At 42.7% G+C, this 57,671-nt stretch carries 54 protein-coding genes (2 of these 54 cut by a window edge); 34 read left to right on the top strand and 20 right to left on the bottom strand.

The features are described from left to right. Both glyS and glyQ read right to left on the bottom strand, forming a co-directional pair. Positions 1-918, bottom strand: the beginning of a protein-coding gene (glyS, locus tag ACY3ZI_RS01520; protein WP_487375874.1) for a glycine--tRNA ligase subunit beta. 1,152 nt of this gene lie to the left of the window's left edge; 918 of the gene's 2,070 nt are visible here — the first part of the coding sequence; the start codon lies at positions 916-918; its stop codon lies beyond the left edge, outside the window. Positions 919-927: 9 nt separating this feature from the next. Beyond that, positions 928-1,836 (bottom strand): glycine--tRNA ligase subunit alpha, encoded by a 909-nt coding sequence (glyQ, locus tag ACY3ZI_RS01515; protein ID WP_006659589.1) that lies wholly within the window; start codon positions 1,834-1,836, stop codon positions 928-930. Positions 1,837-2,035: 199 nt separating this feature from the next. Between glyQ and ACY3ZI_RS01510 the strand changes: the two genes are divergently transcribed. Both ACY3ZI_RS01510 and ACY3ZI_RS01505 read left to right on the top strand, forming a co-directional pair. Further along, complete coding sequence (locus ACY3ZI_RS01510) at positions 2,036-2,599, top strand: DNA-3-methyladenine glycosylase I (protein WP_487375873.1); 564 nt, start codon at positions 2,036-2,038, stop codon at positions 2,597-2,599. A gap of 205 nt (positions 2,600-2,804) precedes the next feature. Further along, a complete protein-coding gene (locus ACY3ZI_RS01505; RefSeq protein WP_487375872.1) occupies positions 2,805-4,061 on the top strand; it encodes a valine--pyruvate transaminase in 1,257 nt (418 codons plus the stop codon). Between the two features lie 219 nt (positions 4,062-4,280). Here the strand turns inward: ACY3ZI_RS01505 and ACY3ZI_RS01500 are convergent, their stop codons facing one another. Next, a complete protein-coding gene (locus ACY3ZI_RS01500; protein ID WP_487375871.1) occupies positions 4,281-5,939 on the bottom strand; it encodes a putative transporter in 1,659 nt (552 codons plus the stop codon). Between the two features lie 408 nt (positions 5,940-6,347). Here ACY3ZI_RS01500 and ACY3ZI_RS01495 point away from each other — a divergent pair, with 408 nt between their 5' ends. Then, positions 6,348-6,638: a YceK/YidQ family lipoprotein gene (locus tag ACY3ZI_RS01495; protein WP_230083271.1), complete on the top strand. Its 291-nt coding sequence runs from the start codon at positions 6,348-6,350 to the stop codon at positions 6,636-6,638. Positions 6,639-6,926: 288 nt separating this feature from the next. Here ACY3ZI_RS01495 and ACY3ZI_RS01490 read toward each other — a convergent pair whose 3' ends face one another. Next, complete coding sequence (locus ACY3ZI_RS01490) at positions 6,927-8,255, bottom strand: YidR family protein (RefSeq protein WP_211887185.1); 1,329 nt, start codon at positions 8,253-8,255, stop codon at positions 6,927-6,929. Positions 8,256-8,378: 123 nt separating this feature from the next. On the opposite strand from ACY3ZI_RS01490, the gene ACY3ZI_RS01485 reads away from it, so the two are divergent. After that, entirely contained in the window at positions 8,379-8,993 is a 615-nt protein-coding gene (locus tag ACY3ZI_RS01485; protein WP_036948588.1) for a trimeric intracellular cation channel family protein, read from the top strand. Positions 8,994-9,030: 37 nt separating this feature from the next. On the opposite strand, the gene ligB is transcribed toward ACY3ZI_RS01485, so the two are convergent. Continuing rightward, positions 9,031-10,743, bottom strand: coding sequence for an NAD-dependent DNA ligase LigB (ligB, locus tag ACY3ZI_RS01480; protein ID WP_487375870.1), 1,713 nt, complete (start codon positions 10,741-10,743; stop codon positions 9,031-9,033). A gap of 311 nt (positions 10,744-11,054) precedes the next feature. Between ligB and gmk the strand changes: the two genes are divergently transcribed. The 5 genes from gmk to recG are packed head-to-tail and all read left to right on the top strand — an operon-like array spanning position 11,055 to position 16,994. Further along, complete coding sequence (gmk, locus tag ACY3ZI_RS01475) at positions 11,055-11,678, top strand: guanylate kinase (protein WP_211887181.1); 624 nt, start codon at positions 11,055-11,057, stop codon at positions 11,676-11,678. Positions 11,679-11,734: 56 nt separating this feature from the next. Next, positions 11,735-12,010 (top strand): DNA-directed RNA polymerase subunit omega, encoded by a 276-nt coding sequence (gene rpoZ, locus ACY3ZI_RS01470; RefSeq protein ID WP_006659598.1) that lies wholly within the window; start codon positions 11,735-11,737, stop codon positions 12,008-12,010. Between the two features lie 19 nt (positions 12,011-12,029). After that, entirely contained in the window at positions 12,030-14,159 is a 2,130-nt protein-coding gene (gene spoT / locus ACY3ZI_RS01465; RefSeq protein ID WP_487375869.1) for a bifunctional GTP diphosphokinase/guanosine-3',5'-bis pyrophosphate 3'-pyrophosphohydrolase, read from the top strand. A gap of 30 nt (positions 14,160-14,189) precedes the next feature. Further along, positions 14,190-14,903 carry a tRNA (guanosine(18)-2'-O)-methyltransferase TrmH gene (gene trmH / locus ACY3ZI_RS01460; RefSeq protein ID WP_036948577.1) on the top strand — a complete coding sequence of 238 codons (714 nt, stop codon included), beginning with the start codon at positions 14,190-14,192 and terminating at the stop codon, positions 14,901-14,903. Positions 14,904-14,912: 9 nt separating this feature from the next. After that, entirely contained in the window at positions 14,913-16,994 is a 2,082-nt protein-coding gene (gene recG / locus ACY3ZI_RS01455; RefSeq protein WP_487375868.1) for an ATP-dependent DNA helicase RecG, read from the top strand. 133 nt (positions 16,995-17,127) lie between these two features. On the opposite strand, the gene gltS is transcribed toward recG, so the two are convergent. After that, positions 17,128-18,342, bottom strand: a complete 1,215-nt coding sequence (gene gltS / locus ACY3ZI_RS01450) for a sodium/glutamate symporter (RefSeq protein WP_036948572.1) — start codon at positions 18,340-18,342, stop codon at positions 17,128-17,130. 233 nt (positions 18,343-18,575) lie between these two features. On the opposite strand from gltS, the gene ACY3ZI_RS01445 reads away from it, so the two are divergent. Then, on the top strand, positions 18,576-19,964 hold the full coding sequence (locus ACY3ZI_RS01445; protein ID WP_108478725.1) for a uracil-xanthine permease family protein: 1,389 nt from the start codon (positions 18,576-18,578) through the stop codon (positions 19,962-19,964). Between the two features lie 125 nt (positions 19,965-20,089). After that, complete coding sequence (locus ACY3ZI_RS01440) at positions 20,090-21,883, top strand: AsmA family protein (protein WP_487375867.1); 1,794 nt, start codon at positions 20,090-20,092, stop codon at positions 21,881-21,883. 96 nt (positions 21,884-21,979) lie between these two features. Here ACY3ZI_RS01440 and fabY read toward each other — a convergent pair whose 3' ends face one another. From fabY to typA, 4 genes are all read right to left on the bottom strand, one after another. After that, entirely contained in the window at positions 21,980-22,903 is a 924-nt protein-coding gene (gene fabY, locus ACY3ZI_RS01435) for a fatty acid biosynthesis protein FabY (protein WP_036948563.1), read from the bottom strand. A gap of 26 nt (positions 22,904-22,929) precedes the next feature. Continuing rightward, positions 22,930-23,367 (bottom strand): D-aminoacyl-tRNA deacylase, encoded by a 438-nt coding sequence (dtd, locus tag ACY3ZI_RS01430; protein ID WP_132496913.1) that lies wholly within the window; start codon positions 23,365-23,367, stop codon positions 22,930-22,932. 55 nt (positions 23,368-23,422) lie between these two features. Then, positions 23,423-24,037 (bottom strand): glucose-1-phosphatase, encoded by a 615-nt coding sequence (yihX, locus tag ACY3ZI_RS01425; protein WP_036948558.1) that lies wholly within the window; start codon positions 24,035-24,037, stop codon positions 23,423-23,425. Positions 24,038-24,287: 250 nt separating this feature from the next. Next, positions 24,288-26,111: a ribosome-dependent GTPase TypA gene (gene typA, locus ACY3ZI_RS01420; RefSeq protein ID WP_036948555.1), complete on the bottom strand. Its 1,824-nt coding sequence runs from the start codon at positions 26,109-26,111 to the stop codon at positions 24,288-24,290. A 426-nt stretch (positions 26,112-26,537) separates the two neighbouring features. Between typA and ACY3ZI_RS01415 the strand changes: the two genes are divergently transcribed. From ACY3ZI_RS01415 to ACY3ZI_RS01310, 22 genes are all read left to right on the top strand, one after another. Then, positions 26,538-27,368, top strand: a complete 831-nt coding sequence (locus tag ACY3ZI_RS01415; protein ID WP_487375866.1) for a PadR family transcriptional regulator — start codon at positions 26,538-26,540, stop codon at positions 27,366-27,368. Positions 27,369-27,715: 347 nt separating this feature from the next. Next, the gene (gene glnA, locus ACY3ZI_RS01410; RefSeq protein WP_211887174.1) at positions 27,716-29,125 is read left to right on the top strand and encodes a glutamate--ammonia ligase; all 1,410 of its coding nucleotides are present in this window, start codon (positions 27,716-27,718) and stop codon (positions 29,123-29,125) included. A 164-nt stretch (positions 29,126-29,289) separates the two neighbouring features. After that, on the top strand, positions 29,290-30,339 hold the full coding sequence (gene glnL, locus ACY3ZI_RS01405; protein ID WP_487375865.1) for a nitrogen regulation protein NR(II): 1,050 nt from the start codon (positions 29,290-29,292) through the stop codon (positions 30,337-30,339). A gap of 9 nt (positions 30,340-30,348) precedes the next feature. Continuing rightward, positions 30,349-31,797, top strand: coding sequence for a nitrogen regulation protein NR(I) (glnG, locus tag ACY3ZI_RS01400; RefSeq protein WP_487375864.1), 1,449 nt, complete (start codon positions 30,349-30,351; stop codon positions 31,795-31,797). Positions 31,798-31,976: 179 nt separating this feature from the next. Further along, a complete protein-coding gene (locus ACY3ZI_RS01395; protein ID WP_487375863.1) occupies positions 31,977-32,240 on the top strand; it encodes a helix-turn-helix domain-containing protein in 264 nt (87 codons plus the stop codon). 470 nt (positions 32,241-32,710) lie between these two features. Further along, a complete protein-coding gene (locus ACY3ZI_RS01390) occupies positions 32,711-33,241 on the top strand; it encodes a fimbrial protein (RefSeq protein ID WP_487375862.1) in 531 nt (176 codons plus the stop codon). A gap of 75 nt (positions 33,242-33,316) precedes the next feature. Next, positions 33,317-33,988, top strand: a complete 672-nt coding sequence (locus tag ACY3ZI_RS01385) for a fimbrial biogenesis chaperone (RefSeq protein WP_211887165.1) — start codon at positions 33,317-33,319, stop codon at positions 33,986-33,988. A 24-nt stretch (positions 33,989-34,012) separates the two neighbouring features. Continuing rightward, complete coding sequence (locus ACY3ZI_RS01380; RefSeq protein ID WP_487375861.1) at positions 34,013-36,502, top strand: fimbria/pilus outer membrane usher protein; 2,490 nt, start codon at positions 34,013-34,015, stop codon at positions 36,500-36,502. Between the two features lie 14 nt (positions 36,503-36,516). Beyond that, positions 36,517-37,491 (top strand): fimbrial protein, encoded by a 975-nt coding sequence (locus ACY3ZI_RS01375; RefSeq protein ID WP_487375860.1) that lies wholly within the window; start codon positions 36,517-36,519, stop codon positions 37,489-37,491. 8 nt (positions 37,492-37,499) lie between these two features. After that, the gene (locus ACY3ZI_RS01370) at positions 37,500-38,015 is read left to right on the top strand and encodes a fimbrial protein (protein ID WP_487375859.1); all 516 of its coding nucleotides are present in this window, start codon (positions 37,500-37,502) and stop codon (positions 38,013-38,015) included. Between the two features lie 9 nt (positions 38,016-38,024). After that, on the top strand, positions 38,025-38,519 hold the full coding sequence (locus ACY3ZI_RS01365) for a fimbrial protein (protein ID WP_487375858.1): 495 nt from the start codon (positions 38,025-38,027) through the stop codon (positions 38,517-38,519). Positions 38,520-38,791: 272 nt separating this feature from the next. After that, the gene (locus tag ACY3ZI_RS01360) at positions 38,792-39,064 is read left to right on the top strand and encodes a helix-turn-helix domain-containing protein (RefSeq protein WP_487375857.1); all 273 of its coding nucleotides are present in this window, start codon (positions 38,792-38,794) and stop codon (positions 39,062-39,064) included. A 31-nt stretch (positions 39,065-39,095) separates the two neighbouring features. After that, complete coding sequence (locus ACY3ZI_RS01355) at positions 39,096-39,416, top strand: helix-turn-helix domain-containing protein (protein WP_211887154.1); 321 nt, start codon at positions 39,096-39,098, stop codon at positions 39,414-39,416. Positions 39,417-40,009: 593 nt separating this feature from the next. Further along, on the top strand, positions 40,010-40,540 hold the full coding sequence (locus ACY3ZI_RS01350; protein ID WP_108478714.1) for a fimbrial protein: 531 nt from the start codon (positions 40,010-40,012) through the stop codon (positions 40,538-40,540). 59 nt (positions 40,541-40,599) lie between these two features. Beyond that, positions 40,600-41,271: a fimbrial biogenesis chaperone gene (locus ACY3ZI_RS01345; RefSeq protein WP_211887152.1), complete on the top strand. Its 672-nt coding sequence runs from the start codon at positions 40,600-40,602 to the stop codon at positions 41,269-41,271. A gap of 24 nt (positions 41,272-41,295) precedes the next feature. Beyond that, positions 41,296-43,788 (top strand): fimbria/pilus outer membrane usher protein, encoded by a 2,493-nt coding sequence (locus ACY3ZI_RS01340; protein ID WP_487375856.1) that lies wholly within the window; start codon positions 41,296-41,298, stop codon positions 43,786-43,788. 13 nt (positions 43,789-43,801) lie between these two features. Next, positions 43,802-44,782 carry a fimbrial protein gene (locus ACY3ZI_RS01335; RefSeq protein WP_487375855.1) on the top strand — a complete coding sequence of 327 codons (981 nt, stop codon included), beginning with the start codon at positions 43,802-43,804 and terminating at the stop codon, positions 44,780-44,782. Between the two features lie 9 nt (positions 44,783-44,791). Then, positions 44,792-45,298, top strand: coding sequence for a fimbrial protein (locus tag ACY3ZI_RS01330; protein WP_211887146.1), 507 nt, complete (start codon positions 44,792-44,794; stop codon positions 45,296-45,298). Positions 45,299-45,308: 10 nt separating this feature from the next. Continuing rightward, positions 45,309-45,803 (top strand): fimbrial protein, encoded by a 495-nt coding sequence (locus ACY3ZI_RS01325; protein ID WP_211887144.1) that lies wholly within the window; start codon positions 45,309-45,311, stop codon positions 45,801-45,803. A gap of 39 nt (positions 45,804-45,842) precedes the next feature. After that, complete coding sequence (locus ACY3ZI_RS01320; protein ID WP_211887142.1) at positions 45,843-46,103, top strand: helix-turn-helix domain-containing protein; 261 nt, start codon at positions 45,843-45,845, stop codon at positions 46,101-46,103. A gap of 185 nt (positions 46,104-46,288) precedes the next feature. After that, positions 46,289-46,516 carry a helix-turn-helix domain-containing protein gene (locus ACY3ZI_RS01315; RefSeq protein ID WP_036948503.1) on the top strand — a complete coding sequence of 76 codons (228 nt, stop codon included), beginning with the start codon at positions 46,289-46,291 and terminating at the stop codon, positions 46,514-46,516. 72 nt (positions 46,517-46,588) lie between these two features. Beyond that, positions 46,589-46,876 carry a helix-turn-helix domain-containing protein gene (locus tag ACY3ZI_RS01310; protein ID WP_211887141.1) on the top strand — a complete coding sequence of 96 codons (288 nt, stop codon included), beginning with the start codon at positions 46,589-46,591 and terminating at the stop codon, positions 46,874-46,876. A gap of 83 nt (positions 46,877-46,959) precedes the next feature. On the opposite strand, the gene ACY3ZI_RS01305 is transcribed toward ACY3ZI_RS01310, so the two are convergent. Beyond that, positions 46,960-47,850, bottom strand: a complete 891-nt coding sequence (locus ACY3ZI_RS01305; RefSeq protein ID WP_211887139.1) for a LysR family transcriptional regulator — start codon at positions 47,848-47,850, stop codon at positions 46,960-46,962. A gap of 154 nt (positions 47,851-48,004) precedes the next feature. On the opposite strand from ACY3ZI_RS01305, the gene ampC reads away from it, so the two are divergent. Then, positions 48,005-49,147, top strand: coding sequence for a class C beta-lactamase (gene ampC / locus ACY3ZI_RS01300; protein WP_487375854.1), 1,143 nt, complete (start codon positions 48,005-48,007; stop codon positions 49,145-49,147). Positions 49,148-49,337: 190 nt separating this feature from the next. On the opposite strand, the gene hemN is transcribed toward ampC, so the two are convergent. The 9 genes from hemN to pstA all read right to left on the bottom strand — a co-directional run. Next, positions 49,338-50,711 carry an oxygen-independent coproporphyrinogen III oxidase gene (gene hemN / locus ACY3ZI_RS01295; RefSeq protein WP_487375853.1) on the bottom strand — a complete coding sequence of 458 codons (1,374 nt, stop codon included), beginning with the start codon at positions 50,709-50,711 and terminating at the stop codon, positions 49,338-49,340. 215 nt (positions 50,712-50,926) lie between these two features. Beyond that, a complete protein-coding gene (gene yihI / locus ACY3ZI_RS01290; protein ID WP_036948490.1) occupies positions 50,927-51,445 on the bottom strand; it encodes a Der GTPase-activating protein YihI in 519 nt (172 codons plus the stop codon). A gap of 378 nt (positions 51,446-51,823) precedes the next feature. After that, positions 51,824-53,158, bottom strand: coding sequence for an NCS2 family permease (locus ACY3ZI_RS01285; RefSeq protein ID WP_487375852.1), 1,335 nt, complete (start codon positions 53,156-53,158; stop codon positions 51,824-51,826). Between the two features lie 238 nt (positions 53,159-53,396). Then, positions 53,397-54,149 (bottom strand): amino acid ABC transporter permease, encoded by a 753-nt coding sequence (locus ACY3ZI_RS01280; RefSeq protein ID WP_487375851.1) that lies wholly within the window; start codon positions 54,147-54,149, stop codon positions 53,397-53,399. A 1-nt stretch (position 54,150) separates the two neighbouring features. Further along, on the bottom strand, positions 54,151-54,903 hold the full coding sequence (locus ACY3ZI_RS01275) for an amino acid ABC transporter permease (protein ID WP_211887129.1): 753 nt from the start codon (positions 54,901-54,903) through the stop codon (positions 54,151-54,153). Positions 54,904-54,977: 74 nt separating this feature from the next. Then, positions 54,978-55,817, bottom strand: coding sequence for an ABC transporter substrate-binding protein (locus ACY3ZI_RS01270; protein WP_487375850.1), 840 nt, complete (start codon positions 55,815-55,817; stop codon positions 54,978-54,980). Positions 55,818-56,058: 241 nt separating this feature from the next. After that, positions 56,059-56,790, bottom strand: a complete 732-nt coding sequence (gene phoU, locus ACY3ZI_RS01265) for a phosphate signaling complex protein PhoU (RefSeq protein ID WP_006663093.1) — start codon at positions 56,788-56,790, stop codon at positions 56,059-56,061. Between the two features lie 13 nt (positions 56,791-56,803). Continuing rightward, positions 56,804-57,580 carry a phosphate ABC transporter ATP-binding protein PstB gene (gene pstB / locus ACY3ZI_RS01260; RefSeq protein WP_036948470.1) on the bottom strand — a complete coding sequence of 259 codons (777 nt, stop codon included), beginning with the start codon at positions 57,578-57,580 and terminating at the stop codon, positions 56,804-56,806. 38 nt (positions 57,581-57,618) lie between these two features. Beyond that, positions 57,619-57,671: the 3' portion of a phosphate ABC transporter permease PstA gene (pstA, locus tag ACY3ZI_RS01255; protein ID WP_211887127.1), read on the bottom strand. 829 nt of this gene lie beyond the right edge of the window; 53 of the gene's 882 nt are visible here — the last part of the coding sequence; its start codon lies off the right edge, out of view; the stop codon is at positions 57,619-57,621.

The raw sequence follows: 57,671 nt of genomic DNA, 5'->3' as shown, positions 1-57,671 counted from the left end.
ATTCGCCACAAAGATAAAGTTCGGCATTAACTTGCCTGCATTATCATAAACAGGGAAATATTTTTGGTCGCCTTTCATGGTGTATACCAGCGCTTCAGCAGGAACTTCTAAGAATTTCTCTTCGAATTTTGCTGTTAATACCACTGGCCATTCAACCAAAGAAGCCACTTCTTCAACTAAGCTGTCGGTTAAATCTGCTTTACCACCCAGCGCTTGAGCGGCTTTTTCTGCATCAGCAATAATTGTCGCTTTACGCTCAGCGTAATCTGCGATTACTTTACCGCGAGTGCGTAAAATTTCTGGGTATTGTTCCGCGTTATCAATTGTGAATTCAGCTTCACCCATAAAGCGGTGACCGCGAATAATGCGATCGCTCTTAATACCAAGAATTTCGCCCTTAACAACATCGCTACCCAGCAGTAATGTCACAGTATGTACAGGACGTACAAACTGAGTCTCTTTATCTGCCCAGCGCATTAATTTAGGGATCGGTAATTTTGCTAATGAACGGCTAACCATATCAATCAATAATTCGCTGACTGGCTGCCCTTTCATTTGTGCGCGATACAGTAACCATTCGCCTTTATCGGTGGTTAAGCGTTCTGCTTGGTCAACAGTGATCCCACAACCACGCGCCCAACCTTCAGCTGCTTTTGTTGGTTTACCTTCAGCATCAAATGCTTGGGAAATTGCAGGGCCACGTTTTTCAACTTCGCGATCTGGCTGAGCCGCGGATAAGTTTTCCACTTTCAGCGCTAAACGACGAGGCGCAGCAAACCAGTTCACTGCACCATGAGCGATATCTGCACCATCTAATTCCGCAGTAAAGTTAGCGGCGAATGATTCTGCAAGAGAACGAAGAGCCTTCGGCGGTAACTCTTCTGTACCGATTTCCACTAGGAAAGTCTGTTGAGTCATGACAGCCTCTTAGTTCTTATGACACATAGGGAAACCCAGCGCTTCACGAGAAGCATAATAAGCTTCTGCCACCCCTTTAGTCAGGGTACGGATGCGTAAAATATAGCGCTGGCGTTCTGTGACTGAAATTGCCTTACGGGCATCCAGTAAGTTAAAAGTATGAGCCGCTTTTAAAATACGCTCATAAGCTGGAAGTGGCAGAGGCGTTTCTAAAGCAAGCAGATATTGAGCTTCTTTCTCATACTCTTCGAAGCATTTGAATAAGAACTCAACATTGGCATGTTCAAAGTTATACGTGGATTGCTCAACTTCGTTTTGGTGATAAATATCGCCATACGTGGTTTTACCCAGAGGGCCATCACACCAAACGAGATCGTACACGCTATCAACGCCTTGAATATACATAGCAAGGCGCTCAAGACCATAAGTGATTTCACCGGTTACAGGTTTACACTCCAGACCACCCACTTGCTGGAAGTAAGTAAACTGAGTCACTTCCATACCATTTAACCAAACTTCCCAACCCAGACCCCAAGCACCCAGTGTTGGGTTTTCCCAGTTATCTTCAACGAAGCGGATATCATGGACAGTTGGGTCAATACCAAGTTCTTTTAATGAACCTAGGTACAACTCTTGGATATTGTCAGGCGAAGGCTTAATGATCACCTGAAATTGGTAATAGTGCTGTAGACGGTTCGGGTTTTCACCATAGCGACCATCAGTTGGTCGGCGAGATGGCTGAACATAAGCTGCTGCGATAGGCTCTGGACCTAAAGCGCGCAAACACGTCATTGGGTGTGAAGTACCTGCGCCAACTTCCATGTCCAGTGGTTGAACAATGGTACAGCCTTGGCGCGCCCAGTAATCCTGTAATGTCAGGATAAGACCTTGAAAGGTTTTGGTATCAAACTTTTGCATGTTAGATCCGCACGCGATACGTGAAATTTAAGAAAGTGACCAGTATACCCTTTGACCGCCAGATATACAGCAATGAATACGTCTGTAACCATTCTAAAAAGAAAAAAAATTAATTTCACCCCTTTAAAACTGTATTTTTATACAGTATAAAGATTCTATTCTTGCTCACAAGCTGAACATTATTAGAAAAAGGATGAAAATGGAAACCTCACTCACTCGCTGTCATTGGGTCAACCAAGATCCCGAATATATTGCCTATCACGATAATGAATGGGGAAAACCCACCAAGGATAATCAAGAATTATTCGAAATGATCTGCCTCGAAGGCCAGCAAGCAGGGCTCTCTTGGTACACTATTTTGAAAAAGCGCCAAGGCTACCGAGACCTATTCCATCAATTTGATCCTGAAAAGATTGCCTTGATGGATGAAAAAGATGTAGAGCGGCTTATGCAAGACTCAAGAATCATTCGCAACCGATTAAAAATCAACGCGATTATTGCTAACGCTAAGGCTTATTTAGCCATGAAAAGCGAAGGAATAGATTTTTCTACTTTCATTTGGGGCTTTGTGAACCACCAGCCTATTGTGAATAAATGGACTGAATCTGCACAACTTCCTGCAGAAACAGAGCTTTCTAAAAGCTTGTCTAAAACACTGAAAAAACATGGCTTCAAATTTGTAGGTTCTGTTACTTGCTACGCCTTTATGCAAGCCACTGGGATGGTTAATGACCACCTTGTAAATTGTTGCCAGTATCGATAAATCAAAATTTATCGATGGAAACTGAATATATAACAACACAAATAAACTAAGCTTGGTCAATAAGATAACCCAAAAAACTAATTTATTACCTATGTTTGACATTTTATATGAAAAAGAACTGTAATTAAGCTATTGAACTCTAGGTGGGGGCGCGGTATGTTGGAAATTCCATTAACAACCTAATAAACAAATGTGAATAAATACAATGAATTTCTCTAAATTTGGTAATAAATTTGCTAAGAATTCAGGCATTTCAGAATTAATGAAAGACTTGAATGAAGGTCTCAGAACCCCCGGCGCTATTATGCTTGGTGGTGGGAACCCTGCTCATATTCCTGAGATGGATAAATATTTCCAAGATCTCCTCGCTGAAATGTGTGCCAATGGGCAATTGACCGATACCTTGTGTAACTATGATGGTCCTCAAGGCAAAGATGCCATGTTGAAAGCGCTAGCAGCAACTCTAAAAGCGAAACTAGGCTGGGATATCAGCGCGAAAAATATTGCGCTAACAAACGGCAGCCAAAGTGCGTTTTTCTATCTATTTAACCTACTTGCTGGTCGCTTTGAAGATGGTATCTCTCGTAAAGTGCTTTTCCCAATTGCCCCTGAATATGTGGGTTATGCGGATTCTGGACTTGATGACGACCTTTTTGTGGCAAATAAGCCGCAAATTGAATTTTTACCTGATGGACAATTTAAATATCACGTTGATTTCAACACTCTTGAAATTACTGAAGATATTGGCGTTATCTGTGTATCTCGCCCAACCAACCCGACAGGGAACGTGATCACCGATGAGGAAGTTCTGCATCTTGACCAATTAGCTAAGCAACACAATATTCCATTATTGATTGATAATGCGTATGGCGTTCCCTTCCCCGGCATTATTTTTAGCGAAGCCACACCATTTTGGAATGAAAATGTCATCCTGTGTATGAGCTTATCAAAACTCGGTCTACCGGGAACTCGCTGCGGTATTATTATTGGTAATGAAGAGTTGATTGGTGCCATCAGTAATATGAATGGCATTATTAGTCTTGCTCCGGGTGGTATCGGTCCAAGCATCGCACTTGAAATGCTACAGCGTGACGATTTATTTGAATTATCTCAAAATGTTATAGGACCATTCTATAAACAGCGCGTTGAAGAAGTCATTAAGATCATTCGCCGCTATATCCCTGAAGATAAATGCCTTATTCATAAACCTGAGGGCGCCATTTTCTTGTGGTTGTGGTTTAAAGACCTGCCAATTAGTTGTTTAGAACTTTATCGCCGCTTAAAAGCACGTGGTGTATTGATGGTTCCGGGACATTACTTTTTCCCAGGACTTGAAGAAGATTGGCAACATGCCCATGAATGTATGCGTATGAACTATGTTCCTGAGCCGGAAAAGATTGAGCAAGGGATTCAAATCCTTGCTCAAGAATTAGAAAAAGCCTATCAAGAATCTGAACGCTAAATCTAGCTGTAGGGTTAAAAAAAGCCCTTTCCATGGAGGAAAGGGCCAAAATTAGCGAGAACTCCATAATTGAAATCGAATATATTTGTACACGACAAATCTTATTCGCGGTTATTAAACCACTTTTTCAATATCAGTTATGGCTAGAACAAAGACCAATTACGCCCTTATATAGACGGATACTTTTTCTCCATATCTTATTCCTTCCTTTATTCACAATCATAATGCCCAAAATAAGATAGCTAATAACTGCGGCGAAATAATGCGTAAAAACATAGCTAAAGGGTATACCGTGGCGTAAGAAAGTGCCGGTGCTCCGCTGGTTGGATGGATATTATTTGCAAAAGCTAATGCTGGTGGATCTGTCATAGAGCCAGCCAATACACCACATAGGCTTAAATAATTCATTTTTCCGAAAATGCGTGCAACTAAACCGGTGATAAACAGAGGAATAAAGGTAATTAATAGCCCATAGCCAATCCATGTGAGCCCATCACCTTGAATAAGAGTTTCAATAAAACTCCCTCCCGAATTCAGCCCGACAACTGCCAAGAACATCACAATTCCAAGCTCTCTCAACGCTAAGTTGGCACTTGGTGGCATAAACCAATACAGTCGTCCAATAGTACCTATCCGTCCAAGGATCAAGGCAACAACTAATGGTCCGCCCGCTAAACCTAGCTTCAGTGCAGCAGGAAAGCCCGGCACAAATATCGGTAACGAGCCTAAAACAACCCCCAAACCTATCCCAATAAATACAGGTAACATCTGGACTTGCTGTAATTTTTGTTTCGCGTTTCCGAGTAAGGCAGTGACTGCTTCAATTGATTCAGGACGACCAACAATATTGAGGATATCACCAAATTGCAGTACGGAATTGTTGTTTGCCATCAGGTCAATCCCAGTCCGGTTCAAACGAGTTACCACCACATCATACTTCTGCTTGAGATTCAGTTCTTTTAAACGTTTACTTAGTACGGCATCATTAGTCACAACCACTCGGACAGAGTGCAATACAGAACTTGAAGTTGATAATGAAGCTTCAACCTCCTCACCAAGGATTAGGCGGACTTTATTTAAGTCTTCTCTTTGCCCAACAACATGCAGTAGATCTCCCAGATGTATTTCTGTCGTCGGTTGAGGCACCATCAGCATTTCCCCACGCTTTAGCCGCGAGCAGACAATATCTTCGCTGCCTAACATAGGAATATCTTGCATCATCAAGCCATCAAGATTGGTATTTCGCACCGCAATGTTCATCGTTTGCAGTGAGTCACGATGCTGAACGTTCGCACTATTAAACTCCGCGGCTTCTTTATCTACCGAGATACGAAAGATAATACGAACGAGCCACATCACCAGCAAAATACCGCAAATCCCCATTGGGTAAGCCATCGCATACCCCATTCCCATTTGTCCGACCAAACTCGGATCAGACCCTAAATCAGATAGAATTTGCTGCCCAGCCCCTAACGATGGTGTATTCGTGACTGCGCCCGAGAAAATGCCCAAAATAATTGGTAGAGGAATGTCTGCTATTTTATAGATAATAGCGGTAACGACAGCCCCTAAAATAACCACCATCAAGGCAAATCCATTGAGTTTTAAACCAGAAACACGCAAAGAAGAGAAAAAACCGGGCCCAACTTGTATCCCGATGGTATAAACGAAGAGAATCAAACCAAATTCTTGAATAAAATGCAGCATGTCATTATTGAGAGACAAGCCATAACTTCGCGCAAAATGCCCAACAATAATTCCACCAAAAAGAACCCCGCCAATCCCTAAGCCCACGTTGCGGATTTTCCAATTACCTATCCATAAGCCTAGTGCGGCAGCTAATGCTAATAAACTGACTGTAAGCGCTAATTCACTCATAGACCGCTATCCTTTTGACGACAATGAACCAAAATACGGGACATACGGAGTTATTACATTTGCAACTGAATCGATTGTGCCAAATAAACACAGAGGAAGTTGTGTGATAGAGCACAGTTCACAGCAATTCAATTATGCATTTTCATACTTTAGTTAAAAACAATTTAATTGCTAATTATTAACATCACCGACATAAAATAATACAAAAAAGAGCTATTATTCTGAGGGTATCTTAAATAATAATAGAGTTGCTCGATTGTGAATTTTTAGTTTTTAGTTATTATGATCTCTGATTAGGCAAAATTCATTTAAATGCAGGTCAACATATATATGCCAAGCTTGATTTTTTTTAGGTCGTTAGCATTTTCCACATTATTGACTCTTACATTAAGTGGGTGCTCCAGTATTATGACTCATGCTGGTCCTACTGATAGCTATTATCCTGGGACAAAAAATAGCGTTGATATGCTGCAGCATGAAGATACTGGCTGGGTAGTTAAGCCGTTGCTGGTTATTGATTTACCATTTACTGCACTCATGGATACATTATTAATTCCGATGGATTATATGCATTCAAACAGTTCACAAGAGGCAGACTCACCAAAAAAACGTGTAGAACAGCTTGATAAACAGCGACTTGATAAACAATCATCTGACAAGCTGCAATCTGATAAACAACCGCCAAAGAACCCTCAATGATTTTCCTATATTAAAGTAGCTTATTGATGCTCTAATCAGGAATATAATACTTAAAATGCAATTAATATTATTAAGTTAATTTAGGTTAATAAATCCTTTATCTTACTGAACAAATTTCCATCTTTTTTAATCTATTCTATTAACCCACCGCTTATTAATTTCAAATCAATATACATGAATCAAATATTGAGCATTTAATTTAATGATTACTTAACCCCTCTTTTTTTGAAGAATAAAAAGATGAATACCCACCTTTTTATTCTTCATGAGTGTTATTCCAGATAAACTTTAATTAGACAACCCTGTTTCAACAATATAAATCTGTCTAAACCCATTAATATCTCGCATAAATGCTACAAATTTATCATTTGGAGAAAAGACAACAGCATCTGCCACAGGGGCTATTTCTGTTCTCTGAGTTAACCGTTCTAAATTTCCGGTCGCCACATGGCAACGTACAACGCTATTGTCATACACAAAGCAGAGATACTCACCAGTCTTATTCCAACTAAATGCAGACTGAATTGAAAACTTGCCAAATGTCACCTGGGTGAGCGCTCCTGTTGCCGTTGCCACCAACCATAATTGCACAATGCCATGATCATCATGCATCAAACAGGCGATTGATTCGCCATTTGGTGAAGAACGCAACCAATGTCTTGGCTGTTTCGCTAACCCTGGAAATTTCCGATGATGCGTATACGTTAAACGCCTTTGTTTCACATCCTTAGGCGGCGCTGGCATGGTTTTTTCGGTACCTTGCAGAGGTTCATCGCCTTGGATTTTGAATTCATTTGGATCTTCGGGTAAATCAACTAAGTAAACTTCAGGGATCACTTCGCCATTTTGATGATGCGTATCTCCAATAAACGCTAATGCACGCCGTTGCCACTGACCTTGTTGATTCATATAACCACGTTGACCAACCCACCCCTCTTCATAGGCTCGGCTAATCTCGTCGCTATTCGGAGTTGGCGCCAAAGTCGTCTTCGTCACAACACTACAGAAAAAATCGCCGCTATATTCTCTTTCATGGCCAATAGGTTCAACAGTCACAGCGCCTGCAGGTACGGCAACAGCCACATTGCGTTGGTCTAATTGAAGATCGAGCTCATGTAAAACATGATCATTATAGGTAAAGCTCAGCCACTTCCCATCAGGGCTGAAAACATGAACATGTGTTCCACCTCTGAGCGCACCCGCCATATAGGGTGACGTAATGCACATTGCATCAATCGGATGTGCATTACCGAGTTGGCAATCATCAACGTAAACACCTCGGCGATGATGGAAATCATACTGCCAAGACTCATCGGGATACTCTGGCCCCTGAATAAAAGCATAACGAGGAGGATTTTCAGCGCTTACAGTGACTACGCCAACATGGGCACCATGCAACCCTCGATAAATTTCTACTTTTTGATGGGTAATAACATGAATTTTTTCTATGGTTTGCCCGGTAAATGAACTGCCACTTGGTCGAACATCATAAGCTAACCACTGGCTATCTGGTGTCCAAACATTAATATTTGTAAGCTGATGACTTTGCGAATCATCAGTAATACACATTTCTTTATAAGGCATTTTATTATTCAATCTGTTATCCTTTGACATCATTTAACACAGGCTATCGGATTACTTTAACTAATCAATTCTTTAAGAGAATAAAAAATCTCAGTCGAGAAGTTTCACAAGTAATATTACCCTTAGACAATCACTATAGTATTGAATAAAACCATCATGTTATTAAGTGTTCTCTATATTATTGGTATTACTGCCGAAGCCATGACAGGCGCTTTAGCTGCTGGACGCCGTAAAATGGACGTCTTTGGCGTGATTATTATTGCTTCTGCGACAGCCATCGGCGGTGGCTCTGTTCGTGATATTCTACTCGGTCACTATCCTCTAGGTTGGGTTGCCCACCCCGAATACATCATGACCGTGGCAGGTGCCGCCATTGTCACCATCTGGATAGCCCCGATGATGAAACACCTTCGTCGGCTTTTCTTAATACTTGATGCAATTGGCTTAATCGTCTTCTCTATTCTTGGTGCTCAAATAGCCCTCGATATGAATTATAGCCCTATTATCGCCGCCATTGCGGCTGTAGTTACCGGTGTATTTGGGGGTGTACTTCGTGACATGCTGTGTAACACCATCCCTCTGGTTTTCCAAAAAGAAGTCTACGCAGGCGTCTCTTTTGCTGCCGCATGGTTATATATCGGCTTGCTGTATACACCGCTCCCTAAAGATATCGTGGTTATTATCACGTTGGTCGCAGGTTTAAGTGCCAGGCTGCTTGCCATCCGCTACCGTTTGGGATTACCTATTTTTAATTATGAAAGCCAAGATTAACCAAAACTGATTTTCCCATCAGCCATTCGTTTAACCGCTAATGGCTGATATCTAGCTTCTGCAGAGTATACAGTTCCTGCAAAGTGTATAGCACCTTCTGAATTTCAGGCTCTGCCAACCAGTACTTTAATGCCTGCTTCCGCTTTTCAGATAAACCCAGCGCCTCCACAGTCTCTTGTTCACTCAATTCTTCTATCGTTGATATCTTGCTTAGATGTTTAATTTCTAAAGGAATTCCGATCCCCTTCAACCAATTTGTTATTGGCTGCATAGATGTTTTTTGTAGCTGGCTAAGCGTATTTGTCGTTTTCTTATTCTTAGGTAATGAATCTTGCCAATGAGGAGAAAGCCAGCCAAGTAACGTTGAGAGTCCATATTGATCTACCCATATCTTCCATGTTTTTTCGCCCACCCCGCGAATCTTTAATTGTTTACCTAGCCAAGCCAGGCGAGCAACAAATTGAGGAGCACAATCTGGTGTGTATGCTAAACAGCTCAATGAATGAAAGTTTTCGAGAGAGGATGTGTTCGGATGCAACCTAGGCTCTCGCCGCCAAATGACTTTTTCCATAGATGGCGTCCCATGTCCTGATAACGTTAGCTGGATTTTATCCCCAACTAACACATCTTTTTGTTTCCAGGAATTGAGCGAGCCAATGCGAATTTTACTCACTTTTTTATCATCGATCGTGACCGGCTCAATGCTAGCAATAACATTTACAGCCCCTGATTTTCCTACCCGAAAAGTTAAATCCATAACCTCTGAAACCACGCTTTTTAACGGGTATTTCCATGCCACACTCCAACTGTTTTGGTTTGCTCGCCAAGCCAATGAAGGCGGCGATGGAAAGCTTTTCAAAACGATACCATCGGTTGCAAATGGCATCGGCGCTGAATAATAGTGGTCACGCCACTTGGCTGCTGATTGATAGTCAGAGATTAAATGGCTATATCGTTGTACCCAATCAAATCCTAGCGTCGATAATTCACTCAATTGACGATTCATAGCGACAGAGTTATCTGGCCATGCCCAGATAAAAATGCCGATATCATCCGTGACCTGTGTAGGTAGCTCCTTGCGCATCAGCCAACCCGCAATTTTACTCCGTGCATTTTTTCCACCATCCGCACTTTGTACATGTCCATTGAGCTTCCAGAATAATTCCCCCTGTAAAACAAGAGATTGCTTCGCTGAAATAGTTTTGGGAATAGCTCGAATAAAATCGGCTTTATCGCGCCAATTCAGTCCTTCACTCCCATTGCCTCGACTAATCATTGACACTAAACGTCCATTTTCATAGTGCAGAGTCACTGCAACACCATCGACTTTAGGTTGCAACCAAACTTCATTACGAGCCTTTATCCATGCTGCTATTTCTTCTGATTTTAATTTTTTCAATCCCGTATGGGGTATGGGATGCTTTATTAATCGTTCAGTTTTAGACTGTAACGGTTGTACTAGAGTGTCAGGTAAATTTTGACAGCGCTGCCCCTGCTGCCACTTCGCCAAAAGTTGGTCATAAACCTCGTCACTCACACCGCTCACACCGCCAATCTGATATTGCCTGTCCCACTCTTGTAGCTGCTCTCCCAGTCGCCGCTGTTCCATTCTTGTTAATTCATTATCTAATGAGCGGCATGCTTTTTGAGAATCTACGGTTTCCGCACCATAGCCTATTGAAATAACAGATTGAAGTAATAGGCAGAACCAACCAAATTTCCAGAGTTTCCTGACTGAAAAATAATGCATAATGTCCCTATTATATTTAAGTTTAATACCATGTTCCGAACTGCTATGTGTTGCATTACATTCTGAGTCAATAAATCAAGGGCGACAGCAGGCAATGCCGTTAATTGCATAGCGCTTCGCAAAACAGATGGTATTTTCATTAAGTTAAATTTATTTTCTGGAAGGCGTTCACAATTTTCCAATAACCAAAACTTTTTTACTCTTATTTCATGGTTAATTGATATCGCTGCATGTTGTCTTAAGTACGTGTATACTATGTAGGGTTTATCACTATCTTTTATGTCTAACCCACAAATATTCAAGAAATCATCATGATACAAGGCACGTTATATATTCTCTCTGCTCCTAGTGGCGCAGGTAAGTCCAGTCTTATCCAAGCATTACTGAAGACACAACCGTTGTATGACACTCAAGTTTCTGTTTCTCATACAACTCGAGCTGCACGCCCAGGCGAAATTCATGGCGAGCATTACTTCTTTGTTTCTGAAGCTGAATTTCTTCAGATGGTTGAGAACAATGACTTTTTAGAGCATGCCTGTGTTTTCGGTAACTACTACGGCACCTCAAAACCCATTATTGAGGAAGTCTTAAATAGTGGCGTGGATGTGTTTCTTGATATTGACTGGCAAGGTGCTCAGCAAATTCGCGCGAAAATGCCAGAGGCACGTAGTATTTTTATTCTACCGCCATCAAGAGATGAGCTATATCGCCGTCTGCGTGGTCGTGGTCAAGATAGTGATGAAGTCATTGAAAAGCGCATGTCACAAGCAGTTGGCGAAATTGAGCATTACAATGAATACGATTACGTCATTGTAAACGACGATTTCAACACCGCACTGAGCGATTTACAATCTATCATGCGTGCTGAGCGCTTGAGATTAGGTCGCCAAGTCCAGCGACATGATGCTTTAATCAGCAAATTACTAGCAGACTGAGAATAGTTTCAGTATCATATCAGGTCATTTTTTTATTTCTTTGGAGTAGCACACTTATGGCACGCGTAACTGTTCAAGACGCAGTAGAAAAAATTGGTAACCGTTTTGACCTCGTACTGGTCGCAGCACGTAGAGCTCGTCAGTTACAAACTGGTGGTAAAGATCCTTTAGTTCCAGAAGAAAACGATAAGCACACTGTTATCGCGCTACGTGAAGTAGAAGAAGGTTTAATTAACGGTCACATTTTGGATGTGCGTGAACGCCAAGAACAGCAAGAGCAAGAAGCCGCTGAAATGCAGGCAGTTTCTGCGATCGCTGAAGGTCGTCGCTAATTACTAAGGTGGGTCTGCCTTGTATCTGTTTGAAAGCCTAAATTTAATAATTCAGCAATATCTCCCAAAAGAGCAAGTTGAATTACTGAAAAAAGCCTATGTTGTCGCACGGGATGCTCATGAAGGGCAGACCCGTTCCAGTGGTGAGCCTTATATTACTCACCCTGTTGCTGTTGCTTGTATTCTGGCTGAAATGCGTTTGGATCATGAAACACTGATGGCTGCGCTACTTCATGATGTGATTGAAGATACTCCAGCGACATTTCAAGACATAGAGCAGCTGTTTGGAACTACCGTCGCCGGCTTAGTCGAAGGGGTTTCCAAACTGGATAAGCTGAATTTCCGCGACAAGAAAGAAGCTCAAGCAGAAAACTTCCGTAAAATGATCATGGCAATGGTGAAAGATATCCGTGTCATTTTGATCAAACTGGCAGACCGTACTCACAATATGCGCACGCTTGGGTCATTACGACCCGATAAGCGTCGCCGCATAGCGCGTGAAACACTGGAAATTTACAGTCCTCTCGCGCATCGCTTAGGTATCCACCATATTAAAACCGAACTCGAAGAGTTAGGTTTCGAAGCGCTGTATCCAAACCGTTATCGTGTTATCAAGGAAGTGGTGAAATCCGCTCGTGGTAACCGTAAAGAAATGATCCAAAAAATCCTTTCTGAAATTGACGGTCGATTAACGGAAGCAGGTGTACCCTGTACAGTCAGTGGTCGCGAAAAACATCTGTATTCTATCTATCGGAAAATGCATCAAAAAGAGCAGCGATTCCATTCCATTATGGATATCTATGCTTTTAGGGTCATCGTTGAAGACGTTGATACCTGCTACCGTGTTTTAGGGCAAATGCACAGTCTTTATAAACCTCGTCCGGGGCGAATCAAAGACTATATTGCTATTCCTAAAGCTAACGGATACCAATCCCTCCACACCTCATTAATTGGACCTCATGGGGTACCTGTCGAAGTACAAATTCGTACTGAAGATATGGACCAAATGGCCGAAATGGGTGTTGCTGCTCACTGGGCATATAAAGAACAAGGCGAATTGGGAACCACTGCGCAGGTGAAAGCCCAGCGTTGGATGCAAAGCTTGCTCGAACTCCAACAGAGTGCGGGAAGCTCATTTGAATTTATTGAAAGCGTAAAATCAGATCTATTTCCTGATGAAATTTACGTTTTCACCCCCGAAGGTCGTATTGTCGAATTACCGACAGGCGCAACACCGGTGGACTTCGCGTATGCCGTGCATACTGACATTGGGCATGCTTGTGTGGGTGCGCGAGTTGATCGCCAACCTTACCCACTCTCCCAGCCACTTTCTAGCGGTCAAACGGTAGAAATTATTACGGCTCCAGGCGCTCGACCAAATGCGGCATGGTTGAACTTTGTGGTAAGTTCAAAAGCACGTGCAAAAATCCGTCAGTTACTGAAGAATTTAAAACGCGAAGACTCCGTTAATTTAGGTCGTCGCTTACTCAATCATGCACTAGGTACAGGCACCAAAATTACGGATATACCTCGTGAAAGTATTGATGCCGAATTAGCTCGCATGAAGCTCCACTCTATTGACGATTTACTTGCCGAAATTGGTTTAGGTAATGCCATGAGTGTTGTAGTAGCTCGTAACTTGCAAAGTAACCCTCAGAGTGCTCAGTCAAGTGCCGTTGAAGAACCAGTGATTACGGAAAACCGTAATAAGCTGTCCATCAAAGGGGCTGATGGAGTCTTAATTACCTTTGCTAAATGCTGCCGTCCTATCCCGGGCGACCCAATTATTGCGCATATTAGCCCAGGTAAAGGATTGGTTATTCACCATGAATCTTGCCGTAATATCCGTGGTTATCAGAAAGAACCGGATAAATTTATGGCTGTTGAGTGGGATACCGAGACAGACACGGATTTTATCGCTGAAATTAAAGTCGATATGATAAACCATCAAGGTGCCCTTGCTAACTTGACCGCCGCTATCAATGATGCGAACTCAAGTATTCAAAGCATGAACACTGAAGAGAAAGATGGTCGTGTTTACTGCGCCTTTATTCGCTTGTCGATTAAAAACCGTATTCAATTGGCTAACGTGATGCGTAAAATTCGTATCATGCCAGATGTTCTACGCGTCAGCCGTAACCGTAATTAGTCGATATCATTAAAAATACGAACTCTCACTATGAATGAACGCCGCTATCGCCGCATTTGCCAAATGATGGCGATGCGGCAGCCCGACCTAACACTTTGTCTTGAAGAAATTCATAAGCCTCATAATGTTTCTGCAATTGTGCGCAGTGCTGATGCAGTCGGGATCCATAAAATTCATGCCATTTGGCCAGACCAACAGGTTAAACTCTCCGTCTCCTCTGCAGCGGGAAGTAATAGTTGGGTAAAAGTCATCTCGCACCAATCCACCGAAAGCGCCATTACTCAGATAAAATCCCAAGGTATGCAGATTTTAGTCACGAATCTGTCAGATACGGCTGTCGATTTTCGAGAAATTGATTATACCCGCCCAACCTGTATTATGGTGGGACAAGAGAAAACGGGTATCTCGGATAAGGCATTAGCCCTTGCAGATCAACATATTATCATCCCAATGGTTGGTATGGTGCAGTCACTCAATGTCTCTGTCGCCTCTGCACTTATTTTGTATGAAGCCCAACGTCAGCGCCAACTCGCAGGCATGTATGACCGAGAAAATAGTCTATTATCTGAGCAAGAACAACAAGAATGGCTATTTGAAGGCGGCTATCCTGTATTGGCTGAAGTTGCTAAACGCAAAGGGCTTCCTCGCCCATTTATCAATCAGCAAGGTCAGATAGAAGCTGATGATGCTTGGTGGGCACAAATGCAGCTTTCTGAAAAAATGAAGAGAAAACAACTCAGTTAAGGAATCAACATGAACCGTGGTCTGCTTAATACCATTTCACTGACTTCACTTCATGGCATTGGTGCCAGCCAGTCAGAAAAAATGAGTAAAATCGGGTTGAACACAGTTCAGGACTTGCTTCTGCATTTTCCACTGCGTTATGAAGATCATACGCGTCTTTATCAGATTAAAGACTTGATGCCCGGCACAACAGCCACTATCACTGGTCACGTTCTACAAACCAAAGTCGTTTTTGGACGTAAAAGAATGATGACCTGCCTGATCAGCGATGGTACAGGCAACCTAACGCTGCGTTTTTTCAACTTCTCTGCTGCAATGAAAAACAGTTTAGCCGAAGGTCGCCAAGTGACTGCCTACGGAGAAGTGCGTCGTGGTAATACAGGACCTGAAATTATTCACCCTGAATATAAAGTCTCTCAAGAAACGGATAATATCGCCCTTCAAGAGAACCTAACTCCGGTTTATCCGACAACCGAAGGTGTCCGCCAAGCCACACTGCGTAAAGTGATGGAGCAAGCGCTCACCATGTTAGAAAGTGGCAATATTCAAGAATTACTGCCTGAAGAGTTCAGTCGTAGCCTAATTAGCCTTCCCGACGCCATCCGACTGTTACACACTCCACCACCGGATATTTCGTTAGAAGAGTTGGAAAAAGGGCATCACCCAGCCCAAAAGCGTTTGATCCTCGAAGAGTTACTGGCTCACCATTTAAGTATGCTTGCCATTCGGGCTGGCAATGAACGGCTCTATGCTGAACCATTAGTTTCATCTGGAAAGTTTAAAACGCCTTTACTGGCAAATTTGCCGTTCTCACCCACTAACGCGCAAAAACGCGTCGTAGCAGAAATCGAAACTGATTTACGAAAAAATGCCCCAATGATGCGTTTGATCCAAGGTGATGTCGGTTCCGGTAAAACACTTGTGGCTGCATTAGCCGCACTGTGTGCCATTGAAAATGGTAAACAAGTTGCCTTAATGGCACCGACTGAAATTCTTGCAGAGCAGCACGCAAATACCTTTAAGCAATGGTTTGAACCTCTAGGTATCAAAGTAGGCTGGTTAGCAGGTAAACAAAAAGGTAAAGCCCGCCAGCAGCAACAAGATGCCATTGCGAGTGGTGAAGTCTCGATGGTAGTCGGTACCCATGCCATCTTCCAAGAGCAAGTGAGCTTTCACTCTTTAGGGTTAGTCATCATTGATGAACAACACCGCTTTGGCGTTCACCAGCGGCTCGCTCTGCGTGAAAAAGGTGAGCAACAAGGGTTCCATCCACATCAGTTAATCATGACCGCTACGCCAATCCCACGCACGCTGGCGATGACTGCTTATGCAGACCTCGATACTTCTGTCATTGATGAGCTCCCACCAGGAAGAACCCCTGTAACTACAGTGGCTATCCCTGATACCCGACGCAGTGATATTGTCGAGCGCGTTCGCCAAGCCTGTTTAGAGGAAGGACGGCAAGCTTATTGGGTGTGTACATTGATTGATGACTCAGAGGTGCTTGAAGCGCAAGCCGCCCAAGTTACCAGCGAAGAGCTGGCTCTGGCACTACCTGAACTCAAGGTGGGGTTGGTGCATGGTCGCATGAAACCCGCTGAAAAACAGAGCATCATGGCGGCATTTAAGAATAACGAAATCCAGTTACTTGTTGCTACCACCGTTATCGAAGTCGGGGTGGATGTTCCGAACGCAAGCCTAATGATTATTGATAACCCTGAGCGGCTTGGATTAGCACAATTGCACCAACTACGGGGACGGGTTGGTCGTGGCTCTGTCGCGTCTCACTGTGTGCTACTTTATAAAACGCCGCTCACTCATACCGCCAAGCAGCGCTTACAAGTTTTACGAGACAGTAATGATGGCTTTGTGATTGCCCAAAAAGACTTAGAAATTCGAGGTCCCGGAGAGCTGCTAGGCACAAGGCAGACAGGGAATGCAGATTTTAAAGTTGCCGATTTATTACGTGATCAATATATGTTGCCAGAAGTGCAACGGTTGGCACGACACATCCAACAATACTACCCTGAGCATGCCCAAAAGATTATTGAACGCTGGCTCCCTGAGCGCGAACAATATAGCCACGCTTAAACTTTTCCTGCCCTAACCTTTTCCCTACCCTAAAATGAAAATTGCCGTGAACACATCCATGTCCACGGCAATACCTGCTTTATTTATACATTTAGTTATATATGTTTGTATTTACTTCAATACTTGTTCTGTACTAGCCACCAATCGTTGGGAAAACTGGTAACCATAAGTAGAACTTAATCACTAACGCATTCACAATATCGATAAAGAATGCCCCCACCATCGGCACGACTAAGAATGCGAGGTGAGATGGACCAAATTTATCGGTTACCGCTTGCATGTTAGCGATAGCGGTTGGTGTTGCCCCTAAACCGAAACCACAGTGACCCGCGGCTAAAATGGCAGCATCATAGTTTTTGCCCATCACACGGAAGGTAACAAAAATCGCATATCCTGCCATAACGCAAGCTTGAACGCCGAGAATGACTAACATTGGGATTGCTAAAGACGCCAGTTCCCACAGTTTTAAGCTCATTAATGCCATGGCTAAGAATAAGGATAGGCTGACGTTACCCATGACAGAAACCGCGCGGTCAAATACTCGATAAAAACCAAGTAAAGACAGGCTGTTACTTAAGATAACACCGACGAACAATACGCAAACAAATTTAGGCAGTGCAAATGCGGTGCCTGATAGTAGCCCTGCAATCCAGCTTCCTGCTAGCAAACAGATAGCGATCAACGCAATAGTTTCAATCAATACCATCGAGTTGATCATGCGGTTGGATTGTGGCTTTTCAAATGCGGTAGGAACATCTTTGTCCTCATCCGCGGTACCAGGTGTTGGGATATTGCGAATTAAGAAACGTGCAACAGGGCCACCAATAAGCCCTCCAAGTACTAAACCAAAAGTTGCACAAGCCATTGCAACTTCAGTTGCACTCTTGAAGCCATAATCTTCAGTAAAGATTTTACCCCAAGCGGCGCCTGTACCATGTCCACCGGATAAAGTGATTGAGCCGGCTAATAGCCCCATAAGAGGGTCTAAACCTAATAATTTCGCAAGTGCGATACCGACTGTGTTTTGAACTAGCAATAAACCGACAACGACAAAAATGAAGATTAACAATGCTTTACCGCCAGCTTTTAAGCTCGCTAAGTTAGCATTCAAACCAATGGTCGCAAAGAATGCGAGCATCATCGGTTCTTGCAGTGATAAGTCGAAGGAGAGGCTCCAATCAAATACTTGCTTAACCACTAACAGGGTAAAAGCGACTAATAATCCCCCTGCAACGGGTTCAGGGATAGTGTATTTTTCAAGAAATGAAACTGACTTTACCAGTTTACGTCCGAGTAATAGCACGAGTGTAGCAGCGACCAGAGTGCCGTAGACATCGAGATGATACATTTATGTACCTCGTCTGTTGTTAATATTATTTAAAACTAATTAGACGTTATTTTTTTCCTTAAAACGCCAAAAGCAGGTGCATGGATTAGAAAAAAAAATCGCGATAAATACAAGTTAAAACATATAAAAATGTGACGCTCTTAGTTTAATATCCACCTTAATTTTTTTGCGCAACCGATTGCTTTTTGTATTATTCTCTTTAAAATGCGCTTTTTGCTAGTGGAATTGGAATAATGAACGCAACGGCATCTGAAGAACAAAATGTTGAAAAAACAGTACAAAACCAAAGCGAACTGATCTATCGCCTTGAAGATAGGCCTCCTTTACCTCAGGCGCTGTTTGCTGCTGGACAGCATCTATTAGCGATGTTTGTCGCGGTGATTACCCCCGCAATGCTTATCTGCCAAGCACTTGGGCTACCCGCTCATGACACCCAGCGAATCATCAGCATGTCATTGTTTGCTTCAGGAATCGCCTCTCTGATTCAGATCCGCGCGTGGGGTCCTGTCGGCTCAGGATTACTTTCCATTCAAGGCACCAGTTTCAACTTTGTTGCACCGTTGATTATGGGGGGAGTTGCACTCAAGCAAGGCGGAGCCGATATCCCTTCCATGATGGCGGCATTATTCGGCACATTAATGGTCGCAGCACTGACCGAAGTTATCTTATCGCGTTTCTTACATTTAGCTCGCCGAGTTATCACGCCGCTGGTTTCTGGTGTTGTGGTCATGATCATTGGTTTATCACTGATTCAAGTCGGTTTAACCTCAATTGGTGGGGGTTACAGTGCACTGAGCGATAACACATTCGGTTCCCCTGATAACCTCATTCTTGCAGGCATTGTGTTAGCCGTCATTATCCTGTTAACTCGCCAGAAGAACCCGTACTTACGCGTTGCATCATTAGTGATTGCAATGGCAGTAGGCTACCTTGCTGCTTGGTGGATGAATATGCTGCCAACTACGCAAGCCAGTGATGCCAATCAATCTCTGATTACGATCCCTGAACCTTTTTATTATGGTCTCTCTTTTGACTGGAATTTACTCATTCCACTAATTCTAATTTTTATGGTGACGTCGCTAGAAACCATTGGTGATATCACAGCAACGTCAGATGTCTCCGAGCAGCCAGTACGCGGACCTCTCTATATGAAACGTATTAAAGGCGGCGTATTAGCCAATGGACTAAATTCTATGGTGTCAGCGGTGTTTAATACCTTTCCTAACTCCTGCTTTGGTCAGAATAATGGCGTTATCCAATTAACAGGTGTTGCTAGCCGCTATGTGGGCTACTTAGTGGCGTTGATGCTAGTGCTACTGGGTCTGTTCCCAGCAGTGGCAGGTTTTGTGCAACAAATTCCTGAACCTGTTCTAGGTGGTGCTACCATTGTGATGTTCGGCACAATTGCTGCGTCCGGTGTGCGTATCGTTTCTCGCGAGCCACTCAATCGCCGCGCAATTATGATCATTGCATTGTCTCTAGCCGTAGGAATGGGGGTTTCTCAACAACCACTGATCCTGCAATTTGCGCCTGACTGGCTGAAAACCCTGTTCTCATCCGGTATTGCGGCAGGTGGTTTAACTGCAATCGTGCTGAACCTGATTTTCCCTCACGAAAAATAATTCCCTACACCGCCGCAAGAGTTGAATACGCCGGCGGTTCTTCTGTATGCTATCCTTGAGTTGCCGATATATTAAACATATCGGCAATTTATATTTTTATCTGATTAATAAGGGAGCAGACAAACGTGAAAGGGTTACTGAGGTTTTTCGGCTATATTTTTCTGCTTCTTTTGATTGTATTTCTTGCCTGTTATATTGCCTTACAAACCCGATGGGGAGCAGGTTACGCCAGCCAACTTCTGAGTAAATTTACGCCTTACGACATTAACGTCGGCATTATGGGACATCAGTTCTCCGATCCAGGTAAATTTATTTTCCAAGACATTAAGATTGAATCAAGCAACAAGCAGCTAGAATTAGATGCTCGGCAAATTGTGGTGGATGTCAATTGGCGGCATATTTTCAGTGGCGAAGCTATTCAACGCTTAACCATCACTCAAGGAGACTTATCTGCAAACTTTACCGAGAACACATCGCCGCTACCGCTTTCTGCAAAAGTCCTACAATTTGAAAATAGCCAGATTCAATTAACTCAAGACAAAAACACCGTTCAAGTCGCAGGATTTACAGGGGGTATAACCCCATGGAAACCAACAACTGAAAATCCATTTGGTTATGGTGATTTTCGCTTTACTACCAATCAATTAACCTTGAATTCTCTCCCTTTTAGAAATGTCGCGGTCACGGGGAAATTACAAGAAAAGGTAACAGATTTTAGCCAAATCAGCGGCTACCTCAATAATGGGGCGATCACGGGCAAAGGAAAATGGTTTGCTGACGGTTCTATCACCATTGATAACCTGTCGATGAATAAAGTGGGCTGGCAGAATGACTTAACCTTTGATGCGCTGTTTGATGCAATAAACAGTGACCGAACATTGCAAATCAACCAATTACAACTAACCAATGTAGATATTCAAGGGCGCGATTGGGCACTGTCGGGTCTGAGCAGCGAAGTCGATCAAATTGCCTTGGTGAGAGGGAGTTGGAGCAGCCCGAAAAGCCATATTAATTTCAATGTCGATCAATTGGTTATCCAAGACCAGCAAATTGATACGCTCATCGGTGAGCTGAACATTGACGGTGATAACCTCAATGTTGATAAGCTCTCCGGCTACTACAACAAAGGTATTTTTAACCTCAGTGCGGTTTGGCAACGTAACGATAAATCACTGACCATCACTGAAGGTACGCTCGCTGGGGTTCTGTATACCTTGCCAGATAATTGGCTGTCGTTCTTTGCTCAACCCGCACCAGCGTGGTTATCCACATTCGCCATTGATAATTTTACCGTCACGCAATCTTTGCTGATGAATATTCAACCTAAATTTCCTTTCGAATTTACCGCGTTAAGCGGCAACATTCGCTATGTTGACCTGATCAAACAGAAACAGTGGGGAATCTGGAAGGGGCAGGCTACTTTCAATGCCGATACAGGTACCATCAACCAGGTGATGATCCGTCGTCCACTTTTAGAAATTGCAGGAAGTAATGGGCGTGCCGCCGCAAGCCTCAGTGGCAGCGTTGACCGTGGTATCGCAAAAATTGGTTTACTGGCACAGCAAGAGCCAAATAAAGTACCTTTTGAATTACGTGCATCAGGCACCAACATTGATTTAAGTGATTTAAACCAATGGGGTTGGTCAGGCTTTTCACCACAAATGTGGGGAGATTTCGAGGCTTCATTACAAGGGGATTTACTCGCATCACCTCTAGTATCAAGCCTCAACGGAAAATTAACCGCTAAGCCACTTCAAGGAAGCGCTCAACTGCGTACTGTGGTTGATGGCCATGTGGCGTCTGGCATCGCCCCCGTAGAGCCATCAGCAGAATCCCAACCCAAGCTAGAATCACACACTGTACCAGCAGAAAATACCTACCCTGTTGATAGGCATGTTCCTGATATGGTTACTCAATAAAGCAGTGAGTTAGTAAGCAATAAAAAAGCAGGCTCATCCCTTCAGATGGCCTGCTTTTTCGATTCTTCACCAAAAACAGTCAGCCACCTAAAAACATTATTCGCTTTTCTCTTTTTTCGTTTCTGGCAGCACCATGTATATGCCGCTAAATACCGCACCCACTTGGTTTTCTGCATTGCTCACATGCACTTCCAGTTTTACCCGCGCTTTACTTCCTCGGGCGAGGCGATCTAAATCCCCACTAAGATGTGAGAGATCTGCCACTGCGGTTGGGCGTCCACTAACGGGTTTTGCGTAGCGAATATTGGCATCTACCAGAACGATTTCTCCGCCTAATTGATGCTCTTGCAGCAGTAGCCAAATCATTCCCCAGCCAGTTAACGTGGCGAGAGAAAACTGACTTCCAGCAAAAATAGTATTATGAGGATTTTGGTTGCCAGCTTCTGGCATTGTCGTCACAAAGCGCTTTCCTGTGTACTGTTCAATACGTACACCCATTTTTTCACTTAATGGAATATGCTTGTGCCAAGCTTGTTGAAGCTCACCGCACCAATCCGGACGATGGAGAATTTGGTCAAGGGTTTCAATCGGTTTGATCATCAAATAGTGTCGAACAGGGGTTTTTAGCTCCCCAGTGACTTCACCACGACGTTCAAAACCCATTTTGGCGAAGAATGGCACGGCTTCTTCTCGAACACTGGAAACGATGCGTTTAACACCTTCGCGCCTTGCAATGGTTTCAAGCGCCATAATAATCAGTTTGCCTAAACCCTTGCCTTGCATGACAGGATTAACCGCGAGAAAGCGAATAGCGCCTTCATTATCGGCATTAATATATAGGCGCCCAATGGCCAAAATACGATTTTTTTCATCAACCACCATTTGATGGTGAGCGGTTAAATCATAACCGTCTTTTTCAGAGCCAAGGGGTTGTTTGAACGGTTCTCGCAGCATTGACCAGCGAAATTGGTAGTATGCAGCGAATTCAAGTTCATCTTTTGGTGTCCGTAGGTGGTACATCTCTCCCCCTCCCTTAAGCGATTTTTCTACACTTGTAGCCAAAAAGTCACGGGGCCATCATTGGTCAGGCTAACCTGCATGTCCGCCGCAAATTCACCGGTTTCTGTCACGATGCCTTGTGCACGGCTTTGTTCAACAAAATATTGATACAGCTGATCCGCTTTCGCCGGTTCCGCACCGCCGGAGAAACTTGGGCGCATCCCTTTCTTGGTATCTGCGGCTAACGTAAACTGCGAAACCACTAATAAGCTTCCGCCAGCTTGTTGAACGTTAAGGTTCATTTTGCCTTGTTCATCGCTAAAAATACGATAGCCAAGGACTTTCTCACAAAGGCGTTTTGCTTTCTGCTCATCATCGTCTTTTTCAACACCGAGCAGAACTAAAAGACCAGGGCCAATTTGCCCTACTGTTTTTTCATCAACAACCACACTCGCGTGAGTGACTCTTTGGATTAATGCAATCATGGGTACTCGATAAAAAAAGGAGTAACGTCGCCGTTACTCCTTATTAAGAACTGGATTATTCGACTTCGGCGCTAAAGTCGTAAGTACGAAAATATTCAGGAACGGTGTCTTTATTCAAGACATGAACACCTTTGATACCAAGTGCTTCAGCCGCTTTTACGTTTTCTTCTACATCATCAAAGAATACCGCATCAGCTGCTTCAAATTCTTCAGATTCCAGAACATATTTGAAAATTTCTGGGTCTGGCTTACGCATTCCTAAATCTTGGGATAGATACAGGAAGTCAGAGGACGCTGCAATTTCAGGGTAGTGTTCTGGCCAATAATCAAGATGCAGGCGATTAGTGTTAGATAACACGACAACGCGATGACCTTGCTCACGCAGACGCTCCATAATATCAATGACTTCTGGTCTTAGTGAGATGAAAATTGAGTGCCAGCCTTCTGCAAAATCTTCAAAGCTTAGGGTGATACCCAATTCTTCACAGAGCAGTTCAGCAAATTCGATATCTGAAATTTTGCCACACTCGTGGAGTTGGAAGATATTGCCAAAAGTGAATCGCTTTTTGATTTCTGAACTTGGGGTACCACTTAGTTCAGACCACTTATCAAACACACGATTGAAGTCGATATCAATAATCACATTACCCATATCGAAGATATACAGCATAAATTGTCCTCTTAGTTATTCATTAAATTTACTTTAATCATTATTGAGGCAACTGAACAGCCCTAATTGAGGATTATTAAGGTTATTTTTTCAATTTATCGATTAAGCAAATTGGCTAGAGGAACTGTGTTTGTGTCTGGATAAACAAATTTTATCCGCTGATATAACTAAATTTGTCTATCGTTCAATTTTCGGGCATAAAAAAAGGTGCCATATTTGGCACCTTCTATTTTAATTCAAAGACTAACGATTAATCTTCTTTAGAACGGCCAGCACGACGGCGATCGTTCTCTGTCAAGTGACGCTTACGCAGACGAATTGACAGTGGAGTTACTTCAACTAGTTCATCATCATCGATAAACTCAAGAGCTTGTTCCAGAGTCATTTTGATAGGTGGTGACAGAGTTGTCGCTTCATCAGTACCTGATGCACGCATGTTAGTCAGTTTTTTACCGGTTAAGCAGTTAACAGTCAGGTCGTTAGAACGTGAGTGAATACCGATGATTTGGCCTTCATACACTTCAGCACCGTGACCTAAGAATAACTTACCGCGATCTTGCAGGCTGTAAAGTGCGTATGCAACTGCTTTACCTTGACCGTTAGAGATCAGAACACCGTTTTGACGGCCGCCGATTTCGCCTGGGCGAACATCGTCGTAGTGGCTGAATGTGGAGTACAGTAAGCCAGTACCTGAAGTCATAGTCATGAACTCAGTACGGAAGCCAATCAGGCCACGGCTAGGAATGATATAGTCTAAACGTACACGACCTTTACCATCTGGCATCATGTCACGCAGGTCACCTTTACGCTCACCTAACGCTTTCATCACGTCGCCTTGGTTTTGTTCTTCAACATCCAAAGTCACTTGTTCGAATGGCTCTTGTTTACGACCATCGATTTCACGAACGATAACTTTTGGACGAGAAACGGCTAATTCGAAGCCTTCACGACGCATGTTTTCGATCAGAACAGATAAGTGCAGCTCACCACGACCAGAAACGCGGAATGCATCTGGATCTTGAGTTTCTTCAACACGCAGTGCAACGTTGTGAACCAGTTCTTTATTCAGACGATCAAGGATTTGACGTGAAGTAACGAACTTACCTTCTTTACCACAGAATGGTGAGGTGTTAACACAGTAGAACATGCTAACTGTAGGCTCATCAACCGCCAGTGCAGGCAATGCTTCAACGTTACCCACTTGGCAGATAGTGTCAGAAATATTCAGCTCACCTAAACCAGTCAGTGCAACAATGTCGCCAGCTTCAGCTTGTTGTGAATCAATACGCTCTAAACCTAAGTGAGTCAGAACTTTACCGATTTTACCGTTGCGAGTCTTACCTTCGCTATCGATAACAGTCACTTGTTGGTTAGGTTTAACAGTACCACGCTTGATGCGACCGATACCGATAACACCTAAGTAGCTGTTGTAATCTAACTGAGAAACTTGCATCTGGAATGGACCTTCCAGATCAACTGCTGGTGGCTCAACGTGTTCCACGATAGCTTCGTACAGTGGAGTCATGTCTTCAGCCATATCAGTATGGTCAAGACCAGCGATACCGTTTAATGCAGATGCATAAACGATAGGGAAATCTAATTGCTCATCCGTAGCACCTAAGTTCACGAATAAGTCGAATACTTGGTCAACAACCCAATCAGGACGCGCGCCTGGGCGGTCAACTTTGTTGATAACAACAATTGGACGTAAACCGTGGTCGAACGCTTTTTGCGTTACGAAGCGAGTTTGTGGCATTGGGCCGTCCATCGCATCAACAACCAGCAGAACGCAGTCAACCATGGACATAACACGTTCAACTTCACCACCAAAGTCGGCGTGACCTGGGGTGTCTACGATATTGATGTGATAACCATTCCATTGGATAGCGGTGTTTTTAGCAAGGATTGTAATACCACGCTCTTTCTCCAAGTCATTGGAGTCCATAACACGCTCATCAACAGTTTCACGTTCACCGAAAGTGCCGGACTGTTGCAGTAATTTACCAACCAGTGTTGTCTTGCCATGGTCAACGTGAGCGATGATGGCGATGTTTCTTAAGTTTTGAATTGACAAGGATTTTTACCGTTTAATTGACAGGAAAGGAATATGCTTTATGAGTTGTTGTAATGCCCAAAGCATACTTTCTACGTTAATTTGCTGTTATTTTACACGTTTTTCCACACAAGTGGAATAAATGTGAAAGCCATCACTATTAAAAAAGTTTTTAGCTAAAAAACATTCAGTTGCGTCGTCGTGCAAAGATGCTCAAAAAAATAGCAATTATCAGCACTAGGAAATCACAAAGTGGCAGGATAATACGCTAAAAAGGAAATATTAGCAGCCGAAAAAAAGAATAAAAAATAAACTTTCTTCGTCTATCACTCATTTCAATGTATTTTTTATTATTTAGATATATCTAATTTGACAATTTAGATATATCGGAATAAAGTGAACTCATCAACGCAATTTAGATATATCGAAATAATAACAGAGGTTCCTATGAGAATACATCAATGCCGTCATGTTTATGCCTCACATCATGACGAACATCAACGAGGACACGGTGGCTGCTGCCACAATAGCGAGCACCAAGAACATCGCCATGGTCATGACCACGGGGAATGTTGTCACGGCGAAGGTCGTCACGGTCGTGGACACGGTGAAGGCTGTCACGGCGAGGGTCGTCACGGTCGTGGACACGGTGAAGGCTGTCACGGCGAGGGTCGTCACGGTCGTGGACACGGTGAAGGCTGTCACGGCGAGGGTCGTCATGGTCGCGGACGTGATGAAGGCTGCCACGGCGAAGGTCGTCACGGTCGTGGGCGCGGCAAAGGCTTACGCCGCCTATTCGACCACGGCGATTTGCACATTATGGTGCTCTCTTTAGTGGCAAAAAAACCAAGCTATGGCTATGAAATCATTAAAGACATCCAAGAAGCATCCAATGGCTTATATGTCCCAAGCCCGGGCGTCATTTACCCAACCTTAACGCTATTAGAAGAACAAGGCTTTTTGGAATCGCAAATTGTCGAGCGCAACCGCAAAAGTTTCTCTATTACGCCTGAAGGCACTGAACACCTCGCGCAGAATAAAGAAACTGAAGCCGTTATCAGCCGTAAATTAGCCAAAGCCCGTGAACTACAGCAAGGCAGCAACTTATCAGAAGATATCGAAATGGCAGTGAGCCGTTTTAAAGCCTTGCTCCGCCATAAAATGGTGCTCAAGCAATTAAATGAAGAACAAACTCATCAAATTGCAGCGATCATCAATGATGCCGTCAAACAAATTGAAGAAGTAAACACGTTATTAACTGACAGTAATGACGAATAAACCTTTTTATATCTCTAAAAATACCAACGGTGTGGCGCCAATCAATGGCACTACGCCGTTTTTGTTTCCGCTTTCCATTAATTGCACCATATTGGTGCGACAAATCTTTTCCTTGCACCAATACAGCGCAGTGATAGACTGTTTTTTAGCCTAATCATTGCCATCTTCTTGTCATCATCCCCATTTACGATGATTTTAAAAGTTGGCACGCTTTTCGCTTATATAACCCTAGAGAGCTTGCAATATTGTTAATGAAATAATCATTAATCTTGCGAAGCCAGATAAACCAACTCATGCACACCTTAATTGCTGCGTAAGTTGATTAGACCCGACCAGGAGAGCCGAGAATGTCCGCTAAACATGTTTTATCGTTAATCGAAGAGCACAATGTAAGATTTATTGATCTGCGTTTTACTGATACTAAAGGTAAAGAGCAACACATCACTATCCCTGCTCATCAAGTTGACGAAGACTTCTTTGAAGAAGGTCAAATGTTTGATGGCTCATCCATCGGTGGCTGGAAAGGCATCAACGAGTCTGACATGGTATTAATGCCTGATGCATCTACCGCAATGTTAGACCCATTCTACGCCGATAATACCTTAATCATTCGTTGCGACATTTTAGAGCCAGGCACTATGCAAGGTTATGATCGCGACCCCCGCTCTATCTCTAAACGTGCTGAAGATTACCTGCGTTCTAGCGGCATTGCGGATATGGTGTTATTTGGGCCTGAACCAGAATTTTTCGTGTTCGATGACATCCGCTTCGGCAACAGCATGCACAGCAGCTACTATCACATCGATGATATCGAAGCCGCATGGAACACTGGCACTAAATACGAAGGCGGTAACAAAGGTCACCGTCCAGCTGTGAAAGGCGGTTACTTCCCAGTACCACCAGTAGACTCATCACAAGATTTACGTTCAGCTATGTGTACCACAATGGAAGAGATGGGCTTAGTGGTTGAAGCTCACCACCATGAAGTGGCAACTGCAGGCCAAAACGAAATCGCAACTCGCTTTAATACCATGACCAAAAAAGCGGATGAGACTCAAATTTACAAATACGTTGTCCATAACGTTGCACACGCATACGGCAAGACCGCAACCTTTATGCCAAAACCATTAGTTGGTGATAACGGTTCCGGTATGCACTGCCACATGTCTTTATCTAAAGGTGGCGTGAACCTGTTTGCAGGCGACAAATACGGCGGGTTATCTGAGATGGCGCTGTACTACATCGGCGGTATCATCAAACACGCTCGCGCACTGAACGCGTTCACTAACCCAACGACTAACTCCTACAAGCGTTTAGTCCCAGGTTTTGAAGCGCCAGTCATGCTGGCTTACTCTGCACGTAACCGCTCTGCTTCTATCCGTATCCCAGTGGTTGCAAGCACGAAAGCACGTCGTATCGAAGTTCGCTTCCCAGACCCAGCGGCTAACCCATACTTAGCGTTTGCTGCTCAGTTAATGGCAGGTCTTGATGGCATCATCAACAAGATCCACCCAGGCGATGCAATGGACAAAAACCTGTACGACTTACCGCCAGAAGAAGCGAAAGAGATCCCAACAGTGGCTGGCTCTTTAGATGAAGCTCTGGCTGAACTGGATAAAAACCGTGAGTTCTTAACTCGTGGTGGTGTCTTTACTGACGATGCTATCGACGCTTACATCGAATTACTGCGTGCTGATATCCAACGCGTTCGTATGGCGCCACACCCACTCGAATTTGAAATGTACTACAGTGCGTAACACGCCGTTCCACTGATAGTCTTTGTTGCCGTGAAGCACTTGCCCCATCTTTGGATGGGGCCTTTTCTCTGCACTGAGTGATAAACTGCAAATATTGGCTTCGACGTATCGGTTAATCAGTAAATAACGTATAATGCACCAAAATAGTGCAGGAGCAATATTACATGAAAGCCGAGCATTTACCTGTCCCCGAACATCTCCTCGATTCCTTAATTAACAGCGTATTAGTGCTGGATTACGATTTAATCATCCATTATGCCAACCATGCTGCCTTACAAATTTTGGCACAAAGCCCCCGTAAGCTCTATGGCACCCCACTTCCTTTACTATTCAACTATTGTTCATTAAATGATGAGCAGATGCTCAATAGCCTCAAAACCGGCCACAGCTTTACCGAAAACGAAGTGACACTGGTGCTTAATAACCACTCTCACATGATGTCATTGAGTGCTCAGCCTCTGTCCGACCAATTTATTCTTGTCGAGCTGTCCCAATTGGATAGCCAGCGACGCCTTAGCCAAGAGTTAGCGCAAAATGCCCAGCAGCTTGCTGCCCGTGAATTGATCCGTGGACTTGCCCATGAAATCAAAAACCCATTGGGTGGCTTACGTGGCGCGGCGCAATTATTGTCTAAGGCGCTGCCCGACCCGCAGCTAAATGAATATACCCAAGTGATTATTGAGCAAGCCGATCGCCTACGTGCCTTAGTCGATAGGTTATTAGGACCTCAATATCCGGGACCGAAAACCGAGCAAAGTATCCATCATAGTGTGGAAAATGTGATGCGCTTAGTCGGGTTAGAAAAACCAGACAATATCACGCTGGTTCGCGATTACGATCCAAGCCTCCCCGATCTGGAATACTATCCAGACCAAGTGGAGCAAGTGCTGCTCAATATCACGCGTAACGCCTTGCAAGCGCTTGGCGATACGGGTGGCATCATCACTTTGCGCACTCGCACCGCATTTCAGGTGATGTTGCAAGGGGAGCGCTACCGCCTTGCCGCACGGATTGATATTGAAGATAACGGTCCCGGTATTCCACTCGCTATCCAAGATACGCTGTTTTATCCGATGGTCAGCGGTCGCCCTGATGGCACTGGCTTAGGCTTATCTATCGCGCGCAGTCTAGTGGATCAACATGCGGGGAAAATTGAGTTTAACAGTTGGCCGGGTCACACCGAGTTTTCTATTTATCTACCCATCAAAAAATAGGAGATAGCCATGCAGAAGGGAAAAATCTGGGTTGTTGATGACGACAGTTCAATCCGCTGGGTACTGGAGCGTGCGCTCAACAGTGCCGAACTTAATTGCACCTGTTTTGACAGCGCTGATGCAGTGCTTGCAGCCCTCGACAATGACCGCCCTGACGTATTGCTCTCCGATATTCGTATGCCGGGCATGGATGGACTTACCTTACTCAGCCAGTTAAAACAGTCACATCCATTACTGCCGATTATCATCATGACCGCGCATTCCGATTTAGATGCCGCCGTTAACGCTTATCAATCTGGCGCTTTTGACTATCTCCCTAAACCCTTTGATATTGATGAAACCGTCGCCTTAGTGGAACGCGCACTAAACCACAGCCGTGAGCAAAACAGCACTGCTAGCGATAAGCCACAAGCTCCCATAATTTCTTCTACTATGATCGGCGAAGCCCCTGCCATGCAGGAGGTGTATCGGATCATTGGACGCCTTTCCCGCTCCTCAATTAGTGTGCTTATCAACGGGGAATCTGGTACAGGTAAAGAGCTCGTTGCCCACGCATTACATCAACACAGCCCACGCGCCAACGAACCTTTTATCGCCTTAAATATGGCGGCAATCCCAAAAGATTTAATTGAATCCGAGCTATTTGGTCATGAAAAAGGGGCTTTTACAGGCGCTTCCCAAGTTCGCCAAGGCCGTTTTGAACAAGCGAACCGAGGTTCTTTATTCCTCGATGAAATCGGTGATATGCCGCTGGATGTGCAAACGCGCTTATTGCGAGTACTGGCTGAAGGGCAATTTTACCGAATTGGTGGCTATACCCCTGTTAAGGTCGACGTGCGTATTATCGCCGCAACGCATCAAAACTTAGAAAAACGTGTGGAAGAAGGATTATTCCGCGAAGATTTATTCCATCGATTGAATGTTATCCGCGTGCAGCTTCCGCCATTACGCGAACGCATTGAAGATATTCCTCGCCTCGCCCATTACTTTTTGCAAAATACCGCCAAGGAGTTAGGGGTAGAAAGCAAAGTTCTGCACCCTGACAGCATTAAAATTCTTCAACGCTATTCTTGGTCGGGAAATGTGCGCCAATTGGAGAACGTCTGCCGTTGGTTAACCGTGATGGCAGCTAGCCAAGAGGTGCTTCCGCAAGATTTACCAAGCGATCTATTTAATAAGCAAGAATCCAACAAGTCAGCGAAAGATCCTGCTTCATCCGCCATCCATTCTCAAGATCCTAACCTTGCATGGTTTGATCTCTTAGAAAAATGGACTGATTCCGCACTGAACGCTGGTCAGCAAAATTTATTTAATGACGCCATGCCGTTATTAGAGAAAACCATGCTCAATTGCGCCCTCAAATATACCCACGGACATAAGCAAGAAGCAGCTCGCTTATTAGGCTGGGGTCGAAATACCCTAACGCGAAAATTAAAAGAGCTGGGTATCGAAGATTAATTTCTAGAAAGCTCACCATCTAGCGGCTATGATTTAATTAAGTTAACACGCGAAAAAACGTGTTAACTTTTCATTGGTTAATATTGATTATCAATAAAATATCATCAAAAAGCCGCACTAATTGAATATCGATGCTCGATAACCATCATCTGTCAATATACCGTCATTGAGGGTTTCCTATGCGCGAAAATCATACAATATCCGAAATTATTGGGCATAAAATAACATTAATCCGTGAATATCATCATTTGTCATTAAAAGAACTAGCGGATGAAATTGGTGTTTGCGAATTTCAACAGCTGAAATATGAAAAAGGAAAGGCACGAATTCCCGTCGATAAACTAAAACAATACGCCGATTATTTTGAGATTAGTTTATTAAGCTTTTTTATATTTAGTGAAGCGGAGAAGAAATTTATTTTACATTATCTTAATAAAAAGTAGTCACTACAAGATATACACAAAGAGACTAATCTTATTTCATGATTGAAATAGGATAATTTAGATCCATAAAAAATAAATCAATGTATAAATACGAACATTATTTTACGTCAAAACCTGCCATCAATATTTTACATTTAAGATAAAATCTCACTCTCCCAACCCATAAAGCGTGTTTTTGTACAATCTCGTACTCTAAAATAAATCCTGACATTTAATTTTTATTTTCAATTCACATTGAAATTGAAATTATTAATATTTCAATTTTCCAAATTAACCTAAATAAAAACCCCACCCGTATAGTGAATTTAAAACAAAAATAAATAACCGTAACTCAAGATGAAATTTAAAATCTAAAAAAACACAAACTTGTTTATTTATAAAAACAAACACAAAATACTTAAGCTTTAATTCACAAGCGAAAAACATTCACAAAATTATATTTTATATCGAACTCAGTTCGGAGAGTTAAAATGAAAAAACAGATTATTGCATCGTTAATTGCAACAGGAACTTTATTAATTTCTGCTAATGGCTTTGCCAAAGATGGTGATATTAATTTCACGGGCGAAATTATCAATAACGCTTGCCAACTAGCAACTGGTTCCGATGCTATTCAAGTGAACTTAGGTAAAGTCTCTAAAACATCATTAACAGGTACTGGTAGTACTGCTGCTGCCACTAAGTTTTCCATTCAATTAGAAAACTGCCCTGCCGCAGTAACCACTGCAACGGTAAAATTTGATGGCGTTTCTTATGAAGGTGATAGCAGTGTTCTGCAGTTAACCAATGCGGGAGCATCTGGAATTGCTAAAGATGTTGGTATTCAAATTCAAGACGTTAAAGGAATTACTGTTCCTTTATATACCGCATCCAGTGAATATGCCCTAAAAGAAACGGTTGTAAATAATTTAGATTTTACCGCACGTTATATTGCAATGTCTGATGCTGTCAGTGCTGGTTTAGCAAACTCAACGGCAACATTCACAATTAATTATAACTAATTTCAATTTAAGGTTTATATGGATATAAGCCTTAGTGATTTATTTTTTGTTTTGTTATAACTCAGTGGTGGCTATATGAAATCAATAATTACTATTTTTATCTTTTTTTTCGCACTTATCAGTACAGCCAATGCTGGTGTCATTATTGGTGGTACCCGCGTCATTTATCCTGAAGGGAAGAAAGACGTGAGTATTAGTGTAGAAAATCCAGATAAAATTCCTTATTTAATTCAATCATGGATTGAAAATGCCAATGAAGGCAAGCAAACGGACTTTACTATTACGCCACCACTTTTTCGTTTAAACCAAGAAAAGACTAATGCATTACGGATATTTCTAACCCAAGACTCTCTACCAAAAGATAGAGAATCTTTATTTTGGTTAAATGTAAAAACAATTCCTGCAACAGAGAAAAAATCAGAAAACTCACTAAAGATCGCGTTCAAAACTCAGATGAAATTAATTTATCGTCCTGATTCATTAACGAATGTCGATTTTAATGAAGAGCAAAAAAAACTTAAGTGGTCGAAAAATAGTAAAGCCATTACTGTTAATAACCCAACACCTTATTACATGAACTTCCAGAGTATTAAATTTAATGGGAAGAGCGCAGAAAATATTTCTTATGTCGCACCGTTTTCAGAGAAAAGCTTCAATATTAACAATCCTGAATTACACGGAACCATTAAATGGGAAGTGATTAATGATTATGGCTCCGCCAATAATCCAGCAGAAATAAAAATATAGCCTTAAGGATAGTTAGGTTTATCTATGAAAATAAATAAAATATGCCTTAGCCTATTTTTATCTCTAGGCTATATTGCGACGTCTTCGGCAGAAACGGACACCTATTTTGATCCTGAATTTCTTGAGCTACCGAATAAAGAATCCGTGGACTTAGAACAGTTTGAGCGTAATGAACAATTACCGGGTCAATATTATGTGGATATTTACATTAATAAGAGCTTGATTGGCTCAAAAAGTGTTAGCTTTTCCACCAATAAAAATAATGAACTGGAGCCTTGCTTAACGCTCTCTGACCTGAAAGATGTTGGGGTTAAAGTCGGGGAATACCCTGAGCTGCGAGTCGCGGGTAACCAATGCATTAATTTATCTGCGATTCCTGATGCCAAAAGTGAGTTTGAATTTGGTTCTCAGCGCCTTTATTTAAGCATTCCGCAGATTGCATTGAACATGAACCCGCGCGGCTATGTGGATCTCGCGGCGATCGACAATGGGATCACTGCCCTGTTACTCAATTACAGCTATAACGGCTCGCGCAGTATCGATCGTAAAAATGATAATAACAGCAGCAATTCCAACTATGTGAACTTGCGCCCAGGGCTGAATATCGGTCCGTGGCGTCTGCGCAACTACACCACGTGGCAAAGTAGTGATGGGCAACGCAATAAGTGGGACACGGTATATACCTATTTAAGCCGTAATATCAATGCGATAAAAAGTCAGCTGATCCTTGGGGACAGCTCATCACCGTCCGATATTTTCGACAGTGTGCCGTTTCGTGGGGTGCAACTCTCCACTGACGATGATATGAATCCAGAAAGCCTACGTGGGTACGCACCAGTGGTACGGGGTATCGCGCGCAGTAATGCGCAGATCACCATTCGTCAAAACGGTTACACCATTTACCAAACCGATGTTGCAGCAGGTCCGTTTGAAATTAACGATCTCTACCCTACAGGGGGGAGTGGGGACTTACACGTTACGATTAAAGAAGCCAACGGTAGCGAACAGTACCAAATTATTCCGTTTGCCTCTTTACCGGTTTTACAACGTGAAGGCTATCTCTCCTATAGCGTGACGGGCGGGCAATACCGCAGTTATGACAGTAGCGTGGATAAAAAAACCTTTGCGCAATTTGCACTAACTTACGGGCTGCCTTGGGGGGTGACTCTGTTTGGCGGAAGCCAAGTCAGTGACAAATATCAGGCTTACTCCATCGGTTCAGGGCAAAACTTAGGGCGATTTGGTGCATTATCTATCGATGTCACCCACGCCAGTTCGACCCTCAGTAATGGTGAAAAAGAGAGCGGACAATCCTACCGTTTTCGCTATAACAAAAACCTGAATGATATTGGCACCAACATCGCTTTAGCGGGCTATCGTTATTCCACTAAAGGGTTTTATAGCTTGTCGGAAGTGTTTGATGGCTATCGAAAAGAAGCATTTACCGCATTACATGAGCGCCGCCGTAACCGTGGAGAAATCACCCTCAGCCAAAGCTTAGGGGACGGCTGGGGTTCCTTGTCGGTAGGTTTTGTGAGTGAAGATTACTGGAATAGCGATCGCAAAACGCAGTCAACAACCATTGGCTATAACAATAGCTGGAACGACATTAGCTATGGGGTGAATTATAGCTATAACAAAAACACCAACCCAAATAACTACGATGGACGTAATAAAGACGATGATCACCAGTTTGCCTTTACGGTGAGTGTGCCATTTAGCCTGTTTGATAGCACTTTCTATTACAACCTTAATGGCACAAACAGCAGTAGCAATGGCTCCTCGGGCAGCATGGGTGTTTCAGCAACGCAACTGGATAATCGCTTGAACTGGAGTGCTCAGCAAAACTTCCCAACCCGCGATTCTGGGGCTTCCGGTAACTTAAATGCCAGCTACCGTGGACAATATGGGGAAGTCACTGGGGGTACGGGTTACAGCACCAATAATTACAACCTGTACTACGGTGCTAGCGGCAGTGTGGTCGCCCATTCTGGAGGGGTAGTTCTCGGCCAGCAGCTGGGAGAAACCGCGGCATTGGTGGAAATTCCAGATGCCGCTAATGTCCCGATATTGAACCAAACCGGTATCCAAACCAACGGGCAAGGCTATGCGTTAGTGCCGTATGTCACCGCGTATCGCAGCAATGGTATCCAAATTGATACCAGTAAATTGCCGGATGATACCGAAATGGAGTTAACCACCCAGAATGTGGCACCAAGCCGTGGGGCAATTGCTAAAGCTAGCTTTAATGCCAATGTGGGCTATCGCGCCATCATGACGTTGCATTTTAAAGATGGTAAACCCGTGCCATTCGGGGCGCAGGCAATTTTCCCAAGCAATAATCAGCTCAATGCGATGGTCGGAAATGATGGGGAAATTTATCTGTCAGGAATGCCGGAGCGCGGTTCATTTACGATTCAATATAACGATAAGCAACAGTGTCAGGTGAATTATAACTTGGCGGGATTAACGAATTATATTGGTTTATATAAAACTGATGCTATTTGTCAGTAATAGGGAAAATTATAATGAATAAAGTAATTTCAATACTGTTCATAACATTTTTTTATTCTAGCTATTCTTTTTCAATTTGTAAGTTTAATCCTTATCCAATAGGTAATGTATATGTTCCAGATCAAACTATTTTTGTTCAATATGATAGCTCTGAGACCATATTAAAAGTGATCGATATTCCAATCACGTCAAATACATTTAGTTACTCAACTAGTGATAGTAATAGCTGTAATTTTACCTTCATGACGGGATGGTTTCGTTGGGCCAATGATTTCCCTAGTTCTAATCAAATAAAGCCAACTAATATACCCGGTATTTCCCTCACATTACAGCTTGTTTTTTCCAGCCCACAAATGGGAAGTGGGGCTTACTCTGTTTATTATTATAACCCCCAGCCCCCAAACAATTTTAGCTTTACTCGTATGGCTTGGAAGTTAACCATTAAAAGAGTGGGAACTGTTAATCAATCAGGCGTATTTCCAGCGGGTCAATTGGCTTATAATAGAGCATATAGTCAAACACTTAAAAAATCATTAGATGCAGGTAACCTGCATTTTAGAAGTAACTTCAGAATTTTAGTTGCAAACTGCGGAGTAAAAAATTCCACATTAAATATCGACTTAGGTGATTGGTATGACACTCAATTTCCTACTGTTGGCAGCACCAGTAGAGAAGTTGATATCCCGATTACCTTAAGCTGCTTAGCCGGAACCAATATTAAAGCAACCGTTACAGGAACTAGTGGTGTTGTTAATGCTGCTCAAGGGCAGTTGGCTTTATCCGGCACAGATAAAGCTACCGGTATTGCCATACAACTCATTGATGCAGATAAAAACCCTATTCCTTTGGGAAGCAAACAAACAATAAAAAATAACGTTGCAGCAGGCGAGCATATCTTTGGTTGGAAAGCGCGTTACATCAAGACCGCAGATAAAGTCACCCCTGGCTCTGCCAACGGCACAGCAACAATTAATATTCGCTATGAATAGAGGCGCCCATGAAGAAAATAATATTCACACTATTAACTATAAATATTTTTTCTCAGCCATTATTGGTTAATGCAGCGGATACTGTAACAGTAAATTTTAAGGGTAATATTAAAGCAGCTACCTGTAATTTATCTGCTGGAAATAATATTGATGTTGACCTTACGAATATAGGTTTAGATTCCTTTATTTCTGCACAAGGCGCCTCACCTTGGAAAACCTTTAATATTGAATTAAAAGATTGCTCCGCATATATCAATAATGTGAAATTAACCTTCACAGGCACAGGGGATAACGCGGATATCAATAGCCTATATAAAAATAGCGGCACCGCCGCCAATATAGCCATTCAATTGCAAAGTGGCGATGGCGCAACTCCGCTAGGCAATACTAAAGTATTAACGGTTCCCACCAATGGGCAATCTTTGGTGAGTGTACCTCTACGTACACGGGCATTTTCTTCACTCGGTAATGGTACTGCGGGCACCTTATCCGCCAATATTACTGCCACCATTACCTATCTATAGGAGCAGCTAATGAAAATATTTTTATTCAGTATATTGGGACTATTAGCGTTACCTGCAATGGCAGAAACCGTCAATATTAAGGTGCATGGCAATGTGATTGCCATGCCCTGCAAAATCGAAAACACCAGCTATAACGTAGAGTTAGGTAAAATAAATCGTTGGAATTATCGTAACCCAGCCCAAAGCCCATGGGTGGATTTTTCTATTAAATTGGTTGATTGCCCTGTGACAACCAAAAATGCCAAATTCAGTGTTAACGGAACACCCGATACCATCGACAATAACTATTTTGTGAATACAGGCAGTTCCACTGGAAGCTTGCTGCATCTCGCGCAAACAAATAATAAAACGACCATTAAAAATGGCAGTATGGTAGATGTGGCTATCAATAGCGCCACTAAAAGTGCCGAAATTCCACTATCTGCAAGAATGGTAAGTTTACAGCCTATGTTTACTGCTGGAGATTTTAAAAGCCATTTAGAGTTTTCAGTTATATATCCTTAATAAAGGAATATGATATTTATATCGTTATCCGTTAAAGACATTCTTAATGCAATGCTCTTATTATGAAAAATATTATTAATGGGATGAAAATAGCACTCTCTAATTGAAATTTTAATTATTAACCTCCATATAAAACGGATAACTTTAATTGATGTGATTTAAGTCAAGATATCAAGTTAACTATCTGATAAACATGTCTTTGAGATAATGGTATTCATTTGCCATCTGTTAGTTTATTTAACATATCGCAAATAATAAAAAGAGGTGAATTAATGGAAAATAGCTATCCAGTCTCCGCTGTTATTGGATATAAAATACGAAAGTTACGTAAAGAAAAAGGGTTATCCCTACTCACTGTAGCTCAATCGATTGGAATTAGTGAACAGCAACAGCTTCGTTATGAACGTGGGAATAATCGAATATCGATTGATCGGCTCAAACAATATGCTATTTATTTTAATACTAGTATTAATGACTTCTTTTTATTTAATGAAAGTGAAAGGAAAAAAATAAAGCAGAATCTTAAAAGATCTCCAAATATATAGTATTTTTACTTAATCAATATTGGTCATTATAATGAAAAAGAACACCTCCAAAATTGTTGGCGCTCGCATTCGCTCATTCAGAAAAGAGCGAAATATGAGCATTCAACAGTTAAGCAAATTACTGGGCATTAGCCAACAACACCATTCCCGCCATGAACTGGGCGATATGCGTATTCACGTTGATACCTTATATTCAATTGCTGAAATTTTAGACATCGATATTATAGAATTAATCTGTGACGGCACTGAACAAGAAGATGGTTTTAATTATATCTGTAAGGCTGATCGCAGTCGTCGCTATCAGGCTGAATCTTTGATTTCACCAGAACAAGATTTTTCACTGTTTAAATAATACTCAAGCCGCCTACCGGTATCTTTTTTATCATTGATACTGGCAGGTATCCTTTTAAAGTCTCTCTCTGACTAACATTAGCAAAAATAAACCCCATTAATGACAGACTAAAATTTATAATCATTTACGCTATTTCGGTATAAATACACATTCTAAGACTAATTTCGATATTCTTATTGAGAATATTAAGTTTTATTTTTCATTTTTAGATAATACATATTTGCCACTAGTAATAAAACCACGCTCTCACCTCAAACTTTACGTTTAAATAATCTCCATATGCGAGATAGTTTATAGTTTAAAATCATCAAATAAGTATTTTTAGTTTTATATTGTTATTTTACTTTAGTTTAAATAAATTAAATTCAATAAAAACGCCTTATTTAAATAATGATACCAAACACTAGCGCATAGTGTGTTTATATGAGAATTAATAATAACAACTTAAAAATATTGTTATTAAAATTCAAAATACCCCTATCTTGTTTATTTATAAAAATAGTCACAAAATACTCGTGCTTTGAGTAGATAAGCAAATTTATATATTCCCTCCAATTAAATTGAATATCGAATTAAGTTTCGGAGAGTAAAAAATGAAAAAACACGTCATTGCATCTTTAATTGCAACGAGCACCTTATTAATCTCTGCCAATGGTTTTGCCAAAGATGGTGATATTAATTTCACGGGTGAAATTACTGATAACGCATGCCAACTTGCAGCGGGTTCAGATGCTATCCAAGTAAATTTAGGGAAAGTTTCTAGAACGGCATTGCCAAGCACAGGTAGCACGGCCGCTGCCACTAAATTTACTATCCAATTGGAAAACTGCCCTGCGGCAGTGACCACCGCAACAGTAAAATTTGATGGTGTTTCCTATGAAGGCAACAACAGCGTACTTCAATTAACTAATCCAAATACCTCTGGTGTTGCAACAGGTGTTGGTATCCAAATTCAAGACGTTAAAGGCTTAACTGTCCCGCTGTATACCGCTTCTAGCCCATACACATTACAAGAAACCGTTGTGAACAACTTAGATTTTACAGCGCGTTATATTGCGATGTCTGACACAGTGACCGTCGGTTTAGCGAATTCAACAGCAACCTTCACAATTAACTATAACTAATGATTAATTAAGGTTTATACGGACATAAGCCTTAATTATTTCTACCCAGTGGTGGCAATATGAAAATAATTATCTCTGTCTGTATCATGTTATTTGCGCTCAGTCAGTCGGCCTATGCCGGTGTGATTATTGGGGGAACCCGCGTAATTTATCCAGAAGGGAATAAGGATGTCAGTATTAGCGTCGAAAATCCGGATAAAGTGCCCTATTTAATTCAATCATGGATTGAAAATGCCAATGAAGGCAAGCAAACGGACTTTACCATTACGCCACCACTTTTTCGTTTAAACCAAGAAAAAACCAACGCACTACGTATTTTCTTAACCCAAAATACACTACCCAATGATAGAGAATCATTATTTTGGCTAAATATTAAAACTATCCCTGCCACTGAAAAGAAAACCGAAAATTCATTAAAAATCGCCTTTAAAACGCAGATGAAATTAATTTATCGCCCGAGTGCTATCAGTAAAGTCGATTTTGTGGAAGAGCAGAAGAAATTAACTTGGTCGAAAGACGGCCAATCGATCACCGTGAAAAACCCAACGCCCTATTATATGAATTTCCAAAGTATCAGTTTTAATGGCAAAAAAGTGAATGATGTCTCTTACGTTGCACCATTCTCCAGTAAGTCTTTCTCACTAATTAGCCCTGAACTGCACGGCACCATTAAATGGGAAGTGATCAACGATTATGGCTCAGCCAATAATCCGGCGGAAATAAAAATATAGCCTTAATGGCAATTAGGTTTATCTATGAAAATAAATAAAATATGCCTTAGCCTATTTATCGCCTTAGGCTATATTGCGACGTCCTCAGCAGAGCCAGACACCTATTTTGATCCTGAATTTCTTGAGCTACCAAATAAAGAATCGGTGGACTTAGGGCAATTCGAACGTAATGAACAATTACCAGGTCAATATTATGTGGATATCTACATTAATAAGAGCCTGATAGGTTCAAGGAGTGTCAGTTTTTCCAATAATGCCAAGAAAGAGCTGGAGCCATGCCTGACGCTAAGCGATTTAAAAGATGTGGGCGTGAAAGTTGCAGATTATCCTAATCTACAAACTGCGGGGAATTCGTGCGTGAATCTATCCGCGATCCCCGATGCCAAAAGTGAGTTTGAATTTGGCTCACAACGCCTCTATTTAAGCATTCCTCAAATTGCGCTGAATATGAATCCGCGTGGCTATGTGGATCTGGCGGCAATTGATGATGGGATCAACGCCCTGTTACTCAATTACAGTTATAACGGTTCACGCAATACCGATCGCAAAAACGATAAAAATAGCAGCAATTCCAACTATGTGAACTTGCGTCCAGGGCTGAATATCGGCCCGTGGCGTCTGCGCAACTACACGACGTGGCAAAGTAGTGACGGGCAGCGTAATAAATGGGACACGGTATATACCTATTTAAGCCGGAATATCAATGCGATAAAAAGCCAGCTGATTCTCGGGGATAGCACATCACCATCGGATATTTTTGACAGCGTGCCGTTTCGTGGGGCGCAATTGGCAACCGATGATGATATGAACCCAGAGAGCTTACGCGGGTATGCGCCAGTAGTACGCGGTATTGCGCGCAGTAATGCGCAGATCACCATTCGCCAAAACGGTTACACCATTTACCAAACCGATGTGGCAGCAGGCCCGTTTGAAATTAACGATCTCTACCCTACAGGGGGGAGTGGTGATTTACACGTCACCATCAAAGAAGCCAATGGTAGCGAACAGTACCAAATTATTCCGTTCGCCTCATTACCCGTTTTACAACGTGAGGGTTATGTCTCTTACAGCGTAACGGGTGGGCAATATCGGAGTTATGACAGCAGCGTGGATAAAAAACCATTCGCGCAATTCACTCTGATCTACGGCTTACCGTGGGGGCTCACCGCCTTTGGGGGTAGCCAACTGAGTGATAAATACCAAGCCTATTCTGTGGGGGCGGGACAAAACTTAGGGCGCTTTGGGGCACTATCTGTGGATGTCACCCACGCCAACTCCACCTTAAATAATGGCACCACGGAAAGCGGGCAATCTTACCGTTTTCGCTATAACAAAAACCTGAATGATATTGGTACCAACATTGCCCTCGCAGGGTATCGCTACTCGACACAAGGCTTCTACAGCTTGGCGGAAGTGTTTGATGGTTATCGTAAAAGTGGATTTAGCCCGCTGTATGAACGCCGTCGTAACCGCGGGGAAATCACCCTTAGCCAAAGCTTGGGGGATAACTGGGGTTCACTGTCTGTCGGTTTTGTTAGCGAAGATTACTGGAACAGCGATCGTAAAACCCAATCCACCACGATTGGCTATAACAATAGCTGGAATAATATCAGTTACGGATTGAATTACAGCTATAACAAAAATACTAACCCGAACATGAATAGTGGTGGACGCACGAAAGATGATGATCACCAATTTGCTTTTACAGTGAGCGTGCCGTTTAGCGTGTTTGAAGACACCTTCTATTACAACTTTAACAGCACCAGCAGCAGCGCCAATGGTTCGTCGGGCAGTATGGGTATTTCGGCAACGCAGCTAAATAATCGCTTAAATTGGAGTGCTCAGCAAAACTTCCCAACCCGTGATTCTGGCGCTTCCGGTAACTTAAATGCCAGTTATCGTGGACAGTATGGGGAAGTGACTGGGGGTACGGGTTACAGCACCAATAATTACAACCTGTATTACGGCGCCAGCGGCAGCGTGGTTGCGCATTCCGGGGGGGTAGTACTGGGTCAACAACTGGGTGAAACGGCAGCATTGGTAGAAATTCCCGATGCGCCGAATGTCCCGATTTTGAACCAAACGGGTATTCAAACGAATGGACAAGGCTATGCATTAATACCCTATGTCACCGCCTATCGCAGTAATGGGGTTCAAATTGATACCAGCAAATTGCCAAGTGATACCGAAATGGAGTTAACCACCCAAAACGTGGCGCCAAGCCGTGGAGCAATTGCCAAAGCCAGCTTTAATGCCAATGTGGGCTATCGCGCCATCATGATTTTGCATTTTAAAGATGGCAAACCGGTGCCATTCGGAGCGCAGGCGATTTTCCCAGATAATAATCAACTCAATGCAATGGTAGGGAATGACGGAGAAATTTATCTTTCGGGCATGCCAGAAAGCGGTTCATTTACCATTCAATATAACGATAAACAGCAGTGCCAAGTCTCTTATAACTTGGCAGGTTTGCCGAATTATATTGGCTTATATAAAACCACTGCGGTTTGCCAATAAGAAGGGAAATAAAATGAAGAAATTAATTATTCAATTCACATGCACTATTGGATGCTTATTTTTATATTCTGGTTACGGCTATTCTGCTGCATGCGCTAAAAACCCTAATTTAAATAATCGAACTGAATACATTCCTGCTAGAACATATACTATTCAATATGACGATAGTAGTACCAAGGTTTTAGATACCATCACATTAAATTATGGAACTGCACCTTTATCCATAACAGCTAATCCAAGTGGCTGCTACAATATTGGGCTACAATTACTCAACAGCCCACCAATAACAAACTCAACTATATCTACTTCAATTTCCGGCATTACTTTCACTGCTGAAACTGCAGCATTAAAAGTAAGCCAACCAATTAGTGTTTGGCAAAATAGCAGTGTGTTAGCCTATATTAATAGCCCTTCATGGATAATTAGAGTACAAAAAACTGGCTATGTTCGAACTGGTGGGACTTTGAATGCTAGAAATATAGGAACGCTACAAGGGCTTGGCAATGAAAATGGAGTAAATACACGTTGGGCTTGGAATTTAACTACAGCAACACTTCCAGCAAACGCAATGAAAATAGTCGTATTAAGTTGCTCGTTAAAAAATAATAAAAACACTTACGATATTAATATGGGTGACTGGTATGACACTCAATTTAAAAATATTAATGATACGCAAGGTACAGTTGCTATTCCAATTGCACTAAGTTGTCTTGCTGGCACCAATATTAAAGTCACGGTAACGTCAGATACAATTGATAATGCTGCAAATGGTCGGCTAGGTTTAACCGGTGCAGATAAAGCGACAGGTATTGCCGTTCAATTATTAAATAATGCCGGAACGCCTATTGTATTAAATCAAAAATTGACTCAACAAGATAACGTATCCCAAGGTGATTATATATTCGGCTGGAAAGCCCGCTATATTAAAACGGCTGCAACCATCACACCAGGTACAGCCAATGCCAATGCTACTGTTAATATTCGCTATGAATAGAGGCTTAAAATGAAAAAATTACTGCTCACCCTACTATTCTTAAATATTTCGATAACGGCTTATGCGGCGGATACTGTCTATTTGAAATTTACCGGAAATATAAAAGCTGCAACGTGCAATTTATCTACCGGTAATAATGTGGATGTGGATCTGACCACCATTCCTTTAGATACTTTTTATAGTGGAACGAAAGCCTCAGATTGGAAACCTTTTACTATTGAATTAAAAGATTGCTCCTCATTTATTAATAGCGTGAAATTAACGTTCACAGGAACCGCAGATAGTGCCGATATCGCCAGCCTGTATAAAAATAGCGGCACCGCTACCAATATTGCCATTCAATTGCAAAGTGGCGATGGAGCTACACCGCTAGGCAATACCAAGATATTAACGGTTCCCACCAACGGGCAGCCTTTGGTCAGTATTCCCCTACGCACACGGGCATTTTCCTCACTCGGCAATGGTACCGCAGGCAGTTTATCCGCCAATATTACCGCCACTATTACCTATTTATAAGAGGCTGATCATGAAAAGAATATTATTCAGTTTACTTGGATTGTATGCCCTGCCGGTGATGGCAGAAAACGTCAATATCTATGTGCATGGTAATGTCGTGGTTATGCCCTGCAAAGTTGAAAATACCAGTTATAACGTGGAATTAGGTAAGATAAACCGTTGGAATTATCGCAACCCTGCGCAAAGCCCGTGGGTGGATTTTTCTATCAAATTGGTTGATTGCCCTGTTTCAACAAAAAATGCCAAATTCAGTGTTAATGGCACTGCCGATGCCACTGATAATAACTATTTTGTGAATACAGGTAGCTCTACAAACAGCTTGCTGCATCTCGCGCAAAGGAGTAATAAAGCCACGATTAAAAATGGTAGCACGGTAGATATTACAATCAATAGCACCACCAAAAGTGCCGAAATCCCATTATCTGCAAGGATGGTTAGTTTTGAATCTATGTTTACTCCGGGGGATTTTAAAAGCCATTTAGAATTTTCATTAGCATACCCATAATACAAATGCCAATTTAGGTAATTTGAAAAGGAGTCAATGATGCCTGAATATTATCCTGTGTCCCGAATTATTGGCAAGAAAATTACCTATTATCGAAAAATGAATGGATTATCCCTTTACGATATTGCCAAAATGATTAATGTTAGCGAGCAGCAACAATCTCGTTATGAACGAGGAATTAATCGTATTAATTTGGATAGGCTTAGCCAGTATGCAGAAATATTCAATATTGATTTATTAGATTTTTTTAACCTGAGTGAACATGAAAATAAAAATATAAAAATACATTTTAATAGATAATCAAATATCGATAATTATCAAATAAAAGACAACAAGAGAAATTTTCATTTATTGACCTAGATCTATAGTTTAACCTGAGAATTAATGCTAGGTTAATAATCATATTGAGCTTATTAGGCTTAATAAATCATCTAATTAAGATTGATTTATTTCCATGTATTCACTTATTCACAGAGAGGCTCAATATGTCTAAAGATTATCTCATATCTAAAATGGTCGGTAGTAAAATTATTTATTATCGCAAAATGAATGGAATCACATTACGGGAGCTTGCGGATACCATTGGTGTTAGCGAGCAGCAACAGTCACGTTATGAAAGAGGAGTTAATAGAATTAATTTAGATAGATTATGGCAATATGCGGATTATTTTGAAATTGGTATAAAAGACCTTTTAGATATCAATGAAAAATAAGTATTTCGATATATTCTATTTATAGAAAAATCTAATTAACTCTCATAATAAATATACCTAGGAGTTAACGATATGGAGAAAATCGTATCAAAATCTGTCGGTCTAAAAATAAGAGCGCTAAGAGATAGCCACGGAATCAGTGGAAAACAACTGAGCGAACAATTGGGGATCAGTCAGCAACATTTATCTCGCTACGAAAATGGCGATGTGAATATTCATGTGGACACGCTCTACCATTTCTCTCTTATTTTCTCGGTCGACCCTGCCTATTTCTTTGCAGAATTTAATGAAATAACTGGCAGCCGCGAGGAGCAAGACCATAAAAAAAGTTACTACGCTGCCGAGTCGGTCATTTTCTGAACGAACGTTTCTGAATTCATACTCGCCACACCCTAGCTAATTTCACAATCGGTGCTTTAAAATTTAAGCACCGATTTATCACCCTATAAATGATCCTTCTTTTTGGATTCTTCAAGTAACCATTGCTGGAAAATCGTCATAGCTGGTGTCATCGGTTTGGATTTTAATCGACTCAGCCAGTAACCCCCGAGAGTCACGGAAATATCAAATGGCTGAACCAAATCCCCTGCTCTGAGCTCCCGCTCAAACATACAGCTTGGTGCGATGGCAACACCGTCCATCAGTAAAGCCGCTTCCACCATTAAACGGGAAGAATCAAAAACAGGCCCTTTCACGCGCCACGGTTCCACATTAGCCGCTAGAAACCATTTTTCCCATTCATCTTTTCGATAAGAACGCATCAATGGAAAATTTTGTAAATCAATGGGATGCTTAAGTTTATGAGCGACCTTTTCGGCACAAAGCACCGTATGCGGCGCAGAAAACAGCGGCGTATTTTCCACTAATGGCCAAAGCCCTTCCCCAAAACGAATCGCAAAATCAGCCCCTTCTCCAGCTAAATTCACCACGTTATTGTGGGTCATAATGCGCAAATCAATATAAGGGTAGAGATCGGAAAAACGCGATAAACGCGGTAGTAACCAGCCCGCTGCAAAGGTTCCCACCACAGAAACATTCAAGACTTCATGATAATGACCATCTTCGAATTGCTGCAATAATGATTCGATTTGGTCGAAAGATCGGCTAACGACAGGCAATAATGCCAACCCCTCATCGGTCAGTGCTAGCCCTCTAGGCAAACGAATAAATAGCTCTAAGCCTAGTTGCTCTTCCAGCGCACGAACTTGCTGACTTACCGCTGCCTGAGTGACATTCAACTCCATACCCGCTCGCGTAAAGCTGAGGTGACGCGCGGATGCCTCAAAGGCTCTGAGTGCATTAAGGGGTAAACGGTAACGAGCATTTTCAGCCATAAGATTTTCTTTTACCTCATCGAATTTTATATCGTTTTAACTAATGCCAAAAAAGCCGCATACTCCGACACCAGAATCACTCTTCCTTTGGTACGTGGCTGCTTTCTGTTTGTCACTCATCATAACTAAAACTTGTATTTAAATGGATATCTGTATGAAAAATCTTTTTCGTCGCGGACGGCTGCTTGTCGCCCTGAGCTTGGCATTTACCTCACTATCTAGCGCGGCATTAACGCAATCAGATGTGGACAGCATTATTAAACCGTTGATGAAACAACAGCAGATTCCGGGGATGTCCGTTGCCATTTCAGTAGATGGTGAACATTTTATTTATCATTATGGCGTGCAGTCTAAACAAACTCAGGTGCCGGTGAGCAACAATACGTTGTATGAAATCGGTTCTTTATCAAAGACGTTTACTGCTACGCTTGCTGCCTATGCTCAAGGGCAAGGTAAGTTAGATTTTGCACAAACTGTCAGCCTCTATTTGCCTGAATTAAAAAACAGCGCATTTGATAAAGTGACTGTGATGAACCTAGCTACTCACACTTCTGGCTTATCGCTATTTGTACCGGACTCAGTGACTAACCGTGCGGAGCTAATCCATTATTATCAGCAGTGGTCTCCTGAAAAACCTATCGGTGAGTACCGTTCTTACTCCAATCTTGGTGTGGGTTTATTAGGCATGGTTACCGCTAAGCAGCTTAATCAGTCATTCCCAGATGCGATGGAAAAGATGATGTTACCGGCTTTGGGCATGAAGCATACCTATTTACAGGTACCGCAAAATCAGCAAAAAAATTATGCTCAAGGGTATAACAAGCAGCATCAGCCGGTGCGTGTGACGCCGCAAATTTTAGATAATGAAGCATATGGTTTGAAGTCTAACGCGAAGGATTTGATCCGCTTTTTAGATATTAATATGCAAGTGGCCAACGTAGCGAAACCGTGGCAAGAGGCGGTGGAAGATACACACACTGGCGTGTATATGACGGATTCTTTTGTGCAAGATTTGATGTGGGAAAGTTACCCGTGGCCGGTTTCATTGGCTCAATTACAACAAGGTAACCGTGATGATATGGCACTGAAACCGCAAAAAGTAGATGCCATTCAGCCACCGATGCCACCAGAATCTCGCTCACTGTATAACAAAACTGGCTCTACCGGCGGATTCGCCACCTACGCGGTATTTATTCCCGAGGAAAAAATCGCCGTGGTGCTGCTTACCAACCAATGGTACCCAATTCCTGAGCGCATCAACACCGCTTACCAGCTCATCGAAAAAGTGAAGCACTAGCCCAGTGAAATATGAAGAATTTTGAATCTGGAATGTTTTAGATAACTATCCTAGCAAACATCCAATGTTCTAAATAGTTCGTGTTGTAGCTAGGCGACAAGAGAAGCTAAGCCCTAGGAGCATACAAAAGTATGTGACTAGGGCTAGCGAATGTAGCCAACAACGCTACAGCACGAAATATGACGAACATTTAAATGACACGGGAGAATTGGCGAACACGCATTTGGCTTCGTAAGTAAACATCAAAACACATACACACATTACGAATCAGCAAACGCCCACGTGGCGTGACTTTAATCCCCGTTTCACTGACTTCCACCAGCCCATCTTCTGCCATCGGTTTCAGCAGTTCTAGGTCTTCTTTGAAGTAGGTTTTGAAGTCAATTGGGTAGAGCGCTTCTATTTGCGCAAAACTCAATTGGAAGTTGCAAATCAATGTTTTAATCACGTCACGGCGCAGGCAGTCGTCGTCAGTTAGCACTAATCCACGCCATAGGGCATGCCCCTTTTCTTCCACTTGCGCGTAGTAAGTTTTTAAATCTTTCTGATTTTGGGCGTAGTTATCGCCTAGCATGCTGATCGCTGATACCCCTAATCCTAATAAATCGCAATCCCCTTGGGTGGTATACCCTTGGAAATTACGATGTAAAATCCCTTCTCGCTGTGCGACCGCCAGTTCATCTTCTGGGCGAGCAAAGTGATCCATTCCGATAAATTGATAACCGCCAGATGTCAGCGTTGCGATGGTATCTTGCAGAATATCCAGTTTTTGCTCCGCCGTTGGCAGGTCTTCATCTTTGATTTTACGCTGCGCTGCAAATAAATTCGGCAAATGTGCATAGTTGAAAACGCTTAAACGATCGGGAGCTAGCTCCGCCACTTTTTTCAATGTAAACGCAAAGCTTTCAGGGGTTTGTTTTGGTAAACCGTAAATTAGGTCGATACTGGTTGAAGTGAATCCCGTCTCTTTGGCGCGTTTAATCAGCGCAAAAATAAACTCTTCATCTTGCTCGCGGTTAACTAGAACTTGCACTTCTTTATTAAAATCTTGAACACCCATGCTTAGGCGGTTAAAGCCTTCGCTGCGCAGATGGTCAATCATGTCGAGTTCGATTTCGCGGGGATCCACTTCGATGGACATCTCGGCATCTAGCGCAAAATGAAAATGTTTTTTCAGCAAGCTAACTAAATGGCTCACTTGTGCCTTATCTAAATACGTTGGTGTACCACCGCCCCAGTGCATTTGAGTCACTGTGCGATTTTTAAGTAACGCAGCACGCTGGATAATTTCTTTTTCAATGACTTGTAAATACTCATCCGCTTTATGTTTTTGGCGAGTAACTAGCTTATTACAGCCGCAGAAATAGCACAGTTTGTGGCAAAACGGGATATGCACATACAGAGACAAAGGACGGTCAGGATAACGCTGGGTTGCCTCAACAAAAGCCTGTTCGTTGTAGTCTTGATTGAACTCTAAGGCTGTTGGATAAGAGGTATAACGCGGACCTGAATAGTTATATTTCTGGATGAGAGAGAGATCCCAAACGATATTTTGCTCTGACATTGATATTCCTTAATTGACCACAAGCTCGAAAGCATCACTGTTAATTATATCTCTTTAGATTATTTTTTAGCTATTTATGTAAAGAGTCTATACCGCAAAGATTATAGCGATGTTAGAAAATACAGATCCGATGCAACATCAAAGAAAAGGAAGATAGGCGAGAAATTAAGCAGAATTCCTCCCGTATAGCACGGGAGGAATGAATAGAGAGGAAATTATTTACTTTTTAAGATGCGCATAATGTCATCAAATTTCTCTTCTTCCTCTTCATCACCGTCTTCGTCCGCATATTCGATACCGAGGATATTCATCAGTTCATCGATGCGGTCTAAGCAGGTATCAACATATTGCTGCTCTTGAGCAGTAATGGTTTCACCATCTTCCAGTCGTGCCAGAATCTCATCTAAGCGATCGTTGCTTTCCAGCATTTCCAGTTCTTTTTCTGGGGTCAGTTTTTCTTTAGCAACAGGCTTTTCTTTCACGACAGGACGCGCAACTGGCTGGTTACTTTCAACCACCAGTGGAATTGGTTTTTTACTGCCAATACGTGGGTCAGCCTGAACATTTTGCCCATTTTTTTGACCATTCGAAGCACCGTCTTGGTTACGGCTACCAGACTTATGCCCGCGATGTTTTTTCTCGCGTTTACGCTCACGGCCTTCTGCGTTGAGCTCTTCTTTCGTCTTACGGTATTTTTTCTTCAGTTTTGCGGTCGGTTTTTTCGGTGAATTCATGGTTTGCTACCTTGATAAAATCAGTTTCTGCGGCGGAATCTAGCAGGATCCCTTAAGCAGCGAAAGCACTACTTTGCAATTTAGGTGAATTTTATCTCACTTTGCATTCGCAACAGTACTTTAATGATTATACCTTAAATAATTTGAGTTGCATGCAAGCAACAAAAAGGGAGAGCCTAACTAGCTGTATCGCCAGAGGATAGAAAATAGAAAATAGAAAATAGAAAATAGAAAATAGAAAGATATCCTGAGTAATATTCTAAATAATTCAAGTTGTGGCTAGGCGTCAATCGAGGTTATCTCAGGGAGCATACATAAGTATGTGACCCGAGTAGCCGAGAGAAGACAACAACGCCACAGCTTGAAGTATGACGAAGATTAGGCGTCGACGAGGATCATTTTGAGTAAAAACATCGCCGCTACTAAAATTACACACAGACCCAGATCACGCCAGCGCCCTGTACCAATCTTCATCGCACAGTACGCAATAAACCCTAACGCAATACCTTCTGTAATCGAGAAGCTAAATGGCATCATGACCGCAGTAATAAACGCAGGAACGGATTCTGTTAAGTCATCCCATTTCACGCGCGTTAAGCTTGAAGTCATCAGAACGCCAACATAAATCAACGCGCCTGCGGTTGCATAAGCAGGAACCATACCTGCCAACGGAGAGATAAACATCGTCAATAGGAATAACACACCGACGACAATCGCGGTTAAGCCTGTACGACCACCCACCGACACCCCTGAAGAGCTTTCGATGTACGCCGTTACGGATGAAGTCCCCATAGCAGAACCTGCCACAGAACTTAAGCTATCCACATACAGTGCTTGTTTCATGCGAGGGAAAGTCCCGTGCTCGTTGGTAATACCCGCTTTGTCTGTTACCCCAATCATAGTGCCGGAGGAGTCAAACAGGTTTACCAACATAAAGGCAAAGATAACCCCAGAAAGTGCCAGATCCAGTGAGCCAGCAAAGTCCACTTGGCCAACAACACTGGTAATGCTTGGTGGCATTGAGAAAATGCCCGTATATTTCACATCACCCAGCGCTAAGCCAATCAGCGTCGTCACGGCGATAGACACCAATACTGCCGCATGGATATTACGCGCCGCTAAAATGGCGATAATGAAAAAGCCTAATGCCCCTAGCCACACATTATGGTGAGTTAGGTTACCAATCGACACTAAAGTATCTGGATTTGCGACGATAATACCGGAGTTTTTCAGTCCCATCATGGCGATAAATAGACCGATACCGCTGGTGATCCCCACTCGTAAACTCAGAGGAATATTGGCGATGATCCAGTAACGAATACGGAATAACGTCAGAATAAATAAGCCCACTGCGCCCCAGAATACCGCGCCCATAGCGACTTGCCATGAATAGCCCATCGCCCCAACGACCACAAAAGCAAAGAAAGCGTTTAGCCCCATCGCAGGTGCAACGGCGATAGGTAAGTTTGCCAGTAAGCCCATTAAAATACTGCCGATGGCTGCGATTAAACAGGTGGTTACGAATACCGCTTTGATATCCATGCCAGCAACGGACAAAATTTGTGGGTTAACGAAAACGATATATACCATCGTCAGGAAGGTGGTGAACCCTGCAACAAGCTCTGTTCTTGCGGTGGTACCGTGTTCTTGTAATTTAAACACACGCTGAAACAGACCCTGCGATTGCGAGGAGCCAGATGATTGATTAGTCATTAAAATGCGCCTTGTCGAAATGTCATGCCCTAGATTGCTAATGGATGCGTGGTGGGCACGAAAAAAAGTTTTTTTCGGCTCATGGTACAACTAAACGATGCAAAAGAAAACGATTGCGTCATTTTAAATAAGTCGTATTTCCTAACTGACTGATACTGTAAATGAATATCGAGAGAAATATGGCGGTTGTCACACCGCCATTGAGGAATTTCGCCGCTTTTGGGCTATTTGGCGTAAATCAAGAAAGCGCAATCAGCTTTTGACGTCGCCAAAACAGCCAACCGCGTTTTGCTGAACGACTACGTGCTGCGCTTTTATCACTGAGTTTTTTCGCCACTTGATTGGCAATAATTTCGACTGACAGGCACATCACAAAGTAGATAAATGCCACAAACAGGAACACTTCCAGCGGATAGATCATTTCACGGTTATTCACCTGTGTTGCTAGGAATGACAGCTCTGCTACCCCCACAATATACGCCAGAGAGGTATCTTTAATTAACGCAACCCATTGGTTAATAAAGGAAGGTACCATCATTCGTAATGCTTGAGGTAACACCACATTCCACAGCACTTGCCAGCGGTTAAACCCGAGAGAAAGCCCGGCGTTCCATTGCCCTTGACCGATAGCTAAAATTCCCGCTTTCACGCCGTGGGCTAAATAGGCTGAAGTGATCAGTGCTAATGCACACACCACCGCCGTCACGCCTGGAATTTCCGTTCCGAAGACAATAGGCAATAGAAAGTAAGTCCAAAAAATCAACATAATGACGGGAATGGCGCGGAAAAAACCTAAAACGGCGGCAAATAAATTCATCCAGAAGCCACGTAGCATCGCCAGTGCAATACCACCCAATGTGCCCAGAGCAATAGACGCGGCGCCAGCCAGTATGCTCATAATTAGCGTTAGGGCTGCACCCTCCAAGGGACCATCAGGATAAGCCCCAAATAGCAGATATTGCCAGTTATCCGTAATGACTGAAAAATCCATCTTATACCCCCTGAGCCAACTGACGCTGTTGTCGCCACTGACCCCAGCCTTCCATTACGGCGATGATTGCGATGTACAGCACTGTTGCTAAACCAAATGCAGCAAATGTTTGTAATGATTGACTATCTACTTGGCGTGATACATAAGAGAGCTCCGCCACCCCGATAGCCATGGTTAATGACGAGTTTTTGACGACGTTCATGTATTGCCCTAACAGCGGCGGTAACGCGATTTTTACGGCTTGCGGTAAAATCACTAAACGCATGGACTGCCATGATGTCAGCCCCAAAGCGAGAGCCGCTTGTTTCTGTCCTTGACGCACGCCTCGGATACCTGAGCGCACTTCTTCCGCAATGAAAGGCACGGTGTATAGCGTTAAACCAACAAATCCGGCTAAAAATTCAAAGGACGGCCAGCCTAATGTTATCCCTAAAATTTCAATTTCATGGGGCGTATTCAGCCATTCCATTGCTGATTCAGGGAGAATTTCTCCCGAGGCAAAATACCAGAAAAACAGTTGCACCAGCAGCGGCGTATTACGGAAAATCGAAATATAAACGGTCACAAACCAGCGTAGCGGCGCGATTTGGCTGTCTCTTGCCGAGGCGGCAATAAAACCTAATAGCGTGGCAGCGATGATCGTACAAATCGAGATCCAGACTGTGAGCAAAAAGCCATAGCCAAACCACTCAAGGTATTGTGGTGCTAGTAGATGCGCAGACCAGAAGTCACCGCTGAAAAATTTGTCGAACATATTTCGCCTCGCTATAACTGACAACCCCTGCAACATGGCAGGGGCGTTTACTCTCACTAAACTGCATGACTAACTTAAGATTTAGGCTGCTCGCTCAATGGGGCAAATTTGAATTCACCACGTGGTTGTGCCGCTTTGGTGTCTGGACCAAACCAACGGTTATAAATCTCGTTCGCTTTGCCTTCTTTCTCCAGTTTCAGCAAGGTAGCATTCACGTTTTCAATTAAACGCGTTTCCCCTTTGCTCGCACCTAGCGCTTGGTACTCTTTGGTTAAGCTAAATGGTGAAATTTCAAAGTCTGCTTTCACTTTTTCTGGCAAGTTACCGAGCAAGCCCACCAGCTTCGCATCATCTTGGGTGATCGCTTGTACGTTACCGTTACGTAGCGCTGCGAAAGCTTGCGGGGTATCGTCGTAAGAGATGACTTTGGTATTCGGGAAACGTTCGCGCAGAGTCACTTCCTGAACAGTTCCTTTGTCTGCACCAATACGCAGTGGAGCGATATCTTCAGGGGTTTTCAGTACGCCTTTACGCGCGATAAATTTTTGCCCTGTTGCAAAGTCAGGAATGGAGAAATCCACCTGTTTTGCACGCTCATCCGTAATAGTGAAGTTGGCACCAATCAGGTCAACTTTGCCGGATGTTAACAGTGGAATGCGGTTAGCTGGGTTGGTTGGACGCAGCTCTAATTTCACGCCAAGATCATCAGCAATCGCTTGGGCGATATCGATATCATAGCCAGCGAGTTTCTTGGTTTTAGGATCAATAAATCCGAATGGGGGATTACTGTCAAAAACAGAAATGCGGATCACTCCCGCTTGTTTAATATCATCTAATTTATCTGCGCTAGCGACATTCGCTGTCAGCGCCAGACCAGCAACTACAAGTGCGGAAGTAAGAAAACGTGCTTTCATTAAATGCCCCTAACGGTAAATTTGTGTAAATCGACCATCACAAGCTATCAACTATTTCTTAGCACTTGAAATAATATTAAATAATATATTTATATCAATTTGGAATATGAATAGACATAAAAAAAGGGGTGAAAATCCATCGGAGCGACCCCTAAAATGTTGCAGATTAAGACTCTTATCGAGCAAGAAGAAAATGAAGAAGATGAACACTGCGGTGGCCAGCACCCCAGTGGTTTAACAGTTACTCTTTGTTGCTATCTTTCGAACTAGTCAGCATTTTTTCAAGGCTGTCTCCACCTACATGGCGGAAATCTTGCCCTTTAACATAGTAGAAAATAAATTCACAAATGTTCTGGCAACGGTCACCGATACGCTCAATGGAGCGAGCACAGAACAGCGCAGTTAAAACACTTGGAATGGTACGCGGGTCTTCCATCATATACGTCATTAACTGACGGACAATCCCCTCGTATTCTTGGTCTACCTTTTCATCTTCACGATAAATACGGATAGCTTCTTCCAAGTCCATGCGCGCAAAAGCATCTAGCACGTCATGCAGCATTTGCACGGTATGGCGACCTAATGACTCCAAGCTCACCAACAATGGCTGGTGCTGCTGAGAGAATTTTTCCAGTGCGGTTTGGCAGATTTTATCCGCGACGTCACCGATTCTTTCCAGTTCAGCGATGGTTTTCGAGATTGCCATAATCAAACGCAAGTCGCTCGCGGTTGGCTGGCGCTTAGCGATGATTTTGACGCACTCTTCATCGATTGCCACTTCCATCATGTTGACTTTATGGTCATTGGCAATCACTTCTCGCGCTAGGGCTTCATCCTGATTATGCATCGCAGTGATAGCCTTGGTGAGCTGCTCTTCAACTAGCCCTCCCATGGTCATCAACTCAGTATGGATATGTTCCAGTTCAGCGTTGAACTGCCCTGATATATGTTTGTTGTGGTTCAGCGTATCCATCGTCGGCTCCATATCAACCGTAGCGGCCAGTAATATAATCTTCAGTTTGTTTCATTTCTGGGGTGGTAAACATCTTGTCAGTGTTATTAAATTCCACCAACTCACCCAAGTACATAAATGCCGTGTAATCAGAGCAGCGCGCCGCTTGTTGCATGTTGTGAGTAACGATCACCACGGTATATTCTGATTTCAATTCGCTGATCAACTCTTCAATACGCCCCGTTGAAATTGGGTCCAGAGCAGAACATGGCTCATCGAGTAACAGAACTTCTGGGCGAATGGCGATACCACGCGCAATACACAGACGCTGTTGCTGACCACCAGAGAGGCTATAGCCGCTTTGGTGAAGTTTATCTTTGGTTTCATTCCACAGTGCCGCTTTTGTTAGCGCCCACTGCACACGCTCGTCCATTTCGACGCGGGACAGCTTTTCAAACAAACGCACACCGAACGCGATATTGTCGTAGATAGACATCGGGAATGGCGTTGGTTTTTGGAACACCATACCGACTTTTGCACGTAATAACGCGATGTCTTGTTTATCAGTCAGGATGTTTTGACCATCCAGTAAAATTTCGCCTTCTGCGCGTTGCTCACCATACAGTTCGTACATTTTGTTGAAGGTACGCAGCAGCGTGGATTTACCACAACCTGATGGGCCGATAAACGCAGTCACTTTGTTCTTTTCAATGTCTAAAGAGATATTCTTCAGCGCGTGAAACTTTCCATAGTAGAAGTTAAGGTCACGAACTTTAATTTTACTGTTTGCAATATCGTTTGCATTAATCATGGCTACTTCTCTCTATCAATTCTTTTATTCGTCTGGGATTAGTGTTTTTTCTGTGCAAACACAACACGGGCAATGATATTGATTAACAGGA

The sequence above is a fragment of the Providencia sp. LY12 genome (assembly GCF_057621555.1).
Note: the sequence above shows the minus strand (reverse complement) of the source record. Positions and strands in the feature narration are given on the sequence as shown.

Coding starts and splice junctions, on each gene's coding strand:
- glyQ (WP_006659589.1), bottom strand. CDS start 1,836: ATGCAAAAGTTTGATACCAAAACCTTTCAAGGTCTTATCCTGACATTA.
- ACY3ZI_RS01510 (WP_487375873.1), top strand. CDS start 2,036: ATGGAAACCTCACTCACTCGCTGTCATTGGGTCAACCAAGATCCCGAA.
- ACY3ZI_RS01505 (WP_487375872.1), top strand. CDS start 2,805: ATGAATTTCTCTAAATTTGGTAATAAATTTGCTAAGAATTCAGGCATT.
- ACY3ZI_RS01500 (WP_487375871.1), bottom strand. CDS start 5,939: ATGAGTGAATTAGCGCTTACAGTCAGTTTATTAGCATTAGCTGCCGCA.
- ACY3ZI_RS01495 (WP_230083271.1), top strand. CDS start 6,348: ATGACTCATGCTGGTCCTACTGATAGCTATTATCCTGGGACAAAAAAT.
- ACY3ZI_RS01490 (WP_211887185.1), bottom strand. CDS start 8,255: ATGATGTCAAAGGATAACAGATTGAATAATAAAATGCCTTATAAAGAA.
- ACY3ZI_RS01485 (WP_036948588.1), top strand. CDS start 8,379: ATGTTATTAAGTGTTCTCTATATTATTGGTATTACTGCCGAAGCCATG.
- ligB (WP_487375870.1), bottom strand. CDS start 10,743: ATGCATTATTTTTCAGTCAGGAAACTCTGGAAATTTGGTTGGTTCTGC.
- gmk (WP_211887181.1), top strand. CDS start 11,055: ATGATACAAGGCACGTTATATATTCTCTCTGCTCCTAGTGGCGCAGGT.
- rpoZ (WP_006659598.1), top strand. CDS start 11,735: ATGGCACGCGTAACTGTTCAAGACGCAGTAGAAAAAATTGGTAACCGT.
- trmH (WP_036948577.1), top strand. CDS start 14,190: ATGAATGAACGCCGCTATCGCCGCATTTGCCAAATGATGGCGATGCGG.
- recG (WP_487375868.1), top strand. CDS start 14,913: ATGAACCGTGGTCTGCTTAATACCATTTCACTGACTTCACTTCATGGC.
- gltS (WP_036948572.1), bottom strand. CDS start 18,342: ATGTATCATCTCGATGTCTACGGCACTCTGGTCGCTGCTACACTCGTG.
- ACY3ZI_RS01445 (WP_108478725.1), top strand. CDS start 18,576: ATGAACGCAACGGCATCTGAAGAACAAAATGTTGAAAAAACAGTACAA.
- fabY (WP_036948563.1), bottom strand. CDS start 22,903: ATGTACCACCTACGGACACCAAAAGATGAACTTGAATTCGCTGCATAC.
- dtd (WP_132496913.1), bottom strand. CDS start 23,367: ATGATTGCATTAATCCAAAGAGTCACTCACGCGAGTGTGGTTGTTGAT.
- yihX (WP_036948558.1), bottom strand. CDS start 24,037: ATGCTGTATATCTTCGATATGGGTAATGTGATTATTGATATCGACTTC.
- ACY3ZI_RS01415 (WP_487375866.1), top strand. CDS start 26,538: ATGAGAATACATCAATGCCGTCATGTTTATGCCTCACATCATGACGAA.
- glnA (WP_211887174.1), top strand. CDS start 27,716: ATGTCCGCTAAACATGTTTTATCGTTAATCGAAGAGCACAATGTAAGA.
- glnL (WP_487375865.1), top strand. CDS start 29,290: ATGAAAGCCGAGCATTTACCTGTCCCCGAACATCTCCTCGATTCCTTA.
- glnG (WP_487375864.1), top strand. CDS start 30,349: ATGCAGAAGGGAAAAATCTGGGTTGTTGATGACGACAGTTCAATCCGC.
- ACY3ZI_RS01395 (WP_487375863.1), top strand. CDS start 31,977: ATGCGCGAAAATCATACAATATCCGAAATTATTGGGCATAAAATAACA.
- ACY3ZI_RS01390 (WP_487375862.1), top strand. CDS start 32,711: ATGAAAAAACAGATTATTGCATCGTTAATTGCAACAGGAACTTTATTA.
- ACY3ZI_RS01385 (WP_211887165.1), top strand. CDS start 33,317: ATGAAATCAATAATTACTATTTTTATCTTTTTTTTCGCACTTATCAGT.
- ACY3ZI_RS01380 (WP_487375861.1), top strand. CDS start 34,013: ATGAAAATAAATAAAATATGCCTTAGCCTATTTTTATCTCTAGGCTAT.
- ACY3ZI_RS01375 (WP_487375860.1), top strand. CDS start 36,517: ATGAATAAAGTAATTTCAATACTGTTCATAACATTTTTTTATTCTAGC.
- ACY3ZI_RS01370 (WP_487375859.1), top strand. CDS start 37,500: ATGAAGAAAATAATATTCACACTATTAACTATAAATATTTTTTCTCAG.
- ACY3ZI_RS01365 (WP_487375858.1), top strand. CDS start 38,025: ATGAAAATATTTTTATTCAGTATATTGGGACTATTAGCGTTACCTGCA.
- ACY3ZI_RS01360 (WP_487375857.1), top strand. CDS start 38,792: ATGGAAAATAGCTATCCAGTCTCCGCTGTTATTGGATATAAAATACGA.
- ACY3ZI_RS01355 (WP_211887154.1), top strand. CDS start 39,096: ATGAAAAAGAACACCTCCAAAATTGTTGGCGCTCGCATTCGCTCATTC.
- ACY3ZI_RS01350 (WP_108478714.1), top strand. CDS start 40,010: ATGAAAAAACACGTCATTGCATCTTTAATTGCAACGAGCACCTTATTA.
- ACY3ZI_RS01345 (WP_211887152.1), top strand. CDS start 40,600: ATGAAAATAATTATCTCTGTCTGTATCATGTTATTTGCGCTCAGTCAG.
- ACY3ZI_RS01340 (WP_487375856.1), top strand. CDS start 41,296: ATGAAAATAAATAAAATATGCCTTAGCCTATTTATCGCCTTAGGCTAT.
- ACY3ZI_RS01335 (WP_487375855.1), top strand. CDS start 43,802: ATGAAGAAATTAATTATTCAATTCACATGCACTATTGGATGCTTATTT.
- ACY3ZI_RS01330 (WP_211887146.1), top strand. CDS start 44,792: ATGAAAAAATTACTGCTCACCCTACTATTCTTAAATATTTCGATAACG.
- ACY3ZI_RS01325 (WP_211887144.1), top strand. CDS start 45,309: ATGAAAAGAATATTATTCAGTTTACTTGGATTGTATGCCCTGCCGGTG.
- ACY3ZI_RS01320 (WP_211887142.1), top strand. CDS start 45,843: ATGCCTGAATATTATCCTGTGTCCCGAATTATTGGCAAGAAAATTACC.
- ACY3ZI_RS01315 (WP_036948503.1), top strand. CDS start 46,289: ATGTCTAAAGATTATCTCATATCTAAAATGGTCGGTAGTAAAATTATT.
- ACY3ZI_RS01310 (WP_211887141.1), top strand. CDS start 46,589: ATGGAGAAAATCGTATCAAAATCTGTCGGTCTAAAAATAAGAGCGCTA.
- ACY3ZI_RS01305 (WP_211887139.1), bottom strand. CDS start 47,850: ATGGCTGAAAATGCTCGTTACCGTTTACCCCTTAATGCACTCAGAGCC.
- ampC (WP_487375854.1), top strand. CDS start 48,005: ATGAAAAATCTTTTTCGTCGCGGACGGCTGCTTGTCGCCCTGAGCTTG.
- hemN (WP_487375853.1), bottom strand. CDS start 50,711: ATGTCAGAGCAAAATATCGTTTGGGATCTCTCTCTCATCCAGAAATAT.
- yihI (WP_036948490.1), bottom strand. CDS start 51,445: ATGAATTCACCGAAAAAACCGACCGCAAAACTGAAGAAAAAATACCGT.
- ACY3ZI_RS01285 (WP_487375852.1), bottom strand. CDS start 53,158: ATGACTAATCAATCATCTGGCTCCTCGCAATCGCAGGGTCTGTTTCAG.
- ACY3ZI_RS01280 (WP_487375851.1), bottom strand. CDS start 54,149: ATGGATTTTTCAGTCATTACGGATAACTGGCAATATCTGCTATTTGGG.
- ACY3ZI_RS01275 (WP_211887129.1), bottom strand. CDS start 54,903: ATGTTCGACAAATTTTTCAGCGGTGACTTCTGGTCTGCGCATCTACTA.
- ACY3ZI_RS01270 (WP_487375850.1), bottom strand. CDS start 55,817: ATGAAAGCACGTTTTCTTACTTCCGCACTTGTAGTTGCTGGTCTGGCG.
- phoU (WP_006663093.1), bottom strand. CDS start 56,790: ATGGATACGCTGAACCACAACAAACATATATCAGGGCAGTTCAACGCT.
- pstB (WP_036948470.1), bottom strand. CDS start 57,580: ATGATTAATGCAAACGATATTGCAAACAGTAAAATTAAAGTTCGTGAC.